Raw genomic sequence first — 56,760 nt, 5'->3', positions numbered from 1 at the left:
CCATGGGCATGAGCGGTGATTTCGAACAAGCCATCGCCCTTGGCGCGACCCATGTGCGGGTCGGCTCGGCCATTTTCGGCGAGCGGGTCAGGCCTGAGGAATAATCAGCCGCGTGCCCGGTGCGATCCGCCGGGCGATCCAGTGCAGATGATCGCGACGGAAGGCCACGCAACCTTCTGTCGGATAGCCGGGCCTGCGCCATTGGTGAACAAAGATGGCCGACCCCGCCCCCGGCACCGCATTTGGCCAGTTCCAGTCGGTTATCAGAACCAGATCATATAACGGATCCGCCCGGCGCAGCTTTTCATGGCTGAAGGCGTAAGGCGCTGAAATCAAACTGTTATACCGGCTGTCGGACATATCGTCGGACCACAAATCCGTCGGGCCGATGGGCCGCGCCCAGGAACAGGGTGCAACCATCCGATCCGGGCGATACAGCATCCCGACAATGCGGTGCGTGCCGATTGGGGTGGCCCCGTCACCCTCGCGTTTTGCGGCGCTCAGGCCCCCTTTCCCAATCGAACAGGGGAAGATGCGGCCCAGAAACCGGACGCCGCGTGGGGTACAGACCAGATCGCCCGGTGTCACAGTAAATGCCCGGATTTCGCAGCCTTGGTGGCCAGATAGCCGCGGTTATGCGCCGTCTCACCCACTTTCAGCGGCACGCGCTCGGTCACTGCGATCCCGGTTTTCTCCATCATCGACATCTTCGCCGGATTGTTGGTCAAAAGTCGCACCGAGCTAAAGCCCAGCGATTTCAGAATGTCCGAGCCCAGCCGGAAATCACGCTCATCATCTTCAAAGCCCAGCCGGTGATTGGCCTCGACAGTGTCAAACCCCTGATCCTGAAGGAAATATGCGCGCATCTTATTGGCCAGGCCAATCCCGCGCCCCTCTTGATTCAGGTACAGCAAAACGCCTGCACCTTCAGCCCCCATTTGCGCCAGCGCGCCCCGCAACTGCGGACCGCAATCGCATTTCAGACTACCCATCAGGTCGCCGGTAAAACAGGCCGAGTGCAAGCGCGTCAGAACCGGTTTGCCCCGATCCGGGCGGCCGATTTCCACAGCGTAATGCTCTTCACCGCCGTCTTCAGGGCGGAACACGTGCAGACGACCGGCCTCTGACACCTCCATCGGCAGACGCGCGGCAACAACCGGGTGCAGGGCGCTGCGATCCGCCAGATGAGGGGCCGCACGCGTGTGATCGATGCAGGTGAGGCCGTGCTGGGCAGCAAAGGCCTGGCCGTCCTCAACCGGCATCACAACAGCTGCCGGCAGCAGGCGTGCCGACTTGGTCAGCGCGATGGCAATGCGATGCAGGTTTGCGTTCCCCTGCCGCTCGGTCATCAGGGGGCCCTTCATCGGCGCGTTCAGATCATCCGAGGGATCGGCAACCGCCTGCACCCAGTCAATCTCAACATCTGCCGGGATCACAACCCGCGCCAGATCCCCGTCATAGGCGCGCGCTTTCAGCGTCTCGGCCCGCCGTCCGGTGATTGCGACCACAGGTGTCCCGCCAAGCCCGCGCAAATCCGCCAGACGTTGGGGGCTGAGCGTCTCGGCCGCAAGCGCCAACACACTGACGCCGCTGTCGTCGGTCAGGGCCACGGGTACGCCCATGCGCAGGTCAGCCCGTGCGCGGGCCAACAGCTCGGTGATGTCGGGGTTCAGACTCATTGATAATGCCCAATCGCGTTCGGCGGACTTCTAACGGTTTCCAAAAGAAATGTGAAACATTTCCGCCGCGTCTGACACGATGGCGTGAGACGGGTGCAGCAAAGCTTGTCGATTGCATCTTCTACGCGCAAGTGATGGAAAAGGCTTAGGAGGACCGCGAAATGGCTCAGCTCAAGAAAATCCTGCTGGTGGATGACGACGAAGACCTGCGCGAAGCGCTTAGCGAGCAACTGGTGATGACCGAGGATTTTGACGTGTTCGAAGCCTCTGATGGTTCGTCAGCGATGGAGCGGGCCCGCGAAGCGATCTACGATCTGGTCATTCTGGATGTGGGACTGCCCGATACCGACGGGCGAGAGCTGTGCCGCCTGATGCGCAAACAGGGCGTCAAAAGCCCGATCCTGATGCTGACGGGCCATGACAGCGACGCCGACACGATCCTGGGCCTGGATGCCGGTGCCAATGATTATGTGTCTAAGCCCTTCAAATTCCCGGTTCTTCTGGCCCGCATCCGTGCGCAACTGCGCCAGCATGAACAATCCGAGGACGCCGTATTCGTTCTTGGCCCGTACACCTTCAAGCCAGCCATGAAGATGCTGATCACCGAGGAAGACCGCAAGATTCGTCTGACCGAGAAAGAGACCAACATTCTCAAGTTCCTGTACCGCTCGACCGATGGCGTCGTGGCACGCGATGTGCTTCTGCACGAGGTCTGGGGTTACAACGCCGGTGTCACCACCCACACGCTGGAAACGCACATCTACCGTCTACGTCAGAAGATCGAGCCTGATCCATCGAATGCACGCCTTTTGGTCACAGAATCGGGTGGATATCGCCTTGTATCGTGATCCGAGGTGGATTGATTTGGATCAAAGTGATACTCTGGCCTCATAATTAGGTTACTCCCAACCCGCGCATGTCCGGGTTATGACATGCACCTCCCTGTTGGACTGCCGGGCCTGATGGCCCGGCTTTTTTTGTGGGGAGTTGATTTATAAATGTCCGCTTTGAGCCCAAACTGTACCTTGCCCTTTCGAGCTGCGAGCGCCCGCAGCGCGGTAAATTTCGCATCTACTCAGTTCTTCACCCCGCGAGGCAGTGCAGATAGTGCCCTGTCATCAGCGCTGCTTCGGTTTTCCGCAGAGAGTGGTGTACGCGTAGTACTCAGTTGCTGAGCCTTACTTTTTTCACACTCATCCCGCGAGAAAACAGCACGTAGTCAAAGGTTTTTGGTGAGTACGCTCCGTGCTTAAAATAGAACTTGGTTGATCTGAAAGCGTTAGCTTGAAGGGGCTGGTCATATCGGCCCTTCATTTCGACCCGTCCATCCAACCAAACGGTAACATCGAAACCGCCGTTACCATCGAAGTTTATGAGGACTTTCAGTTCTTGTTCTGTCCCATCAAACCTAAGCCTGCCCGCAGATGGTTGCCGAGTCAGCTTTCCATATATGCAACCGCCGTTCGTGAACTCAGTGTCGCTCCAAAGCTCCATTCTGCCATTCGATAGAACCGTTACCTTGAGTGGAGGAGCGCACGGACGCCGCCCATCGTGCAGTTGGAAGATATCGAAGCGCTTTGGGCGGCTGCTTGTCATCGATACCCTTGAAGTAAACAGATAAGCCCCTTTCACATTTGGTTTCACATGTTTTGTAGAGATTTCAGCACGTTGCTGCCAAGATCCTCCTGGGCACCTGTTTGAACTGGTGGTAAAGCGCCAGTCCTTACCTTTCTTAGTGATCGCTCCTTGGTCGACTCCGCAAGAAATCGACCAGTTGTTAAGCTGGTTCGCTTGCGCGGGGGAAGCAACAAAGAGCACAGACGCTAGGGCCGGGAATGTTACGACCAACAACAGTCTTTGCAACCATATTGCGCTGGCACCTATCAGATCTTAACTCTGCTAGTCAGATATTTGCTGTCTTTCAAGAAATTCTCAATACCAAAGCGGTCATACTTGCCAAAACTTCAAACCTATGAGCAACACCTTCCTTGCCCACACTGCCGACCTAGTTATCCGCGCCTGTTGTGTAGTGAATTATAGGCTGAGATAACGTTGACGCTGAGAAACGACCGTTTTTGACAAAGGCGAAACCTGTAAAGCGGGCCTTGGCGCAGTCGCAGCGAAATGGTGCTTTGTCCGCTTAACTGCGATTCAGGTAACGAAGTTGTTCCGCGGCCTTTTCTCATGGCACCTGGTTCTATGTCGCGCTAACCTCCGCCCAATCGCGACAGAGGAATCTCGACCCATGCCCTTCACCCTTGCCACCTGGAACATCAACTCGGTCCGCCTGCGCGAGCCTATCGTGCTGAAATTGTTGCAGGAAGAGGCTCCGGATGTGCTGTGTTTGCAGGAATGCAAGTCTCCGGTCGAAAAGATCCCGACCGAAGGGTTTGCGGAACTGGGGTATACCCACATGGTTGCTCGGGGGCAGAAGGGCTATAACGGCGTCGCCATCCTGTCGCGTCTGCCGATGGAAGAGGTGGGCGACAAGGATTTCGCTGGTCTCGGCCACGCGCGCCATATCGCAGGGCGGTTGGAAAATGGCGTGACGATCCACAATTTCTACGTCCCGGCGGGCGGGGATGTGCCGGATCGTGAGGTGAATGAGAAGTTCGGGCAGAAGCTGGATTACCTCACCGACATGCGCGACTGGTTCCATGCGGAAAAGCCCGAGAAATCCATTCTGGTTGGCGATCTGAACATCGCCCCGCGCGAGGATGATGTGTGGTCGCACAAGCAACTGCTCAAGGTGGTCTCACACACTCCGATCGAGGTTGAGCAACTGGCGGAAACGCAGGATGCGGGCGGTTGGGTCGATATTACCCGGCAGGACATCCCCGAAGGCCAGCTTTATAGCTGGTGGTCCTATCGCGCCCGCGACTGGGATGCGGCAGACAAAGGGCGGCGGCTGGATCACGTCTGGGCGACACCGGATATTTCGAACGCAGGCCATTCCAGCCGTATCCTGCGCGAGGCGCGCGGATGGGAAAAGCCCAGCGATCACGCGCCCGTCTTTGCAAGTTTCGATCTGTAACCGGGAAACTCAGCCCTTGGTTTCTGCGCCAAGCGGTTGCATATAGGGCGCAAGTTCGAACGAAAGAGTATTTGCCATGGACCTTCTGAACCCGTCAGACAGCACCCCCGCCACCGATCTGATCAAGGACGGCTCTGAGGCCACGTTCATGGCCGATGTGGTCGAGGCGTCGCAGGAAACCCCAGTGATCGTGGATTTCTGGGCGCCATGGTGCGGCCCGTGCAAAACGTTGGGGCCACTGCTGGAAGAGGCCGTAACTGCCGCCAAAGGTGCGGTGAAGATGGTCAAGATCAACGTGGACGAGGCGCAGATGATTGCGTCTCAGTTGCGGATCCAGTCGATCCCAACCGTTTACGCCTTCTTCAAGGGTCAGCCGGTTGACGGATTTCAGGGTGCGCTGCCGGGGTCCGAGATCAAGGCATTCGTGGACCGTGTGATCGAAGCGGCAGGCGGCGAAAGCCCCGGTGGCCAGTTGGAAGAGGCCGTTCAGGCCGCCGAAGAAATGCTGACCGAAGGGGCCGCCGTAGATGCGGCGCAGACCTTTGCCGCGATTCTGGGCGAAGATCCCAACCATGCCGCAGCTTATGGCGGGCTGGTGCGCGCGCATATCGCATCCGACGATCTGGAACAGGCCGAGGCGATCCTGAACGGTGCCCCGGCCGAGATTTCCAACGCGCCCGAACTGGAAGCGGCGCATGCACAATTGGAATTGGCGAAACAGGCGGCAGATGCGGGCCCGGTGGCTGAACTGACCGCTGCGGTCGAGGCCGAGCCCGACAACCATCAGGCCCGGTTCGATCTGGCGCAGGCGCTGCACGCCAATGGCGATGTGGAAGACGCCGTGGCACAATTGCTGGAATTGTTCCGTCGGGATCGCGAGTGGAATGACGGTGCGGCCAAGGCTCAGTTGTTCACGATCTTCGACGCGCTCAAGCCCAATGATCCGATTGTTCTGAACGGGCGGCGCAAGCTCAGCTCGATGATATTTGCCTAATTCCTGATCAGAGCTACACTCGGGTACATGATGCATCCCGCCGACCTGCCGGAAACGGTATCCGTTTTCCCATTGCCCGGGGCGCTGTTGCTGCCCCGTTCGCCCCTGCCGCTGCATATATTTGAGCCGCGCTATCTGCAAATGGTGGATGACGCGCTGAAGACCAAGGAACGGCTGATTGCGATGGTCCAGCCGAACCCCTCGGTCAGCGATGACACCAAGCTGCACCGCATCGGATGCGCCGGGCGCATCACCCAGTTTTCCGAAACGGAAGATGGCCGGTACCTGATCACACTGACTGGCATTTCCCGGTTCCGCATCAAATCCGAACTGGACGCCTTCACCCCGTATCGCCGGTGCGAGGTGTCGTGGGATGGGTTCGACCGCGATCTGGGCAAGTCCGAGAACGACGATGGGTTCAACCGGACACGGTTCCTGACCCTTTTGGAACGATTCTTCGTATCCCGCCAATTGTCCACCGACTGGGGTTCGCTGAAGGATGCCGATGATGAGCTTTTGGTGAATTCCCTGTCGATGCTGATGGATTTCGACCCGGAAGACAAACAGGCCCTGCTAGAGGCCCCGTGTCTGCGCACGCGGCGCGAGACCCTTGTGACATTGATCGAATTCGCCCTGCGCGGCGGATCAAATGAGGAAACATTGCAATGAGTGATCCAGCAAACGCGTTTGACCGCCATATGCTTGAGGCGCTGATTTGCCCGCAGACGCATACAACATTGCACTATGACGCGGAAAAGCAGGAACTGGTGTCCAAAGCGGCAGGGCTGGCCTTTCCGATCCGCAATGGCATCCCGGTGATGCTGGTGGATGAGGCGCGTCCGCTGGACTAAATCGGGCGGCCTTGCAGCAATTTCGGCAGATCGCCAGTCAGACCTGCCGCTTCACGCACGAATCCGCGCCGCAATCCGGGCAAGGATCCGACGATCCCCATGCCGATATCGCGACCGATCCGCAGCAGCGGATTATCGTTCGAAAACAGCTTGTTGAACACATCCGTCGCCATCGCAAGCGAAGCTGTGTCAAAGCGCCGCCACTCCTGATACCGCTGTAACACAAGGGTCGAGCCGATCTCTTCGCCCCGCCGTCCGGCCAGTGTCAGCACTTCGGCCAGCGCGCCCACGTCGCGCAGACCGGCATTCAAGCCTTGTCCGGCAATCGGGTGCATCCCATGGGCCGCATCCCCAACCAACGCCAAGTGATCCGAGATAAAGGAATTGGCGATGGTCAGGTTCAGCGGATAGGTGAAGCGGTCGCCTTGCAGGCGGATGTCACCCAGAAAATCTCCGAATCTGGGCCGCAGAACCTGTAGGTACTCGGCCTCGGGCAGCGCGTTGATGCGATGGGCGGTGTCGGTGCGTTCGCTCCAGACGATGGAACTGCGATTGTCGGTCAGCGGCAGAATCGCCAGTGGCCCGGGGGGCATGAAGAACTGATGCGCGACGCCGTGATGGGGCAGGTCGTGCTCGATGGCGCAGACAAGGGCGGTTTGACCGTAATCCCACCCGCTGCGCTTGATCCCTGCCCGCGCCGCCGTACCGCTGCGCCGACCGTCGCACCCGACGACCAGTTGCCCTGCAACCGTGCTGCCGTCATCCAGTGTCAGGGTGACGCCGGATGTACCTGTTTCCTGCGCCACAACGGTCTTGCCGCTGATCTGGGTGATGCGCTTTTCCTCGGCCATCGCCTCAAGAAACGCGCGACGCAGGTGGCGATCCTCGACCATATAGCCCATCGGGCCTTCCTCGATCTCAGCATGGTCGAAATGCATGAAAAAGGGCGACGGGCCGGAACCGGCATGGCCGTCGGTCACTTTGATTTCGAGCATCGGCTGGGCGTGGTCGGCGACCCGCTCCCACACACCAATCGCTTCCAGCAACCGTTTCGAAGCCAGCGCCAGCGCATAAGATCGCCCGTCAAAGGCTGCATCTGTACGGACCGTCTCGGCCAGAGAATCAATCACGCTGACCGTGTGACCGGTTTGCGCCAATGCCAGTGCCAGGGCGGGGCCGTTCAGGCCGCCGCCAACGATCAGGATATTCGATGCCCGTGTCATGCCCTGCAATATGCGCGCCCTTTCGGGATTGTCCATGTGCGGTCCTGTCGCTACCGTCCCGTTCAGGCAGAAAAGAAGGAGGGGTGAGATGCAGGAATGGCTAACCATGACGGCCTGTGATCTGGGTCGGGGCATCGGCATGGGGCAGATCGACCCTGTGGACCTGACCGAGACCTACCTGAGCGCCATTGACGCCCACCCTCATCGCGACCGTATCTTTGCCCGCGTCACCCATGACCGCGCGCGGGCCGAGGCGAAGGCCGCAAAAGACCGCGCTGCTTTGGGTCTGCGCCGGTCCCTGCTGGATGGTGTTCCGATCAGTTGGAAGGACCTCTTTGATACGGCCGGTATCGGCACCGAGGCTGGATCGGCCCTGTTGAAAGGCCGTGTTCCGGATGCGGACGCCGTGGTTGTGCGCAACGCCACGTCCATGGGGGCGGTTTGTCTGGGCAAAACCCATATGAGCGAGTTGGCCTTTTCCGGTCTTGGCCTGAACCCGATCACCGGGACCCCGCCCTGTATCGATGATGAAGAGGCTGTGCCGGGCGGCTCATCCTCGGGCGCCGGGGCCAGTGTTGCCTGGGGTTTGGCCGCCTGTGGGATTGGGTCGGATACCGGCGGGTCGGTGCGTATCCCGTCGGCGTGGAACAATCTTGTGGGTCTGAAAACCACCGCGGGCCGGGTCAGCCTTGAAGGCACCGTACCGTTATGTCTGCGGTTTGACACGGTCGGCCCCTTGGCCCGGTCGGTCGAGGATGCGGCCCATGTTCTGGCGCTGCTGGAAGGCGGTACCCCCGCCGATTTGCGCGGCGCGTCTTTGGCGGGTCGTCGTTTTGCGGATCTGCAGAATGTCGCGAAGGACGATCTGCGAGACGCCCCGCGCGCGGCCTATGAGGATGCGCTGGCCCGTCTGGCCGATGCAGGGGCAGAGATCGTCCCGCTGGACGTGCCCGAGCTGAATGACGCGATGGGCCTGACCGGAGTGCTTTATACAACCGAGGCTTATGGCTTGTGGAAGGACGTTATCGAGGCCAACCCCGAGGCAATGTACCCCGAGATTTTGGAACGGTTCCGCATGGGTCAGGCTTTTTCAGGCCCCGACTATGTTGCGGCCTGGTCCAGACTCAAAGCCTGCCGTGCCGCATGGGATGCGGCCACTGCCGGATTTGATGCCGTTCTGGCCCCGACCGCACCGATCCTGCCGCCAAATCTGGACCGACTGCTGAGCGATCACGACTATTACGTGACCGAGAATCTGCTGGCCCTGCGCAACACCCGCATTGGCAACCTGATGGGGCTGGCGGCTTTGACTTTGCCGACCCAGACACCCGGTTGCGGGCTGATGATGCTGGGTTATCCGGGGTCCGAAGAGGCCCTGTTGCGGCTGGGCTCAGCGGCGGAAACCGCATTGGCGTGAATGCCACAATCCCCTGATTCGGCACCTCTTTGTCTGGACGGGGCGGGGTCTGATCTGTAATCTGCCAAAAAAGACGGGGCGAAATGACCCCGATATTGAGGCAGTAGTTATGATTTTCCCCGAGCGGTTTTCGAACCTACCGGAATATGCATTCCCGCGTCTGCGCACCCTGTTGGACCATCACCAGCCGGGGGGTGACGTGATTCACATGACCATCGGCGCGCCAATGCACGACTTCCCCGCTTGGGTGACGGATGTGATCACCGAAAATGCGGCTGGATTTCAGGGCTATCCACCGAATGAAGGCTCGCCCGAGTTACGTGGGGCAATCACCGACTGGATCAAACGCCGTTATGGCGTGAGTATGGACCCCGACACCAACGTCATGGCGCTGAACGGCACCCGAGAGGGGCTGTACAACGCGGCGATGGCGTTGTGCCCGGAACAGAAGAACGGCCAAAAGCCGGTCGTTCTGTGCCCGAACCCGTTTTATCAGGTCTATATGGTCGCCTCGATCTCGGTCGCAGCCGAGCCTGTTTTTGTCCCTGCCACAGCGGCCACCGGACATTTGCCCGACTATGCGGGCCTGCCCGAAGACGTGCTGAACCGCACCGCCATTGCCTATATCTGCTCGCCCGCCAACCCGCAGGGGGCCGTGGCATCGCGCGATTATTGGGCCGAACTGATCGCCCTGGCCGAGAAATACGATTTCCGCATCTTCGCCGATGAATGCTATTCCGAGATTTACCGGGATGAAGCCCCCACAGGCGTCCTGACCGTCGCGCAAGAGATGGGGGCAGATCCCGAACGGATCACGCTTTTCAACTCACTGTCGAAGCGGTCCAATCTGGCGGGTCTGCGGTCCGGTCTGATCGCGGGCGGTTCCGAAACGATCAAACGTGTCAAACAGTTGCGCAACTATGCCGGTTCGCCTTTGCCTATGCCATTGCAGGCTGCTGCTGCCAGGGTTTGGGCTGATGAGGCGCATGTTGTCGAAAACCGCGCGCTCTATCAGGAAAAATACGCCATTGCGGATGGGGTCTTTGCCGGTGTGCAGGGCTATATGCCGCCCGAGGCCGGGTTTTTCCTGTGGCTGCCCGTTGAAAACGGCGAGGAGACCGCATTGAAGCTGTGGCAAGAGACCGGAGTGCGGGTCCTGCCGGGCGCATATCTTTCTCAAGGCGATCCGGGGCAAAACCCGGGCGAGCACTTTATCCGGGCCGCTATGGTGGCCCCAAAAACAGAGTTGCAGCGCGGGCTGATCACGCTCCGCGACTGCATCTATTCGTGAGGTACGAGGGCAAAATGGCATCATTGAACGCGCGCAACCGCGATCCGCTACTGGACAGCACGACTCAGGCCGCGATCGAGCGGCGCAGCAAGGAATTGATCGGGATCGCCCTGATCCTGCTGGGCTTTGCCGCCGCGGCGATGATCTGGTCCTACACGCCGGACGATCCGAACTGGATGGTCTCGACCGATGCGCCGGTGCAGAACTGGATGGGGCGGATTGGTGCCTCGATTGCCGCGCCGTTGTTCATGATCGTTGGCTGGGGTAGTTGGGGTATTGCGCTGGTGCTGATCGGTTGGGGTGTGCGATTTGCCGGCCATTTCGGCGAAGATCGTGCCGTTGCCCGTTTGATCTTTGCCCCGATCTGGATCGCAATTGTCTCGGTCTACGCCGCGACTTTGGTGCCCGGTGCCGAATGGCGCGCGACCCACAGCTATGGGCTGGGCGGGCTGTTTGGCGACACCGTAATGGGGGCGTTGCTGACCCTTTTGCCGATTTCCTCGCATTTCCTGGTCAAGCTGATGTCGCTGGCCATGGCCGTCGGGATGATCGCGCTGGGTGTCTTTGTGCTGGGCTTCACCAAGGTTGACGTGCGCCGCGGAACGCGTGCTTTCCTGCTGGGTCTGGTGATGGCCTACGATCTGTTGATGAACCTGCTGGGCCGTGGGGCCTCGGCCACTGCGCAGGCCGCGCGGGATCGCCGGGCGCAGTGGAAAGAACACCGCGCCGCGCGGGTTGAGCCGGTTTTGAATGATGAGATTGCCTTTGGGGATCCCGTCTTTGAAGACCTGGAAGAGGAAGCGCCGGAACCTGCCCCAAAAACCGGCCTGCTGGCCCGTATGCCCGCCCTGATCCGCCGCCCTGATCCGATGCCCGAACCCGAACTGGTTGAGCCCATGCCGGTCGAAGGCTTCGATGAAATGCCGGGTGAGGATCGCATCCGCTCGAAAATCTCGGCCGCTGTGCGCAACCGCAAGGTGGCAACCGGTGAGGTGACGCCCGAGCCCGATCCGAACCTGCCGCTGACCAAAGGCCGTGGTCGCGGGCCGGACCCGTTGATCCTGAACGCAGGGCCAACAGGTGGCCTGCCGCCTGAACCGCCTATGACCGCGCCCGAGTGGCAGGAGCCTCTGCATCAGGACTTCGCGCCCGAGCCGGATTTTGACGATGACGCCGTGTTCGAGGACTCCCCCGAACCCGTGCCGCAATCGCGCCCGGCGATGAAAATCCCGGTGGCCGAGCCGCGCAAGCCGGTGGTCGCACAGCCGGTGCGCCGCGCGCCGCAACCATCCCGCCGCGCGCAGGCCGAGGCGCAACCGGCCCTGTCTTTCGAAGAACGGCATTCCGATTTCGAACTGCCGCCGCTGGGCCTGTTGTCGAACCCGGCCAGCATTCAGCGCCATCACCTGAGCGATGAGGCGCTGGAGGAAAACGCGCGGATGCTTGAAAACGTGCTGGATGACTATGGCGTCAAGGGTGAGATCGTCAGCGTCCGCCCCGGCCCGGTTGTCACCATGTATGAACTGGAACCGGCCCCGGGCTTGAAAGCCAGCCGGGTGATCGGTTTGGCCGACGATATCGCACGCTCGATGTCGGCGCTGTCGGCGCGGGTTTCGACCCTGCCGGGCCGTTCGGTGATCGGGATCGAACTGCCCAATGAAAACCGCGAGATGGTGGTGCTGCGCGAAATCCTCGCCAGCCGTGATTTCGGCGATGGCAACCACGCGCTGCCGCTGGCATTGGGCAAGGATATCGGCGGTGAGTCCGTCGTGGCGAACCTTGCGAAGATGCCTCACCTTCTGATCGCGGGGACCACGGGTTCGGGTAAGTCGGTGGCGATCAACACGATGATCCTGTCGCTGCTCTATAAGCTGACGCCGGATGAATGCCGCCTGATTATGATCGATCCCAAGATGCTGGAACTGTCGGTCTATGACGGCATCCCGCACCTGCTGTCGCCCGTTGTGACCGACCCGAAAAAGGCGGTTGTCGCCCTGAAATGGGTCGTGGGCGAGATGGAGGATCGCTATCGCAAGATGTCCAAGATGGGCGTGCGTAATATCGCCGGTTACAATGGCCGTGTGAAGGACGCTCTGGTCAAGGGCGAGATGTTCAGCCGCACGGTGCAGACCGGGTTCGACGACGAAACCGGCGAGCCGATGTTCGAGACCGAAGAATTCGCCCCCGAAGCGATGCCCTATATCGTCGTCATCGTCGACGAGATGGCCGACCTGATGATGGTTGCGGGTAAAGAGATCGAAGCCTGCATTCAGCGTCTGGCGCAGATGGCGCGTGCCTCGGGCATTCACCTGATCATGGCCACACAGCGCCCGTCGGTTGATGTGATTACCGGCACGATTAAGGCGAACTTCCCCACCCGGATTTCGTTCCAGGTGACCTCGAAAGTCGACAGCCGCACAATTTTGGGCGAGATGGGTGCTGAGCAACTGCTGGGGCAGGGCGACATGCTGTATATGGCGGGCGGTGCCAAGATCACCCGTTGCCATGGCCCCTTTGTCTCGGATGAAGAGGTCGAGGAAATCGTTAACCACCTGAAACAATTCGGCCCGCCGGATTACATGAGCGGCGTGGTCGATGGCCCGGCCGAAGAAAAGGCCGACAATATCGACGCCGTTCTTGGGCTGAACACCGGTGGCAACACCAATGGCGAAGACGCTCTGTACGATCAAGCGGTGGCGATTGTGATCAAGGATCGCAAATGCTCGACCTCGTATATCCAGCGGAAACTTGCCATCGGCTACAACAAAGCCGCACGGCTGGTTGAGCAGATGGAGGACGAAGGCGTTGTTTCGGCGGCAAATCACGTCGGCAAACGCGAAATCCTCGTCCCCGAGCAATAGGATATTTAATAACAAGGGCAGAGCGCATATCTGTGAAGCATGAAACAGATTGCTTTTGCCCTTGCTTTGACACTGGCCGCACCTGCGGCCTGGGCGGCGGATAAGCTGCCGCTGTCGGAAATCTCAAATTACCTGAACCAGCTGAAAACGGTTCAGACCAGTTTTACTCAGGTCAACGATGATGGCTCGCTGAGCACCGGTAAGCTGTGGATGCAGCGACCCGGTAAAATGCGGTTCGAATATGATCCGCCGGACAGTGCGGTGGTGCTGGCACGTTCCGGCAGTGTCATGATCTTCGATCCCAAATCGAACCAACCGCCCGAACAATACCCGCTAAAGCGGACACCGTTGTCTCTGGTTCTGGCGCGGAATGTGAACCTTGGTCAGGCCAATATGGTGGTAGGGCACGAGTTCGACGGCACGGCGACCGTGGTAACGGCGCAAGACCCCAAGAACCCGGACTCGGGCCGGATTGAGCTGATGTTCACCGACAACCCGGTCGAGCTGCGGAAATGGGTGATCCACGACAACGCAGGCACCCAGACCACGGTGCTGCTGGGCCCGTTGACCGAGGGTGGCAGGCTGAATCAGGATCTGTTCTCGAACAGCAAAAGAAGTGGGTCAGCTGATCGCTGACCCCTTCACCTCAGTACCGGCAATTTGCCAGTTGCGACTGATACAGGTTCGCGCGCGCGTCCACATCGCTGGCCACGTTCAGCAGCCATGATTTCTTGTTGTGGCTGCCGCGGGCAAAGCCCGTATGACCTTCGTGATAGGCCAGATACTGATTGCGCGTGTCGGCGGGGTGGATGCCGTTCCGCTCGTAGCTTTTGTTCATGTACCAGCCAATGAAATCCGACGCGTCGCGAATGCGATCCCGCTTGGCGCGGCGTTTACCGGTTTCGCGCTGGTACTGCTCCCACGTGCCGTCCAGCGCCTGACCGTAGCCATATGCACTGCTTTGACGGCCCATCGGGATCACGCCCAGAACATAGCGATGCGGCGTGCGCGCATCGTGGCGATAGCGGCTTTCCTGATAGATCGTGGCCATCTGAACGTGAACGGGAACGCCCCATTTACGCTCGGTGCTTTTGAAAGCCCGGATATAGTCGGGCTTTTCGCGCGCAATGCTGCACGCGTCGTTCAATCTGCTGGGCGGCTGTTTCGAGCCGCCCCCACAGGATGCCAAAAGCAGCACCCCTAGGAGTACGAAAAGAATTCTGCTCATGTGCCTCGTGCCTTTTTTAGGCATTCTAGCGCAGATTGAGCGCTGAGGAAATCACAATCGCTACAGAATCAGCGCCAGAACAAGGGGTAACGCTGCGACCGACAGCAGGGTCGAGACCATGACCATCCCCGCAACGGCATCTGCGTCGGCCTGAAACCGCTCTGCCAGCAGGTAGGATGTGACCGCGACGGGGGTGCACATTTGCAATATCAGCACGCCAAAGGCGATGGTTTCCAGGTCAAACGCGGACGCTATGGCCCAACCGAGGGCAAAGCACACCACCACTTTCAGGATCGACAGCCAGATGGCTTGTCCCAGACTGCGGGTGGTCAGGCGCGCGATGGCAACGCCCAAAGTGACCAGCATCATCGGAACCGCCATTTGCCCCAGCAAATCCAATGTGTTGGTCAGAAACAGCGGGGTTTCCCAATCCTGCCACAGGAACAATGCCCCAAGCAGCGTTGCCCAAACCATCGGTTGCCTGATGACCTGCCCAAAGGCCCCTTTGCCTGCGACAAGATAAATGCCGTAGGTAAAGGAAAACAGCGCCGTCACCGACAGGAAAATCACGGCATATCCCAGCCCCGCCTGTCCGAAGGCAAAGATGCATAACGGCAGGCCCAGGTTGCCGGTATTGCCAAAGATCAAAGGCGACAGGTAAGTGCGCTGCTCCAGCCTCAGCACCCGAACGATTCCCCAAAACACGACCGCCAGACCAAGGTTGGCGACGATGGCGGCCACGGTGAATCGCGACAGGTCGCCACCCGGTATTTCGGTCTGCATCAGCGCCACGAAGATCAGGCTGGGCACCGCCAGCATCATGGCGAAACGGGTGACGAATTGCAGGCGGTATTCAAACCCCAGCTTGACCCAGGCAAATCCAATGCCCGCCAGAATAAACACCGGCGCGACAATTTCGAACACTGTCAGTAGAAGGTTCACAGACTGTTTCCCTGAATTTCAGATCAATGATTGGATTTTCCGCCCGGAAAGAGGTAGTAACTGCTTTGGGGGCTGAAACAATGCTAAAGACACATGCCAAGTACGGCTTGGGACAAGTAGTGCGACATAAAAAACATCCCTTCCGAGGGGTGATTTTTGACGTGGACGCGGAGTTTTCCAACACCGAGGAATGGTACGAAGCCATCCCCGAAGACAGTCGGCCGATCAAGGATCAGCCGTTCTATCATCTGCTGGCCGAGAATGATCAGTCCTTCTATGTGGCTTATGTTTCAGAACAAAATCTGATCGCCGACCAATCGGGCGAGCCGGTAGAGCATCCCGATATTCCCAATATGTTCGGGCCTTTCGAGGACGGGTCCTACCCGCTGCACTTCCATCTGAACTGATCCACCGGGCCAATCCGGCGCGGACGCTGATGTCCCTAATATCCCAACGCACACCCGTCTTTGCGCGGATCGCTTGCGCCCTCCAACACGCCGTCGTTTCGGATTCGGATTGCCTGCGCGCCGCCAAGTGGGGTTTCTGAAATCTCAACAGTGTGGCCAAGTTGCGACAATTGTTGCGCCACCTGTTCTGAGAACCCGCGTTCCAGTTTCAACACACCCCCGTCGGCAAAGGCGCGGGGGGCATCGATGCTGTCCTGTAGGCCCATGTCGAAATCCGTGAGGTTTGACAGGAAGCGGGCATGACCGGTCGGCTGATAGGCCCCGCCCATAACCCCGAAGGGCATCATCACGCGGCCGTTTTCTTGCAGCATTCCGGGGATGATTGTGTGCATGGGGCGTTTGCCACCGCCCAATTCGTTTGGATGGCCGGGGGTCAGAGTGAAACCGGCCCCGCGGTTCTGCAGCAGAATGCCGTATTTCTGGGATGCGATGCCCGATCCGAAACTGTGGAAGATCGAATAGATCAGCGAAACTGCCATCCGGTCGCGATCGACCACCGTGATGTAAACGGTGTCCTTGTGAATGGCTTCGGTCAGCGGCGCTGCTGCTTGCATCGCGCGTTTGGGGTCGATCATGGCGGCCAGCGATGCGGCGATTTTGGGATCAAGGAACCGTTCCATGCGGGCCATATGATCCGGGTCCGCGATAAAGCGGTTGCGGGCGTCATAGGCCAGTTTGGTGGCTTCGGCCTCGATATGAACGCGCTCAGCCCCGAATAGGTCCATGCTGGCCAGATCAAAATGCTTCAGGATGTTCAGCAGCAGGATGGCCGTCGCCCCCTGACCGTTGGGCGGATGTTCGACCAGATCGATGCCTTGATAGGTGCCGCTCATCGGTTCGGTCACGGTGCATTTCGTGTTCGCGAAGTCATCCGCGCCATGAACACCGCCCAGTTGGGTCAGCGCCGAGAGCATATCTTCGGCAATTTCACCGGTGTAGAAGGCGTCGCGCCCGTGCTTGGCAATCTGGCGCAGAACCTCGGCCTGACCCGGAGACCGGAAGACCTGACCGACCTCTGGAACGCCGCCGTTGATCAGATAGTGCTGCCTGGCGGCCCCTTGCAGGGTGCGCGCGCCGCGTTGCCAGTCAAAAGCGACCCGGGGCGCAACCGGTACGCCGAGCTCGGCATAGTGAATCGCCGGTTGCAGAATGGCGTCCAGTCCCAGACGACCTTCGTTTTCTGAAAGATGACAGAACGCATCCACCGCGCCGGGGATGGTGACGGCGTCAGGGCTGGTCAGAGGTACCGCAGTCAGCCCTTTGGCGCGCAAAGCCTCGGCATCTGCCTGTGCCGGCGCGCGCCCGGAACCATTCAAAGCGCGAATCCTGTCTTCACCTGCCCGGTTGAACAGCACAAAGCAATCGCCGCCCAAACCGGTCATCTGCGGTTCGCAAATGCCCAACAGGATGGCCCCGGCAATTGCGGCATCCATCGCATTGCCGCCCTGACCCAGAATATCCAGCGCCGCCTTTGCGGCCAGAGGATGCGACGTTGCACATATCCCATCGGTTGCCAGAACTTCAGACCGGCCCGGCAGATGCAGATCCCGCATGGTTTTCCTCCTCCCCATCGACGGGTCGAACCTAAGGCGAGGCCTGTGTTTGTCCAGTAATATTAGGGAGAGAAGTTCCTCGGCGCCGTTCACTGGGTGGGGGCTGTGACACTTGGCGCCGAGGGAAGCTATCTGAGCTACAGGTCACTGTATGACGGGGGTTTGCGGCGCGACAATGGTTCGAAAAAGGCCTTATTATGGCTATTGCTTGCCGGTCAGTCTTGCGGATCGAAGTCGAACCGCAGCGACAGGCGATTACATCCGTCCCGCCTTTCATACCAGATATCGCTGGTAAGCTGGTGGATCAGAAACCAGCCGAATCCGCCTTCGGGCAGGTCCTGAACGCCTGTCTCGACCGAAGCAGGAACCCCGTCGGGCAGTTTGTAGCCGGGCAGGGGATTGCCGGTATCGGAAATCAGGATGTCCAGCCGGTTGTGGTCAAGCCTGCAAGTCACCTGCACTTTGGCCGGGGCGATGCCCGCATAGGCATGTTCGACCACGTTGTTGATCGCCTCAGCCAGCGCGATCTTCACATCATCCGCCATATGCGCCGGCAGCCCCTGCCGCGACAGGCCGGTGCTGAGTTGCGAAATTCCCGCGCTCGCTTCGGCCTCAGTGGCTGGGAAGGTCAGTTCAAGGCAGGTTTTGGTCCCAATCGGCTTCACGCAGTCCACTCCGCCCAGATCAGTCGATGGAACCGGCCAGGGCGTCATCCAGGGTGGCAAACAGATTGAACACCGTGTCCATGCGGGTCAGGCGAAACACCTTTTCGACCACCGGTTGCAGCCCGGCCAGATCCAGCCTGCGCCCGGCCCCAAGCTGCTTCATCGAGGCGACAATTGCGCCCAGCCCGCTGGAATCGATAAATTCGACCCCGCCAAGATCCAGCACCACCCGGTTGCATCCCGATTCGGTTGCGCGCCGCATGTCTTCCTTGAACTGAATGGCCATGGCGGCGTCGATCCGGTCGGTCTGGACCGTGATGATCTGAGTCTCACCGGATGTTGTAGTGGTCAGGCCCATGTTTGACCGCCCTCTTTCCTGGAATTGCTTCGTAGAAATACGCTAGACGGCAAATCTTACCATTCGGTATGCAGAAGCCGGAAAATGAACAAAGGAAGACCGTGATGAATGAGGTTGTGATCGCAGGGGCCGCCCGCACGCCGATGGGTGGATTTCAGGGCATGTTCGACGGGGTCGCAGCCGCGGATCTGGGCGGGGCCGCAATTCGCGCCGCATTGGAACAGGCAGGCACCGAAACCGTGGACGAGGTGCTGATGGGCTGCGTTCTTCCGGCAGGGCAAGGGCAGGCCCCGGCACGTCAGGCCGGTTTCGCCGCCGGTCTGGGCCAAGAGGTGCCGGCCACGACACTCAACAAGATGTGCGGATCGGGCATGAAGGCGGCCATGATGGCCTTTGACCAGATCGCACTGGGCCATGCCGACCTGATGGTTGCAGGCGGAATGGAAAGCATGACCAACGCCCCCTACCTGCTGCCGAAAATGCGTGGTGGCGCACGCATCGGGCACGGTCAGGTCGTCGATCACATGTTCCTCGACGGGCTTGAAGATGCTTATGACAAAGGCCGCCTGATGGGCACCTTCGCCGAAGACTGTGCCGAATCCTTCCAATTCACCCGCGAGGCGCAGGACGAATACGCGCTGCAATCCCTATCCAATGCTCTGGCGGCGCAGGACAGCGGGGCGTTCGACGGCGAGATCGCCCCGGTTTCGGTACGCACCCGGAAAGGAGAGGTGATCCAATCGGCGGATGAGCAGCCAAAATCAGCCCGGCCCGAAAAGATCCCAACCCTGAAGCCGGCCTTCCGCAAGGATGGCACGGTGACCGCTGCCAATGCCTCATCGATCTCGGATGGCGCGGCGGCGCTGGTTCTGGCGTCTGCCTCAGCGGCGGAGGCACAGAATCTGTCCGTTCGTGCACGCATCCTTGGCCACGCCAGCCACGCTCAGGCCCCCGGCCTGTTCACCACAGCCCCGGTTCCGGCCGCGCAAAAGCTGCTGGCCCGCATCGGTTGGAGCGTCGAGGACGTGGATCTGTGGGAGGTGAACGAAGCCTTCGCCGTTGTCCCGATGGCCTTCATGCATGAAATGGGCCTGCCCCGCGACAAGGTGAACGTGAACGGCGGGGCCTGCGCGCTGGGCCACCCCATCGGCGCGTCTGGCGCTCGGATCATGGTCACACTGCTGAACGCATTGGAGAAGCGGGGCCTCAAACGCGGCGTCGCAGCGATCTGCATCGGCGGCGGCGAAGGAACGGCCATCGCCATAGAACGCATTTGACCCTTCTTCTTGTTTCAAATACGGCGGGGGTGAATTGAGCCAAAGGCTCAAGAGGGGGCAGCGCCCCCGCCCCCAATAGACAAAAGCGCAACCATGACCGCCGATTACGACACGCTTGCCAAAACCATCGCCGCGCTGACTGAAGGCGAGACCGATCAGGTTGCCTTGATGGCGACCATCGCCTGCGAAGTGCATCACGCCGATGATCGGTTTGACTGGACGGGCTTTTACCGTGTGACTGAGCCCGGGTTGCTGAAGATCGGCCCGTATCAGGGCGGACATGGCTGCCTGACCATCCCGTTCGATCGCGGTGTCTGCGGTGCTGCGGCGCGTACGGGAGAGGTTCAGCTGGTTCCCGACGTAGATGCGTTTCCCGGCCATATAGCCTGTGCCTCCTCCACCCGGTCCGAGCTGGTCTTGCCGGTGCGGGACGCCTCGGGCGAGGTGATTGCGGTGTTCGATATCGACAGTGATCAGCCTGATGCGTTCAACGATGAGGACGCGGATGCGCTGGGCACAATTCTGGGGCGGGTCTTTGGCTGATCGCCACATCCGGTACCGGCTGCCCCGACCCGTCTGACGCCTCTTCACCTCAGGTTCTTTAAACCTGAGCTTGTGCTGCCAAGTATCGGAAAGGTCTGAAAGACCCTTTCTCGTCGGCGGATTCGCGCGCCGTCAAATTGAGAATCTTCCCTGTTTCTGCTATGAATCGACCTGTCGGATTTCTATTTTCACCGGCATTTTTTATTTGTTTCAGGAGTATTTTGTTATGGCAGGTATGCATCACGGCCTTACGCGCCTTGATCAACTCACCAAGGTTTGTCTCAACGGCGCGGGCCCCTCCAGACCCTTTGTGCAGACGCTTGGGCGTCTCAAGCCACCAAACCCGGTTCATATCGTCAAAATCACCCATGCGGATGTGATCCATGCGCTGGACGACTTGTCTCAGTCCATGCGAGCCAAGGAAAACCATGATGGCCCGGCGGATGCGGGTATGACCTTTCTGGGTCAGTTCGTTGACCACGACATCACACTGGATGCGACCTCGGCCCTGGGCACCCGCATCGATCCGGCCACCATCCCGAATGTCAGAACGCCCAGCCTGGACCTCGATTGTGTCTATGGCGCCGGGCCCGAGGCGTCACCGCATCTCTACGGAGCCGGGGATCAGGATCACATGCTGATGTTCGGGCGCAAGGAAAACCATCTGGATCTGGCCCGCACCTGCGCGGGCAAGGCCCTGATCGGTGATCCGCGCAACGACGAGAACATCATCGTCGCACAAGTGCAGGGCATCTTTATCGAGTTGCACAACATCCTGATGAGCAAGCTGAGCGAGGGCGGGTCCGAAGCCAAGGATATTCACGCCTGCGCGCATGAAGGGATCAGTGCCAAAATCTGGAAGGATCACGTATCCCCCGGATTAAGCAACTTTCAGGAAGTGCGGCGGTTCATTCGTCTGCATTACCAGTGGATCGTCTGGAACGAGCTGCTGCATGCCTTCGTCGAAGACAGCTGCCTGACGGCAGCGATGAAACGTCCGATCTTTGGCTGGGATGCGCCGGTCATGCCGGTTGAATTCACCGGTGCTTGTTATCGTTTCGGCCATGCAACGACGCAATTCGAATACAAGTTAAACGCGTCAAGCAACCCCGTCAGCCTGTTCGCAACGCAAGGCTTCGGTCCAAGGGACAAAGCCGCCAATATCGATATGGACTTGTATTTCTCGATGAAAGGCAAGACCGCGTCGCAAAAGGCCCGACCGGTTGGTCCCAAAATGGGCGCGCCGCTGCTGGAGTTGCCCTTTGTCACAGGCCAGATCGCGTTGGAGGATATCGGCGAGACGCTGTCCGAGGCGCAATCCAAAAACCTGGCGCTGCGCAACATGATCCGCGACCGGTACACGTATCAACTGGCCAGCGGTCAGCACTTTGCCGCGCATCTGGGAACCGCCCCCGTTGCCGTGCCGCCAGAGCTTGCCGCCAAAGGGTTCCAGAAAACGCCCTTGTGGTTCTATGCCCTGCAAGAGGCTGAACAGCACGGGCACGGCAAACTCACCGGTGTTGGCGGTCTGATCGTCGCCTCGGTCTTTGCCAATCTTCTGCTTCGGGATCCGACGACCTTTGTGCACATCCCCCACTTCAAACCATGGCCGGGATTTGGTGGCCAGCCGTCCTGTATGGCCGGCATTATTGCTTATGTCGAAGCCAACCGGGGGCATATCCGCGATCCGCACAGTCTGATGTGTGGCTGAAGACGTGTGAAAACCTGTCGGGCATCCGGTGCCCGACAGGTCCAACGATACTGTTACCGGGCTCGATGGGATTGCGTGAAAAAATGCTTTGAAATTTCACGAACCTCTGGCATCGTGAAAAACAGGGAGAAATTTTCACGAGATTCGGAGCGGCCAGTGAACAGCCAAGCCCCCCAAAGCGCCACATTGGGTGCCGATATTCGCGCGCTGCGAAAGGCGCGTGGGTTGACGCTGACCGAAATCGCGGCACGTTTGGATCGCTCTGTCGGGTGGCTCAGCCAGGTTGAGCGCGACAAATCCGACCCGTCGATTTCCGACCTGCGCCAGATTGCGGAATCGCTGGGCGTGCCGATGTCGATGCTGTTTGCGCATTCTGCGGTTCCAAGCGACGAACAAGGCTATGTGGTGCGGGCCGGAACCCGCAGACCCATGGGATCGGGTGAAGAGGGCCTGATCGAAGAACTGCTCTCGCCCGATCTGACCGACGATTTCGAAATGGTGCATTCCACCTTCGAGCCTCGGTCGCAAATGCAAACCCCGGCCAACCGACCGACGCAGGAGGTCGGGTATATGGTATCCGGCCATCTGGACCTGACCATCGGCAGCCGCCAGTTCACGGTGGGACCGGGCGATAGTTTCCGCATCAAGCATGAACCCTATCAATGGGCGAACCCCTATGATGAGCCCGCCGTGGCGATCTGGGTCATCGCCCCGCCGGTGTATTGATGAGAGCGTATTGATGAGCTTTGAGGCCTGGACCATATTCGCGCTGTTCTGGGTGGTGTTCGTCACTACGCCCGGACCAAATGCGGTCAATTGCATCTCGAACGGTATGAGCCTGCCGTTTCCCAAGGCGATGCTGGGGGTGTTGGCGATCCTGACGCAGGCCAGCGCGTTTTTGGTCCTGTCGGCGCTCGGCATCACCGCGCTGATCACGGCGTCTCCGACCGGATTCTTCATCGCCAAACTGGTGGGGGCTGGGTTCCTGATCTGGGTCGGTATCCGTGGCTGGATGAACGCCACCAAGCCCGCGCCTGCATCTGAACGGCCCGCTCGGCATGTCTATCTGCACGCGCTGGCGGTGGCGACGATCAATCCCAAAAGTGTGGCCGGATACCTTGCCGCCTTTTCGCAATTCGTGCAGCCGGCCGTGCCGATCTGGCAGCAAATGGGGGTCATCATGCCCACCGCGCTGGTCATCACCACGCTCAGCTATACCGGGTTCACCCTGCTGGGCGCGCTGATGGGCAAGGCGGCGCTGGGCGCGGTGTTCAACATCTGGGTGCGCCGGATCATGGCCACCTGTTTCATCATTTACGGCGTGTTGCTGGGGACCAGCTCCACGCCCGTTGCAAGGGGGTAGTCACATGCATAACGGTTCCTGCCTGTGCGGCGCGGTCGCCTTTACCATCGATGGGGATCTGTCGCCGCCTTCGGCCTGCCATTGCGGCCAGTGCCGCAAGCAATCGGGCCATATCTGGTCCTCGACCTGGACCCATCAGGATAACCTGAGTTTCACCGCCAGCGACACGCTGCGCTGGTTCAGCGCCTCGGACATTGCCCGGCGTGGGTTCTGCGCCCAATGCGGCTCGTTCCTGTTCTGGCAGCACAATGACGAGGACACGATTTCGATTTCCATGGGGGCGTTTGATGAGCCCACCGGATTGATGCTCTCGCAGCATATCTTTGTCGCCGACAAGGGCGATTACTACGACATCACGGACGATCTGCCCCAACGGGCACAGTAACAGGGATCAAGACGAATGAGTGACTTTCCGACAAAAGCCCGCGTGGTTGTTATCGGTGGCGGTGTGGTGGGGACCTCCTCGCTGTATCATCTGGCCAAGAAAGGCTGGACCGACTGCGTTCTGCTGGAAAAGAACGAACTGACCGCCGGGTCTACATGGCACGCGGCGGGCAATGTGCCGACCTTCTCGACCTCATGGGCGATCATGAACATGCAGCGCTATTCGACCGAGCTGTATGCGCGTCTGGGCGAGGAAGTCGATTATCCGATGAACTATCACCAGACCGGGTCCATCCGTCTGGCGCATTCCAAGGAACGCGTGCAGGAGTTCGAGCGCGCCTGTGCCATGGGCCGCTATCAGGGCATCGAGATGGAGATGTGGACGCCCGAGCAGGCCAAGGAGAAATACCCGTTCCTGGAAACTCACGATCTGGAAGGCGTGCTGTTCGACCCCAGCGATGGTGATATCGACCCGGCGCAGCTGACACAGGCGCTGGCCAAGGGCGCACGCGACATGGGCGCGAAAATCCTGCGCTTTACGCCCGCAACCGGCGTGACACAGCATGAGGATGGCAGTTGGACCGTCAGCACCGAAAAGGGCGATATCGACTGCGATTACGTGGTCAACGCCGCCGGGTATTACGCGCAGCGTGTCGGTGAATGGTTCAAGCCCTATGGCGGGCGCACCGTGCCGATGATGGTGATGAGCCACCAGTATCTGCTGACCGAGGAAATCCCCGAGATTGAGGCTTGGTCGAAGCAATCCGGCCAGAAGCTGCCGCTGCTGCGCGACGTGGATGTGTCCTATTACCTGCGTCAGGAAAAGCACGGCTTTAACATCGGCCCGTATGAGCCCAACTGCCGCGCACATTGGGAAACCGATTCCGACCCGATGCCCGACGATTTTAGCTTCCAGCTCTGGTCCGACGATCTGGACCGGATCGAAGACATCGTGGCCGACGCGATGGAGCGTGTGCCGCTGTCCGGTGAGGCCGGAATCTCGCGTATCATCAACGGCCCGATCCCCTATGCGCCTGACGGTCTGCCGCTGATCGGCCCGATGCCCGGTGTGAAGAACGCGTTCGAGGCCTGCGTCTTTACCTTTGGCATCGCGCAGGGCGGTGGTGCTGGCAAGGTGCTGGCGGAATGGATCGTCGATGGCCACACCGAATGGGATATGTGGTCGGTCGATCCGCGCCGTTACACCGACTACACCGATCACGATTACTGCGTGAAAAAGGGGATTGAGGTTTACGGCAACGAATACGCCATGCACTTCCCCCACCACGAATGGCCCGCCGCGCGCGACAAAAAGCTGTCGCCGGTGCATGACAAGGTCAAGGAACTGGGCGGTGTCATGGGCGCCTATAACGGCTGGGAGCGCGCCAACTGGTTCGCGATGCCGGGCGACGACACCTCGCTTGAGGCGACGCACACATGGGGCCGGTCCGGTCCGTGGGAGCAGCGGATCAAGGAAGAATGTGAGGCCGTGCGCGACCATTGCGGTGTGCTGGACCTGCCTGGCTTCTCGCGCTTCATGGTCAAGGGCGAGGGTGCCGCCGAGGCGCTGCGCGGTCTGGTCACGGGCGGTCTGCCCAAGGCGGGCCGGATGAACCTCGTCTACGTTTCGGACGACCGGGGCCGCATCCTGACCGAGATGTCCTGTATCCGTCTGGGCGAAGATGAGTTCGTGATGATCACCGCCGCCACGGCGCAGTGGCATGACCGCGATATCCTGCTGAAGGCGATGCCTGCCGGGGTGTCGGTCGAGGATGTCACCACCACCCGCGACACGCTGATCGTGACCGGCCCGAAATCGCGTGAGATCCTGTCGGGTCTAACCGATGCGGACCTGTCCACCGGATGGTTGACCCACCAGTCCGCTACCGTCGCCGGACAACCCGCCTATCTGATCCGCGTGTCCTTTGCCGGTGAACTGGGTTGGGAGGTTCATGCCCTGAACGAGCATATGCCCGCGATCTACGGTGCGATCATCGACGCCGGGGCCAAGCCGTTTGGCATGTACGCGCTGAACAGCTTGCGTATCGAAAAGGGATACCGCGCGTGGAAAGGCGATCTGTCGACCGATTACTCGCTTCTGCAAGGCGGGCTGGGGCGGTTCGTCAAGCTGGACAAGCCGCAGGACTTCCCCGGCAAGGCGGCGATCCTGAACGAAAAGCAGCAGGGCGTGAAGAAGTCGTTCGTTACCCTGACGGTCGAAGCCGGTGAGTGTGACGCGCCCTATATGTCCTGCATCTGGCAAGGCGATCAGATTGTGGGTGAGACGACCTCGGGCGCATGGGGTTATCGCGTGGGCAAATCCATCGCGCTGGGCATGATCAGGACCGAGCTTGCCAATCCCGGCACCGAGCTTGAGGTCGAAATCTACGGTCAGAAACACCGTGCCGTGGTACAAGAGGACCAACCGCTTTGGGACCCCGAGAACGAGCGGTTGCGCGCGTAACCCCGTACGGAGATCGCCATGAGCAAACGATACGCCAAACTGGGGCCCGGAGAGGGTCCCAACTATGACTGGGAAAACGACCACACCTTCGTGAAGGTGTCGGGTCAGGACACCGGTGGCGCATATACGCTCATGGAAGACAATCTGAAGGCCAGCTTCGCGCTTGGCCTTCATCGCCACGACAGCCATGCCGAGACCTTCTATTTTCTGGAAGGTGCGGTGGATTTCTACGTCGATGGCGACTGGCATCGGTGTATGCCGGGCACGACGATGCATGTCCCGCCCGGGGTGCCCCATGCCTGCCGGGTGGCCGATGCGGCCCCCGCCAGAATGCTGATGATCTTCCAACCCTCGGGCTTCGATGGCTTTCTTGCGGAACTGGCCGGGATGGATGAGGCTGACTTTGCCGATGAGGCCAAAATGGCCGCGCTCAACGCGCGGTACGACATTGTGCCGATGGGTCCGGTTCCGGCGCATCCCGATGCTGCGGGCTGACAGATGAATTTGCCCGAAACCATGTCCGGCGTTTACCTGACCCGTCACGGCGGGCCAGAGGCGCTGGAATGGCGGCAGGATATTCCCGTTCCTCAACCCGGTCCGGGGCAAGTGCTGGTGCGTGTCGCGGCTGCCGGGGTCAACAACACCGATATCAACACGCGGGTTGGCTGGTATTCCTCGGACGTCACAAGCGCCACAGGGGAGGTCGATCAGGATGTCGAGGCCGGCGGCTGGGGCGGTGCGCTGCACTTCCCTCGGATTCAGGGCGGTGATCTGTGTGGCATCGTCGAAATGGTTGGCGCGGGGGCAGGGTTCAAGCCGGGTCAGCGCGTGACTTGTCCGATCAACCTGCCGCGCCCACGTCCGGGTCATCCGCACGGGTTCATCGCCCTGGGGTCCGAGATCGATGGCGCGTTTGCGCAATATTGTCTGGTTGAGGCGGATGATCTTTATGACGTCAGTGCCTCGCCCCTGTCAGATGTGGAAATCGCCGCCATTCCCTGCGCTTTCGGCACCGCCGAGAACCTGCTGACCCGGGCGGGTGTGACTGCGGGCCACAAGGTCCTGATCACCGGCGCATCGGGCGGCGTTGGACTGGCCGCCGTGCAACTGGCCAGCCTGCGGGGCGCGTCGGTCTGGGGCGTGACCAGCGCGGCCAAGGCGGATGTGGTGAAAGCGCAGGGTGCGGTCCAGACATTTGACCGGGATGCGGCATTGCCCACCGACATGTTCGATGTTGTTATCGACGTGGTCGGTGGTCCGGCTTGGGCGGCGCTGATCCTGGCGCTGAAACCCGGCGGGCATTATGCCGTTTCGGGCGCGATTGCCGGTCCGATGGTTCAGGCCGATCTGCGCGACATTTATCTGCGCGACATTACCATCCACGGCTGCACCCATCAGTCCCCCGAGGTGTTTGGGCGTTTGGTCGAGTTGATGAATGCAGGGCGTATCAAACCGTTGATTTCCCGCACATACCCCTTAAAGGACATCATCACGGCGCAAGAGGATTTTCAATCCAAAGCGCTGCCTGGAAAACTGGTGCTGATCCCGTAAGGAGCTGGAAACATGGCCGATATCACCCTTCTGGATGGCTCGATCGGGCAAGAGCTGGTGAAACGCAGTGGAAAACGCCCCACGCCATTGTGGTCGACACGGGTGATGATCGATCACCCCGAACTGGTCCACGACGTTCATGCCGAGTATTTCCGGCGCGGCGCGACCGTGGCAACGACCAACACCTACGCCGTTCATCGCTCGCGTCTGGTGCGGGAAGGGATCGAGGATCAGCTTGCAACCCTGGTTGAAACAGCCGTCGCGCAGGCCAATGCCGCGCGACAGGGTACGGCAGGGCGGGTGGCCGGATCGCTCGGCCCGCTTCTGGCAACCTACCGGCCTGATCTGAAACCTGACCCCGAGGATGCGGCACAGAAGTTCGGCGAACTGGTCTCGTTGATGGCTAATAACGTGGACCTGTTTCTGATCGAAACCGTGTCTTCAGTGCTCGAGGCCGAAGGCACCCTGCGCAGCACGGAAGGCTGCGGCAAGCCGGTGTGGCTGGCCCTGTCGGCCATGGATGATGACGGCACGCGGTTGCGCTCGGGCGAGGCTTTGGAGCTGATCGCGCCTTTGGTCGCGCAGTACCAACCGCAGGCTTTGCTGATCAACTGCACCCGGCCCGAGGCTGTTCCCGCGGCACTGGACATCCTGTCCGGTATGGGGCTGCCCTACGGTGCCTATGCCAACGGTTTCACCCATATCGCCGACGGGTTTTTGCAGGATGCGCCAACCGTTGACAGCCTTCAGCAGCGCCATGACCTTGGCCCCGACGCCTATGCAGATCACGCGATGACTTGGGTGGAACAGGGGGCCACGATTGTTGGCGGATGCTGCGAGATCGGCCCGGACCATATCGGGGCACTGGCCCACCGCCTTGTGGCTGCCGGTCATCAGATCGTCTGAACCGAATGGGGGCTGAATGAAAAAGAAAAACAATTCAGCTTCGGCGGATCAGACCGCTGACCCGATCCATTTTGACATTCTGGTCGCGCCCGGATTTGTGCTGCTGGAACTCGCGTCACTGGTGGATGTTCTGCGCATTGCCAACCGGGTGAGTCCGACGCCGCCATTCTCGTATAGCTACCGATCTCTGCGCGGCGATGCCGTGGCCAGCAGCAGCGACGCGACCGTCGCGACCGAGGTCGTGTCGGCGCACCCCAACGCGGCTTATCTGTTCGTTATCGGCAACTCGAACCCGGACCACCCGGATCTGTCCCTGGGGCGGATCGTCTCGGACTATACCTATCGCGGTGCGCAGGTCTTCCTGCTGGCCGAAGCCGCCAGCCGGTATATCGACGAACAGGGCACTGCGGATCTGGCAACCCATTGGGAAAACGCCTCTTTCCTGCGTGAACGCGGCGCCCGTTTCGAGGCTACGCTGTCCATCGCCACCGAACGGGGCGGGGTGGTGACCTGCGCCGGTATGAGCGCGACCACCGATATCGCCCTGTCTGTGATCGGTCGCCATATCTCGGGCCCGACACAGATGACCGTGGCCGACATCATGCTGCACGAGAACATTCGCGACTTTGCGTCGATGCAACCCTTCTCGGGCGCGAAAACCACGGCAACAGGCGATGCCAAGCTGGATCAGTGCATCAAGCTGATGCAGGCGAATATCGAGGACCCTTTGCCCATTCACGAACTGGTGGACGCGCTTGGCATTTCGAACAGATCGCTTGAGCGGAAGTTCAAGGCCTTCTTCGGCACCACACCCAACGGGTTCTACCGTGAAATGCGATTGGCCAAGGCCAACAACCTGCTGCTGAACACCACCATGAGCGTCCGCGAAATCGGACTGGCCTGCGGGTTCCCGAACGGATTCTCCTCGGTCTACAAAAGTTTCTTCGGCGTAACGCCCTTCGTGATGCGTCGGCAAAAGAGACAATCCGCCCAAAGATGATTTTTGCGGATGCGGTGACGTTTTTGATGGATTCTGTGTCGATCTTTCGTGTCATGCAGATGAAAACCTGACAAAGCGGAGTCGTCAAAATGGTTGATCTTCCCAACAAGGCCCGCGTGGTCATCATCGGCGGTGGCGTCGTCGGATGTTCGGTCGCGTATCACCTGACCAAGAAAGGCTGGAACGATGTTGTTCTGCTGGAACGCAAGCAACTGACCAGCGGCACCACATGGCACGCGGCGGGCCTGATTGCGCAGCTGCGCGCGACGGCCAACATGACCAAGCTGGCGAAATACAGTCAGGAGCTTTACGGCGCGCTGGAAGAGGAAACCGGCGTTGCCACCGGGTTCAAGCGGGTCGGCTCGATCACCGTGGCCCTGACCGAAGAACGCAAGGAAGAGATCTATCGTCAGGCCGCCATGGCCCGCGCCTTTGGTGTCGAGGTCGAGGAAATCTCGAACGAGCGCGTGCAGGAGATGTACCCGCATCTGAATCTCGACGCTGTCACAGGTGCCGTTTACCTGCCGCTGGACGGGCAGGGCGATCCGGCAAACATTGCGCTGGCGCTGGCCAAGGGCGCGCGGCAGCGGGGCGGGATCGTCAAGGAGCGGATCAAAGTCACCGATATCGTCAAACAGGGCCGCAAAGTTACGGGTGTGGACTGGGTTGCGGATGACGGCAGCGCCTCGGGTCACATTGAATGCGACATGGTGGTGAACTGCGCAGGCATATGGGGGCACGAGGTTGGCCGCATGGCCGGCGTGAACGTGCCGCTGCACGCGTGTGAACACTTCTACATCGTCTCGGAGCCGATCGACGGCCTGACCCCGTTGCCGGTGCTGCGCGTGCCGGACGAATGCGCCTATTACAAGGAAGACGCGGGCAAGATGATGCTGGGCGCGTTCGAACCCAACGCCAAGCCCTGGGCGATGGATGGCATCCCCGACAGTTTCGAGTTTGACCAACTGCCCGAGGATTTCGACCACTTTGAGCCGATCCTTGAGGCCGCCTGCGAGCGGATGCCGATGCTGGCCGAGGCGGGGATTCATACCTTCTTCAACGGCCCGGAATCCTTCACGCCAGACGACGCCTATCATCTGGGTCTTGCGCCCGAGATGGACAATGTCTGGGTCGCCGCCGGGTTCAACTCGATCGGTATCCAGTCCGCCGGTGGCGCGGGTATGGCGCTGGCCGAATGGATGGACAGCGGCGAGAAACCGTTCGATCTGGGTGACGTGGATATCAGCCGGATGCAGCCGTTTCAGGGCAACAAACAGTACCTGTTCGAGCGCTCGAAAGAGACGCTGGGCCTGCTTTACGCCGACCACTACCCCTATCGCCAGAAGGCCACCGCACGTGGCGTGCGCCGGACACCGTTCCATCACCACCTGAAGGAACACGGGGCCGTGTTCGGAGAAATCGCGGGCTGGGAACGCGCCAACTGGTTTGCCAATGAAGGGCAGGAACGCGAATACCAGTACAGCTGGAAGCGCCAGAACTGGTTCGAAAACTCGGCAGCCGAACACCGTGCCGTGCGAGAGAATGTCGGCATGTATGATATGTCGTCCTTCGGCAAAATCCGCGTCGAAGGCCCGGATGCCGAGGCGTTCATGAACTATATCGGCGGCGGTGATTACGCGGTGCCCAATGGCAAGATCGTCTACACCCAGTTCCTGAACCGCTCGGGCGGGATCGAGGCGGATGTGACCGTCACCCGCCTGACCGAGACCTCTTATCTGGTCGTTACCCCTGCGGCGACGCGTCTGGCCGATCAGACCTGGATGCAGCGCAATGCCGGTGGTTTCAACGTGGTCATCACCGATGTCACCGCAGGCGAGGGCGTGCTGGCCGTCATGGGCCCCAATGCGCGCGCGCTGCTGGAAAAAGTCTCTCCGGCCGATTTCTCGAACGCGACCAACCCGTTTGGCACCGCGCAGGAAATCGAGATCGGCATGGGCCTGGCCCGCGCCCATCGCGTGACCTATGTGGGTGAGCTTGGGTGGGAGGTTTATGTTTCCTCCGACATGGCGGGCCATGTCTTTGAAACTCTGCATGAGGCCGGTCAGGACATCGGGCTGAAACTGTGCGGTATGCACATGATGGACAGTTGCCGGATCGAAAAGGGCTTCCGCCATTTCGGTCATGACATCACCTGCGAGGATCATGTAGTTGATGCGGGCCTTGGCTTTGCCGTCAAGGTCGATAAGGGCTGCGACTTTATCGGGCGCGAGGCTGTGATCGTGCGCAAGGAAAGCGGGCCGAAAAACCGTCTGGTGCAGTTCAAGCTGACCGATGCAGAGCCATTGCTGTTCCACAATGAACCAATCATCCGCGACGGCGAATATGTGGGCTATCTGAGTTCCGGCAACTACGGCCACACGCTGGGCGGAGCCATCGGCATGGGTTATGTGCCCTGCGAGGGCGAGAAAGCGGCGGATGTTCTGGCCTCAACCTACGAGATCGACGTGTGTGGTGTGAAGGTGAAAGCCGAAGCCTCGCTAAAGCCGATGTACGACCCGAAATCCGAGCGTGTGAAACTGTGACGAAGGGGGCAGGGGGCTCTGCCCCCGCCGCCCGTTCGGGGCGACTCCCCCGAGGTATTTATAGCCAGATGAAGCAGGGGATCCGCTCTTCATCTGGCCAAAAATATCTCGGAGTGCGAGGCAGAGCCTCGCATTCGCAACAGCGCCTTTCGCGCGCCGTACGTGGGCGACCCATCACAATTCGTTATATGGGACTTCACGGTTTTCAGAGTTTTCAAGCGCCGCTGATCTGCCGTAAACCGGTCCGGTATCAACCGGAGTTCCCCCGTGGCAGACACGCCCGTACCTTCCCAGAACGTGGACACGCCCAAGGGGCTTGCTCTGGCTGTCACGGCCTATGTTTTGTGGGGGTTTCTTCCGCTTTACATGAAGGCGCTGGATCATCTGGGCCCCTTTGAGGTGGTGGCGCATCGTGTGATCTGGTCAGTGCCGGTGGCGGGGTTGTTGCTGGTTGCTCTTGGACGCACGCGGGATTTGAAGGCGGCGCTTGGCAATCCCAAGATGCTGGGCATGGCCGCTGTGACGGCAGCGCTGATTTCCATTAACTGGGCGATCTATGTCTGGGCGATTTCAACCGGCCACGCGCTGGATGCCGCTTTGGGGTACTATATCAACCCGCTGTTCAGTATCGCACTGGGTGCCCTGCTGTTGCGAGAGTCGCTGACGCGTACGCAATTGCTGGCCATCGGTCTTGCGGCGTTGGGCGTTGTGGTTCTGGTTCTGGAAGCCGGGCGCCTGCCATGGGCTGCGCTGAGTCTGATGGTGACCTGGGGCTTTTATGCGTTTTTCAAACGATCTTTACCGATTGGCCCAAATCAGGGTTTTCTGCTTGAGGTTCTGATCCTGCTGATCCCCGCGCTGGTCTATGTGACCTGGCTGGGTGTTCAGGGCTCGGGCCATTTTGGAGTGAGGCTGTCGGACACGCTGTTGCTGTCCTGCGCAGGGGTCGTCACCGCAGTGCCGCTTTTGGTCTATGCCAACGGGGCCAAGCTGGTGCGCCTGTCGACGATGGGAATTCTGCAATATATCGCACCCACGATGATCTTCATCACGGCTGTAACCGTGTTCGGAGAACAGATCGACCGGGGCCGCATGATCGCCTTCCCGCTGATCTGGTCGGCTCTGGTGGTGTATTCGATCCCGATGATCCGGCAGGCGCGGGCTCAGGCCTGAAGCAAAAGCCGTGCGGCTTTGTCGGCCCAGATCGCATAGGCTTTGGGGCTTGGATGGTACCCGTCCGGCGCAGCCAGTGCCGGATCGTCGGGTAAGTCCAGTGTCAGATGCTTGAGTTGCGGGTGGGCCGCTGCGACCTGTTGCAATCCGCGATCCAGCCGGGCGGATTGGCGCCCCAGAACCCAGGCCAGAGGATGTGGCAAGGCGGGAAAGCGGTGCATCTGGGGAACGCCGGTCACCACAACCTTGCGCGCGCCAAACCGTTGCGTCAGCAGTTTCGCCAACTGGTTCTGCCGGTCGAGGAAGCGACGGTATGTAACCCCACGGGTCACGTCATTGACCCCAAGCGCGGTGACGACGGCGTCGAATTCGCCCTGAATCCCAAGCAGGCGGTCGATCGTGTCCTGGGTCGTGTGCCCCGTCGTGGCCTCCAGCCGCCATTCGACCGAGTGATGCCGGGACAGTCGGTTCACCAGTTGACCCGAAAGCGCCTGATCCTGCGTGCCCGCACCGACCCCGGCGGCAGAGCTGTCACCCGTGATCAACAGACGCAGACGCGGCCCGCGCCCGGTGCGCCCTTCGCGCGGCCCGATGGGTTCGGGCAACATCTGGGCCTTGCGGCGCACGGTCAGCCCTTGAACTGCCAGAACAGGCAGCAGAGGCAGGCGCAAAATCTGATCGGCGGCAATCGGGTTTGGCATGTTCAGCTGAGCGCGGATTTGAATTCCAGAAAGCGCGGGTCGCTCATTACGCGGGCCATCATCGCCTCACGCAGGGCTCCGATGGTCTTGTGGGGGCGCATGGCGACCTCGAATTGCTGTATCAGGCCATCGTTGTTCAGGGTGATCAGGTCCACGCCGACTGCATCCAGATCGCCGACCTTGCATTGGAACTCCAGCGCCCAATCGTTGCCGTCGCCCATGACCCGGCGATAGCGAAAATCGGAAAAAACCTGTCCGACGTGACCCAGCACAGCCGCAACCGGGGCGCGGCCTGTCCACGTGCTGTAATAGGTCGGTGGCATGAACCGGACGTCTTCGGCCAGAAGCTCATGGATCAGCGTCTCGTCGCCCTTGGCGACAACCTCTTGCATACGTTGGATTGTTGGATGCATGTCCTCTCCCCTTGCTGATCTCAAAGGTTTACGATCACTGCGCGGCACGCAAGGACGACGTTGCGGGAAGGGGCACTCTGCGATAGGCACAGCCGCATGAGCGAGACCTATGATCCCCCCCAGACACCGCTGGATATATTGCACGAAGATGCGCAACTGATCGTGGCGAACAAACCCTCGGGCCTGTTGTCCGTGCCGGGGCGGGGCGAGCATCTGGCCGATTGCCTGCTGACCCGGGTACAGGCGGCGTTTCCGCAGGCCCTGTTGGTGCACCGGCTGGATCGGGATACCTCGGGCGTGATGGTGTTTGCCCAGACACCTCATGCGCAGCGGCATCTGAGTATGCAGTTCGAGCAGCGCCAGACCCGAAAAACCTATGTCGCGCGCGTTTGGGGGCACCTTGAGGCCAAGACGGGGACGGTAAACTTACCGCTGATCGTCGATTGGCCCAACCGACCGCGCCAAATGGTGTGCCATGAGACCGGCAAGCCGGCCGTCACAGATTGGCGCGTGGTGAAATACGACGGCGACACGACGCGCGTGCGTCTGTTTCCCAAAACCGGACGGTCGCATCAGTTGCGGATTCACATGCAAGCGTTGGGCCACCCGATTCTGGGTGACCCGTTCTATGCCGAAGGTGCGGCTCGGGATTACCCGCGCCTGATGCTGCATTCCGAGGAGTTGCGATTGAAACATCCCGAAGGTGGTGTTTCGATGAAATTCAGGGCACCTGCGGATTTCTGATCTTAAACGGCGCTGCCCCACAGCATTTTCAGATTGCCGAGAGAAAAGCGCCGTGTGCGTTTGCGCGGCGTTGCCTTTTCGCAATGCCGCGCGGATGCCAGTTCGCGCTCGATCTCAAAGGCGCGCAGGCTGTGGTCCTGTGACCAGCGGTCCAGTTTCAGGGTCATCATCACGTGATTGTCGCGGCTGGGCATGGTTGCCTCCTTTTCTTGTGCTGACCCAGCCTCGCCCAATACTCCTGACACCACCCTGTCAGGGGGCTGTGCTAAAGTGTCAGTACTTGTCACGGAGATCACCATGCGCCGTTCGTCCCGGTTGTTTGAAATCATCCAGATCCTGCGCGCCTCGGATGTGCCGGTCACGGCGGATGCACTGGCCGAACGGTTGGAGGTATCCGTGCGCACCGTCTATCGCGACATTTCCGAATTGCAGGCCCAGCGTACGCCGATCGAGGGCGAGGCCGGGGTTGGCTACATCATGCGGCGTGGCTATGACCTGCCGCCGCTGAATTTCGACGCCGAGGAGGTTGAGGCGCTGTGGGTGGGTCTGTCGATGCTGGCCCGAACAGGCGACAGCCACCTGCAGCGGGCGGCCAACCGGATCTGCCAGAAGATCGACGCGCTGCATTGCCCGGCGGACTGGCTACAAGTCGCAACCTGGGGAGCACCGCTCGATGATCCGGCCAAGGGTTGCATTCCGGTCGCGCAATATCGCGAGGCAATCCGGGCCGAGCAGAAAATCCGCATCACTTATGTCAGCGGCGAAGGCCAACGCTCGGAACGGATCGTCCGGCCCGTGGCCCTGATCTATCACATCGAATGCACCATGCTGGCAGGGTGGTGCGAGCTGCGCAGCGCCTTCCGGCATTTCAGAACCGACCGTATCTGGGCCTGCGAGGCTACGGGTCAGAGCTTTGGCGGCCAGGGTGCATCCCTGCGCGATCTGTGGAACGAACAGGAGGGTGTGACCGCAGCCCAGTAACCCGTCTTGGCGGGGAATCGCCGACCTCACCGCCTTGTTGCTTGAGCCTGCCTGCAGACGCCGTGATATACTGCGCTGAACAAGGCAAACCCGAACAAACGGGGGCCAGAGCAGAAGGTGACATCATGACGATTTCCAAGTTTTTTATGGCAAGTGGGCTGTGCTCGGCGATGGCATTGGCGGCGTGTACCGATCCGGGCACGCTGAACCTGCCCAGTGATCCCAACCAGAACGCCAGACAGGGCGCCATTATCGGTGGGCTGGTCGGCGCGGGTGTTGGCGCGATTGCCAATGACTCCGACCCTCTGCTGGGTGCATTGGCCGGAGGCGCCATTGGCGCGGCGGGCGGTGGCCTGATCGGCAATCAACTGGACAAGCAGGCGGCTGAACTGCGCCAGCAACTGGCCAATGACGGGATCACCATCGTCAATGCCGGGGATCGCCTGATCGTCACCGTGCCGAATGACATCACCTTTGACACCGACAGCGCCACCGTGCGCCCGGCCCTGCGCGCCGATCTGACGCGCGTTGGCCAGAATCTGGTGAACTACCCGAATTCGAACGTGCAGATCATCGGGCACACAGACAGCGATGGCGACGCCGCCTATAACCAGGGCCTGTCCGTACGTCGTGCGAATGCGGTGGCCGATATTCTTCAGGCCAACGGTGTGAACTACAACCGCATTCGCACCATCGGGCAGGGTGAGAACAACCCGGTTGCCTCGAACCTGACACCTGCGGGCAAGGCACAGAACCGCCGGGTCGAGATTGTGATCGTTCCCAGCGGCAACGCCTGATCGCGCAGCACCTGTGCAAGAAACGGGGTTTGGATCGAGCCTGTCCCGGTCTAACTATGGGGAAACAACGAAACGGAGTTTCCCCCGATGTCCAACCCCACGCTGCTGGGCCTGTCCGGGTCCCTGCGCCAGAACGCAACCAACCGCAAATTGCTGCGCGAGGCCGCGCGCCTGTTTGACCCCGCCAGCTTTGTCGAAGCCGATCTGAACCTGCCGCTTTACGATGGTGATCTGGAAGAGGGTGAGGGCATCCCGGCCATGGTCCAAACGCTCAGGGATCAGATCGAGCAGGCGGATGCGGTGATCATCTCGACCCCGGAATATAACAAGGGGCCGTCGGGCGTTTTGAAGAACGCGCTGGATTGGGTCAGCCGGACCGAGGGCAACCCATGGGCCGACAAGCCGGTTGCCGTGATGTCGGCGGCGGCGGGCCGCGCGGGCGGGGAGCGGGCGCAGATGATCCTGCGCGCCTATATGGTGCCGTTCCAGCCGATGATCCTGCAAGGCCCCGAGATTCATCTGGCCAACAGTTCGAACGAATTCGACGAACAGGGCAGGCTGGTCAGTGCGCGGTATGAAAAGTCACTGGGCACCCTGATGCAGAAGCTGCGTGGCCTGATCGCATAACGCGCGGTCACGGCCGCCCCACCGGTGGTGCCAGTGTTACAGCGAGGCTTCGGGCCGGAAATCATCCGGGATCGTGTCGCGCTCGTCCAGGATCAGATCGGCCAAGACCTCGGCCACCTTCGGGGCCATGCCGAAACCGATCTTGAACCCTCCGTTGGCGATGAACTGCCCTTGGTGCAGCGGGTGTTCCCCAAGCATTGGCGCGCGGCTTTTGCTGCGGGGGCGAACACCGGCCCAACGCTCGATCACTTCGGCCCCGTGCAGCACGGGAACCGCCTGCATCGCCCGTTCGATCACATCGTCCAGCGCGCTGTCGGTGCTGGTGGGATCGTCGTAACCGCGTTCCGAGGTCGAGCCGATGGCCAGAGTTCCGTCCGCATGGGGTACGATATGGATCGCATCCGCAAACAGCTGCGGCACCGGGCCCGCATCAAACCGCAACAGCGCCGCTTGCCCTTTCACGCCATTGCCGACCGTTTTGCCGAAAGCGTCGCTCAGCTCTTGCAGACCGGCCAGCCCGGTGGCGTGCACGACGTGGCCAGCATCGGGTGCGTTGGCGACAACCTCGACCCCCATGACCGCCAAAGCCGCCACCAGCGCGGCACAGGCGCGGCGCGGGTGCATGCGGGCGGTCAGGGTGTCATGGATGACATAGCCGGTCGGGCTGGGCGGGGACCATGATCCGGCCTCAGCCACGTCGATCACCCTCCACGCGGCCCGGCCCTGCCACAGTTCCTGTGCCGTGAGTTCCCGCGCGCGCGCCAGATCAAGGCTGCGCTGGTCCGCAATTGGCTGGATGCGCCCCAGCCGCCCGTATCCCGCTGAAACGCCCCCGACGGCCTCGACCTGCGTCCAGAAGGGTTCGGCCATGATCAGGCTGTCGAACTGAAAGGCCTTCTTGGCGTTCCAGTTCTCGGGCACGTGCGGAGCCAGCGCCCCGACCAGACCGCCGCTGGAGCCCGCGCCCGGGCCAAAGGGGTCGACAACCTGCACTTTCGCGCCGCGTCGCGCGCAGGTCCAGGCGATGGACAGGCCGAAAATCCCAGCGCCGCGGACCGTCACATCGACCATTGCCAAATTCCTTTTCCTTGTTCAGTGTCGCGCCGCTTAGCTACAGGATTCCCCGATGGCAGACCAGCGCGCCGAGGTCACATGGACCGAGGATCAGATACCCGTCTCGGATCGTTTCGACGACCCATATTACTCGCTGCAAAACGGGGTTGAAGAGACGCGCCATGTGTTCCTTGCGGGCAACGACCTGCCTGCGCGCTTTGCGCCCGGTTTTCACATTGCCGAACTGGGCTTTGGCACCGGGCTGAACATGCTCACCGCTTGGTCGGTATGGGAGCAGTCAGGTCACACGACCCCGCTGAGGTTCACAAGCTTCGAAGCGTATCCGATGGAGCTCGAGGACATGCGGCGGGCCTTGGCGGTATTTCCCGAATTGACGCCCTGGGCGGATCGATTTCTTGCACAATGGGCGGGGGGTGGATGCCAGTTGGAAACGCTGGACCTGACCGTTGTCGTAGGCGATGCGCGTCAGACCTTGTGCGACTGGCAGGACAAGGCGGATGCGTGGTTTCTGGATGGCTTCTCGCCCGCCAAAAACCCCGAGCTTTGGGGCGCGGACCTGATGCAGCAGGTCGCCGACCACACGGTCAAAGGCGGCACCGCCGCAACCTACACCGCCGCCGGATTCGTGCGGCGGGGACTTGAGGACGCCGGTTTCGACGTGACCCGAACCCCCGGCTATGGCCGCAAACGCCACATGACACGGGCGGTCAAAGCATGACGCAGCAAAACAACGTCCGTGCAGGCATCGCCCTGATGATCGGTGCCACCATCGTCTTTGCTTTGCAGGACGGAATCTCGCGCCATCTGGCCGGGACATACAACACCTACATGGTTGTGATGATCCGCTATTGGTTCTTTGCGGCCTTCGTTATCACTCTGGCCGCGCGGTCATCGGGTGGGCTGGGCGCGGCCACACGAACCAGTCAACTTGGGCTGCAGATCTTTCGCGGCATCCTGCTGGCAGGTGAGATTTGCGTCGCCGTGTTCAGCTTCACCGTTTTGGGCCTGATCGACAGTATGGCGGTCTTCATCTGCTATCCGCTGCTTGTCGCGGCCCTCAGCGGCCCTGTGTTGGGCGAAAAGGTGGGTTGGCGCAGATGGGCGGCGATTGGTGTTGGCTGTATCGGGGTCCTGATCATCCTGCAACCGGGCGTCGGCGTGTTTAACCCATGGGCCATCATCCCGCTGATCTCGGCCCTGATGTTTGCCCTGTATGGCCTTCTGACGCGCTATGCCGCGCGCCGCGACAGCACGGCCACCAGCTTTTTCTGGACCGGCGTGTCCGGCGCAGTCGCAATGACGCTTGTCGGTATGTGGTTCTGGGAACCCATGGCCCCGCGCGACTGGGGCTGGATGGCGGTGCTGTGCGTCAGCGGCGCGCTTGGGCACTGGCTACTGATCAAGTGCTATGAAATGGCCGAGGCCAGTGCAGTTCAACCCTTCGCCTATTTCCACCTTGTCTGGAGCGCAGCCTTAGGCATCTCGATCTTTGGTGAGGTGCTGCGCCCCGAAGTTGTCGTCGGGGCCGCCTTTGTCGTGGCGGCGGGCCTGTTCACCCTATGGCGCGAACGCCGCCAGAGTTGACCCGGTCAGTTCTTGCGAGAACGGGATCGGCAGGGCCGGTTTACCCAGCCGCGCCCGATAGACCGGCAGGCTTTCGGCCACACGCATCACATAGTTGCGGGTCTCGCTGAACGGTATCGTCTCGATCCAGTCGACCACATCCACCTGCCCCCGGCGCGGGTCGCCATAGCGCTGCATCCATGAGATCGGCCGCCTTGGCCCGGCGTTATAGCCTGCCGCCATCATGACCACATTGCCGTTGAAATCCGCCGCCAGCCCGGACAGGTAATTGGCCCCCAGCTTGGCGTTATACTGCCAGTCCGAGGTCAACCGACCTGTCTGATGCCCGCTGAGTATCCCCAACTCCTGCGCCACCAGTTTCGCCGTGGCCGGCATCACCTGCATCAGACCCCGCGCGCCCGCACCGCTGATCACAACCGGATCAAACTCGCTTTCGCGGCGGGCAATGGCCAGCGTCATTTCCTTGGCCATGGGCAGGCCCATATCGGCGACGGGATGGACCGGGTAATAAGCCGCTGGGAGAACCGTCCCGGTGGTGGCCGCACGCTTGGCGATCATCACCGCCAGATGCGGTTCGTTCAACTCAATCGCCAGATCGCCAAGCTGATTGGCCTGAACCGGGTCGAGGCCTTCGACCAGATGGGTTAAAAACCGTTCCGACAGATTGTCCTCGCCCGCTTTCAACAGCAGCAACCCCGCCTCCAGAACGCTGGAATCGGCGAACCCCGCCTGCCGCCAATGCGGTGCACGGCGGGGGGTGGCCAGTTCAGGATCAAACGGACGCCCGATCTGTTCAGCCGCCAGCAGCCCGTAGAATGAGGTCTGATTGTCGGCCCCGACCGCATAGGCCTCATAGGCTTTCTCGGCATTGCCCTGCGCGGCATGGGCGCGGCCCAGCCAATACCCTCCACGCCCTTTCGAGATTGGGGACTGCACGGCGGTCGAGAAATTCTGGAAATGGCGCACGGCAGTTGCCGGGTCGTCCAGCCTGCGCAGGGCCAGAAACCCGGCCAGCCATTCCAGATCGGCATAGGCATAGCCCATCTCAGGCGTCATATGGTGGTTGGCGGCGATCTGATAGGCCCGCGCGGCGCTGCCCTGCCGCATCTCAAGCCGCGCCAGCCTGCGCCGCCCTTCGGCCCATTTGTCCGGCTCACCTAGGGCTTCGGGGCTGGTCGATCGGGCCAGCATCAGATCAATGGCGCTGTCGTCCAGTTCCTTCCGGTCGCGCCAGACAAAACGATCAAAGGCAAGTCCCGGCGCGTCTGCGACCGTCTTTGGAACCGCCGCAACCTTGGCATCGACCCCCGGCGCGCGCTTTTGCAACGCGATCCGAGCCTCGGCCAGTTTGCGGTCATCTGCGCCGACCAAGGGCAACATCTGCGCTGCGCTGACCAGATGACCGTCCCATAACATCCGGTCCAGCCGCGCCGCATGATGAGGCTTCAACAGCTTGCCGAAATTCTCAAGGTAATCCTTCTGCAACCCGGACCCCATCGGCATCGTACGCCAGGCTGTGACGACATCGGCCTGCGCCTCGCCCTGTTGTCCCTTGGCCATCAGCGCCACGGCATAGTTCAGCGCGCCTTCTGCTGTTTGGGGCGGTGTGTCGGCATAGAACTTCAGCACCCGATCGGGGTCCGCGCCCGTAAAAGACGGCTCGCTTTTCCGGCGCAGCCAAGCCAGGCCTGGCCAGTCCGGGCGGCGATCCAGAAACACCAGCACATCGCCGGAACTGCCAAACCCTTGCCGCAGCCAGTGCCAGACAATGATATCGCGCGAAACAGACCCGCGCTGCCCGGACACACGCAGTGCCTCGTTCCAGTCCCCTTTGCGCATCTCGCTGAGCCCGGCACGCAGATCGGCGGCGGCGTCTGCCTGCGCTGGGTGTGTTGACAATGTGGAATACAGAATCACGGCCACCAACAGGCCCAGAACGCGTGTCATGCCTTGCATTTCCCAACCAACCAAGGATAGAGGCTGTGAGGATAAACCTTGCGCCGCCGGGATCAACTCACAAAGCCTAAATCGTGATGGCCCGCGATGTAAAAAACACGAAAACTGCACCCTAAGGAGCGTGTCATGTTCAAAGGCTCTATGCCAGCCCTCGTCACCCCGTTTGCAAACGGCGAGTTGGACCTGGATACGCTCAAACATCTGGTCGAATGGCAGATCGAGTGCGGATCGACCGGGCTGGTGCCGGTGGGCACCACCGGGGAAAGCCCAACGCTCAGCCATGATGAGCATGAGACGGTTGTGGAAGAGGTCGTCAAAGCCTCGGCAGGCCGTGTTCCGGTCATCGCAGGCGCCGGATCGAACAACACGGTTGAGGCCGTGCGCTTTGTGCAATTCGCCAAGAAGGTCGGCGCGGACGCGGCTTTGGTCGTGACACCCTACTACAACAAGCCAACCCAGCGCGGCCTGATCGAACATTTCGCGACCCTGCACGAGTGTGCGGACATTCCGATCATCATCTACAACATCCCCGGCCGCTCGGTCATTGACATGTCGCCCGCCACCATGGGTGGGCTGGCCAAGTTGCCGCGTATCGTCGGCGTCAAAGACGCCACCGGCGATCTGGCGCGGGTCAGCCAGCAACGCGCCAGCTGCGGCGCTGATTTCTGCCAGCTGTCGGGTGAGGATGCGACAGCGCTTGGCTTCAACGCCCATGGCGGTGTCGGCTGTATTTCGGTGACCGCCAATGTGGCCCCGAAACTCTGCGCCGAATTCCAGCAGGCCACCTTGTCGGGCGACTATGCGACGGCACTGGCCTATCAGGACCGCCTGATGCCACTGCACGAGGCGATCTTTATCGAACCCGGACTGGCGGGCGCAAAATACGCGCTCAGCAAACTGGACCGGTGCAGCGAAGAGGTCCGCTTGCCGCTGACCACCCTGGAAGACAGCACCAAAGCAGCCATCGACGCAGCCATGGCCCATGCCGGTCTGATCTGAACCAAAACAAATCCAAGCAAAAAGGGCGGCCTCGATCCCCGAGCGCCGCCCTTTCTATTTCCGCCCGGATCCAGACTTCATCTGGCCAGAAATATCTCGGGGGGTGAATTGAGCCGCAGGCTCAAGAGGGGGGCTGGCCCCCCTACCTATCGCTTGCCATAATACAACCCGACCACATGTTCGGCCTGCGCAAAGAACAACCAGCGCGACATGGCAACGCCCGCCAGATGAGAGGCCACAGCCAGCAGCGCAAAAAGATGCTTCACGATGACGCCCTCGAACGGCAGGACGATCAAGAGAAGCGGCAGGACAAATCCCAGACCGAACGACATCACACGCAGCTTCTGCGCATGTTTGCGCCCCACCACATGCACGAACTCGCGCAGAAGGTAGTTGGTGCCGGTATGGGGTGGCTCAAAGGCCCGGACATCTCCGCGCGTGCCCAACCCGGTTGCGGTTCCAAGGTTTGTTCCGGACCGTGCAAAAGCGCTGTCGCCTTGCTGCCAGTATAGAATCTGGATCAGCGCCGCGATCAGAAGCAACGGCCAGGCGATTGAGGTTTGCCCGGCCAGCAAGGCCCCACCGGCCAGGCTGAAACTCAGAAACATTGCAGGGGTCAGTTTCATGTTCCAGCGCGGGATGGTCTTGAGCTGGGTGTAGATCATCGACGTGGTGAACACGGTCGCAAGCGAGAACAGCGAGCCCAGCAGTCCAAGCAAGCCCCACCGCTGACCCAGAAATACCGCGCCAATCGCATAAAGCCCCATGACGACCAGCGCGAGAACGGCACACCAGCCTTCACGGCTGAGCCAGCTGGAACGCCATTGGGTAAAGGCCTTCCAGGCCCGTTCCGGGTGACCAAGGTGAAAGGTCGAGGCCATCAGCCCGCCGACCGCCAGCGCATAGGCGATGGCAAAGAAGACAAAGGCCACCACGCCCGACACGTCGGGCAGGCCGAGCCCCAGAAAGAACAACAGACCAAAGCCCAGACCGGACAGGGTGGTAAAGATAATGACGGATGGTGCGGGATGCATCAGCTTGTCCCTCCGGGCAATTTGTCGAGGGCTTTGTCGAGCCAGCCCATGAAGCCTTTGGGTTCTTCGGCCACGGGGGCCAGAAGCGGGGCCAGAATATCGATCCGATCCTCGACTGTATCCTTGGGCCGAGGCGGCAGGTATTTGTTGACGGGTTTGGTGCCCATCTCGGGCATCAGGTCCATGCCGTCACGCTCGGCCGCCAGCTTGCTGACATCGCTGTCGGGATCGCTGAGATCGCCGAAATGGCGGGCTCCTGCCGGGCAAGTGCGCACGCAGGAAGGCACGCGGTCCACCTCGGGCAGGTTTTCATTGTAGATCCGGTCGACGCAGAGGGTGCATTTCTTCATCACACCTTCGGCCATGTCCAGTTCGCGTGCGCCATAGGGGCAGGACCAAGCGCACAGGCCACAACCGATACAGTCGCTTTCGTTGACCAGAACGATCCCATCCTCGACCCGCTTGTAGCTGGCCCCGGTGGGGCAGACGGTGACGCAGGGGGCGTCTTCGCAATGCAGGCAGGATTTGGGGAAGTGAATCAGTTGGGCATGACCTTCGGCGGGTTGCACCTCGTATGAATGCACGCGGTTCAGGAAGGTGCCTGACGGGTTTGCGCCATAAGCGTCCTGATCAGACAGGGGCGCGCCGTAGTTTTCGGTGTTCCAGCCCTTGCAGGAAATCACGCAGGCGTGGCAGCCGACGCAGGTGTCCAGGTCGATGACCAGACCCATTTTGCGGTCAGTGGATTGAGGGAGCTGGGTCATGTCAGTGAACCTCTGCTTGTGAGGGTGGGGGAGGGGGCCAGCCCCCTCTTGAGCCTGCGGCTCAATTCACCCCCGAGGTATTTTTGAACAGAAGAAGAATGGAGTTGGGTCATTTTCCAACCTTCCATGCAATATCCTTCGGGCCAGTGCCGACGGGTGACTTGATTGCGTCAAATTCAGGCTGGCTTTCGGTATCTGGCGGCGGGCTGGCCTTTTCGATTTTCACCTTCAAGTCGAACCAGGCGGCCTGACCTGTCACCGGGTCGGAATTGGCCCATCGCATGCCATCGCCTTTTGCCGGCAGCAACTCGTGGATCAGGTGGTTCAGCAGGAAGCCCTTGGTCGCCTCAGGCGCGTCTTCTTGCAGGGCCCAGGCACCTTTGCGTTTGCCGATGGCGTTCCATGTCCAGACGGTGTTTTCGTTCAGCGCCGCCATTTCCATAACCGGCACGGTGATCTCGCCATGCGGAGAGCTGACCTTGGCCCAGTCGCCGTCCTTCAGCCCGTGTTCGCGCATCAGTTTGGTCGGCACATAAAGCGGGTTGCGCCCGTGCAACTGCCGCAGCCACGCGTTCTGGGTGCCCCAGCTGTGATACATCGCCATCGGTCGCTGGGTCAGGGCGTTGACGGTGAAGCCCTCGTTGCCCTGCTGGTCGGTTTCGTACCAGATCGGCAGCGGGTCCATCTTGTCTTTGATGCGCTGGCGCAGATGTTCGGGCGGCTGTCGGTCGCCGTGACCTTCGGCAGCAAGCTGGAACTTGCGCATGGGTTCCGAGTAGAGTTGGAACAGATAGGGTTGCGGGCTGTCGTAGAGGCCCATGCCCACGGCCCAGTCCTGATAGGCCGTGTTCCAAGGTTTGTAGTAATCGGCACCTTCGGGGATGTGGGCCACATAAAAGCCGCCATTTTCGATATAGCGGTTCAGTTGTTCCGGATTGACCTCGCCGCGCCCTTCCTTGTCGCCGTTTTCACCGCGGAATCCGGCCAGCGGGCCGATATTCGGGCGGCGTTCATGGTTGACGATATAGTCGGCATAATCCTTCCACTTGGCGCTGCCATCCTCGTTGGTGAAGCCGGGCAGGTTCATGCGGTTGGCAAGCTCTATCAGCACCGACTGGAAGCCGCGCACGTCGCGGTCCGGTTCGATCACCGGCCAGCGGATCGCGTCGGCGGCGGCGTCGGCCTCGCAGATCGGGCGGTCCAGCAGTGAGATACAGTCGTGCCGTTCCAGATAGGTGGTATCCGGCAGGATCAGGTCGGCATAGGCCACCATCTCGGACGAATAGGCATCCGAGTAGATGATGTTCGGAATGACGTAATTGCCGTCATCATCCTTGGCGGTCAGCATCTCCATCACGCCCTTGGTGTTCATGGACGAGTTCCATGACATATTCGCCATATACATGAACAGCGTATCGATCTTGTAAGGATCGCCCGCAGCGGCGTTCGAGATCACCATATGCATCAGCCCGTGGGCCGACATCGGGTTTTCCCAGGTGAAGGCCTTGTCGATGCGGATGGGGTTGTCGTTGTCATCCAGCAGCAGATCGTCGGGGCCGCGCGGAAAGCCCAGATGCGGCCCGTTCAGGGGACGGCCGGGACGGCGGTCGCCATGGGGGGTCGGGTGCGCCTCGACCGGTTTCGGATAGGGCGGTTTGAAGCGGAAGCCGCCGGGAACCTCGACCGTGCCCAACAGGATTTGCAGCACATGCAGCGCACGACAGGTCTGGAAGCCGTTGGCATGGGCCGAAATCCCGCGCATCGAGTGGAAGCTGACCGGGCGACCGATGATTTTCGAATGGGTTTCACCCCGGAAATCGGTCCATTCATGGTCCAGCTCGATCGCCTCGTCAAAGGCGACGCGGGCGATTTCGGCGGCGATGGCGCGGATGCGGCTGGCCGGGATGCCACAGCGCTCGGCCACGGCCTCGGGGGCGTGATCGTCGGACAGGTATTTTTCGGCCATCAGGTGGAAAACAGGCCGGTGGGTCACGCCATCCTTTTCGTAGGTGGCCGACAGGTCGGGGCGGACGCCCGGTTTGTCAAAGGCTGTTGGTTCGCCCGTTGCCCGGTCGATCACCAGCGGTTTGCCGTCGGCATCGCGCAGGAACAGGCCTTTTTCTGGCCCTTCTGCGGCATTTACCAGAACCGGAGCATTGGTATAGCGGCTGAGGTAATCGAGATCGATCTTGCCCGCCTTCATCAGCACGTGGATCAGCGACAGAATGAACAGCCCATCGGTGCCCGGTGTGATCCCGACCCAGTCATCCGCCACAGCGTTATAGCCCGAGCGGATCGGGTTCACGCCGATTACCCGTGCGCCACGTTTCTTGATCTTGCCGATGCCCATCTTGATTGGGTTGCTGTCATGGTCTTCGGCCACGCCGAACAGCATGAACAGCTTGGTATGGTCCCAATCGGGCTGGCCGAATTCCCAAAACGCGCCGCCCATCGTGTAGATACCGCCAGCAGCCATGTTGACCGAGCAGAACCCGCCATGGGCCGCATAGTTCGGGGTGCCGAAATTCTGCGCCCAGAATGAGGTGAAGCTCTGGCTCTGGTCGCGGCCCGTGAAAAAGGCCAGTTTCTGCGGCGCGGTTTCGTGCAGCTCGTTGAGCCAGCCAACGGCGGTGCTGATCGCCTCGTCCCACTCGATCTCGCGAAATTCGCCCGATCCGCGCGGGCCGACCCGGCGCAGCGGTTTGCGTAGGCGCGAGGGTGCGTTGACCTGCATGATCCCGGCACTGCCCTTGGCGCATAACACGCCCTTGTTGACCGGGTGATCGCGGTTGCCTTCGATATAGGCGACCTTGCCATCCTTCATATGCACATTGATGCCACAGCGACAGGCGCACATGTAACAGGTGGTCTTCCGCACCTCGTCCGAGACTTTGGGGCTGGTGTCGATAACGGGCTGGTTCATGTACGTCCCTTTTGCTGGTTATCAGACCCTCCTGGCATTCCGGTCAGGTCAAAGTCGTTGTGTCGCCCGGTTTTTGTCCGGGCTGGTTCTAGGTTTCAGGCTGTTGCGCCTGCACTGCCGTCACTGCGATCATGTGCAGCACATCGTCGGCAGAGCAACCCCGAGACAGGTCGTTTGCCGGTTTCGCCAGGCCTTGCAGCACCGGCCCGATGGCCTCGGCCCCGCCGATGCGCTGCGCGATCTTGTAGCCCAGGTTTCCGGCATCGAGGTTGGGGAAGACAAATACATTCGCCTGCCCCTCCAGAGGGGAATCCTTGGCCTTTTTGCTGGCTACTTCGGGCACATAGGCGGCGTCGAACTGCAACTCTCCGTCGATCAGCAGATCCGGGCTGGCGGCTTTGGCGATTCGGGTGGCTTCGATCACCTTTGAAACTTTGGGGTGATTGGCGCTGCCGCTGGTCGAGAAGGACAGCATGGCAACGCGCGGCGCGTCTCCGGTCAATACATGGTAGGACGCAGCCGATGCCTGTGCGATCTCGGCCAGTTCCCGTTCGTCGGGATCAACGACCAGACCGCAATCAGCAAAGAGATGAACGCCCTGAACCGCGTGGTGGTCGCGGTCATAGATCATCAGAAAGAAGCTGGACACCATATGGGCGTTTGGTGCCTTGCCGATGATCTGCAACGCCGCGCGCACCGTGTCCGAGGTGGTTTCAACCGCGCCGCCCACGGTGCCATCAGCCAGCCCGAGATGGACCAGCATCGCGGCATAGTTCAGGCGGCTTTTGATCAATTCCCGCGCCTTTTCGGGCGTCATGCCCTTGTGTTTGCGCAGCTCATAGTAGGCCGCGGCGAACCGATCTGTGTGGGGGGATGTGGCCGGGTCGTGGATGTCGATCCCGTCAACATCTGCTCCGCCCAGTTCCGACAGCAGAGCGGTCACTTTGGCCTGGTCACCCACAAGGATGATGTCGGCGGCGTTTTCGGCACGCGCTTTCAGCGCACCTTCTACAACACGTGGATCATCGCCCTCGGCAAGGGCGATGATCTTTTTGGAACTGGTCGCAGCCCCAAGAATTTGACGCAGGGGCTTCACTGCGATCAGGCCTCGGCTTGCGGGGTCATGTCTGCGCCGTCGATGCCTGCAACAGCAACCGGCTTCTTCATTGCGTCACGGCGGAAGGGCTCACCCAATTCCTGGTTGATCATGGCTTCGATCAGGGTGGTGATGCCGTTCTTCTGATCCTCGATGGCCTGGTTCAGCGCTGCGGTCAGCTCGTCCTGAGTGCGTGCAACGACGCCTTTCAGACCACAGGCCTGCGCGATACCGGCATAAGAGACTTTGGTGTCCAGCTCGGTGCCGACGAAGTTGTCGTCAAACCACAGGGTCGAGTTCCGCTTTTCCGCACCCCACTGGTAGTTGCGGAAGACGATCTGAGTTACGGCGGGCCATTCTTCGCGGCCGATTGCGGTCAGTTCGTTCACCGCGATACCGAATGCACCGTCACCGGCGAAGCCCACAACCGGAACGTCCGGCTGGCCGATTTTTGCGCCGACGATGGCGGGCAGGCCGTAACCGCAGGGACCGAACAGGCCGGGGGCCAGGTACTTACGGCCTTCTTCGAACGCGGGATACGCGTTGCCGATGGCGCAGTTGTTGCCGATATCGGACGAAATGATCGCCTCTTTCGGCAGCGCGGCCTGAATGGCGCGCCACGCCATGCGAGGGCTCATCCAGTCAGGCTTGGCTGCACGGGCACGCTCGTTCCAGGTGGTGCCCGGATCGTCATCCTCGTGGGTCATCGAGGTCAGTTCCTGCGCCCATGCGGATTTCTTCTGGGCGATGCGGTCCTTACGGGCCTGACGGCCTTCGTCACCGGCAGTGCCGCTCAGGCGGGACAGGATGCCGTTGGCGACTTTGGCCGCGTCACCGATAATGCCAACGCTGACGTCTTTGGTCAGGCCAATGCGGTCAGGGTTGATATCGACCTGAATGATCTTGGCGTTTGTCGGCCAGTAGTTGATGCCGTAACCGGGCAGGGTCGAGAACGGGTTCAGGCGGGTGCCGAGGGCCAGAACCACGTCAGCTTCGCTGATCAGCTCCATACCGGCTTTCGAGCCGTTATAGCCCAGAGGACCGGCAAACAGCGGGTGCGAACCGGGGAAGGCGTCGTTGTGCTGGTAGCCAACGCAAACCGGGGCGTCCAGACGCTCGGCCAGGGCTTTCGACGCTTCGATGCCGCCGTCGGCCAGAACAACACCGGCACCGTTCAGGATGACAGGGTTCTTTGCGTTCGACAGCATTTCGGCCGCCGCAGCAACCGCATCTTCACCGCCCGAAGGACGTTCAAAATCGACGATCTTGGGCAGTTCGATGTCGATCACCTGGGTCCACATATCGCGCGGGATGTTCAGCTGCGCCGGGGCGCTGGCGCGCTTGGCGTTCATGATCACGCGGTTCAGAACCTCGGCCACGCGCGACGGGTCACGTACTTCTTCCTGATAGGCAACGCAGTCTGCGAACATGCGCATCTGCTCCATCTCCTGGAAGCCGCCCTGACCTATGGTCTTGTTGGCCGCCTGCGGAGTGACCAGCAGAACCGGAGTGTGGTTCCAGTAAGCGGTCTTAACGGCGGTCACGAAGTTGGTGATGCCGGGGCCGTTTTGCGCGATCATCATCGACATTTTGCCGGTGGCGCGGGTGTAACCGTCGGCCATCATACCGCCCGAACCCTCGTGGGCGCAGTCCCAGAACATGATCCCGGCTTTCGGGAACAGGTCCGAGATCGGCATCATCGCCGAGCCAATGATCCCGAACGCATGTTCGATCCCGTGCATTTGCAGAACCTTAACAAAGGCTTCTTCCGTGGTCATTTTCATCGGTGCGCTCTCCAATCATGAGTGAATTGGGCCGGGTGCATTGCCCAGCCTTTGATATGGTTTTGGCGCATGGGTGCAGTCGGCGTTAGGGCCAGACGGGAAAGCGGAATATATCCAGTCTGGACCTAGCCGGACCGGATTGAATCGGCAATTTGCTTGATCCCGGGGGCGATGCGTTCGGGCGCAATCGAGGAATAACCCAGTCGGTAGTAGTTCTTGGGGCGGTCCGCGCCCGAAAAGAAGGGCTCGCCCGGTTCGATATGCACACCCTGATCCTGCAACCTGCGGGCAAGCTGCGTGGTATCGATATGTTCGGGGGCTTTCATCCAGATGGACGACCCGCCGAGCAGCCCGCGCCCGGCCACGCCCAGCTTATGAGTCTGCACGGCGTCATCCAGCGCGGCCCGCCGTTTTGCCAGCGCGTTGGACATGCGCCTGATCTGGGCATCGTAATGCCCAAGCGACAGGAAATAGGCCGCTGTACGCTGCACATGCCCCGGCGGGTGGCGCAGCACCAGCGACCTTAGCGCGCGCGCTTCGCGGATAAAGGACTCGGACCCGACCATGTAGCCAAGCCGAAGCCCCGGAAACAGCGATTTCGAAAAGCTGCCGACATAGATCACGCGCCCGTCGCGATCCATCGACTTCAGCGCCGGAGACGGCGCGCTCAGGTAGGCCATCTCGAACTCGTAATCATCTTCGACAATCATCGCGTTCAGGGCACGGGCGCGTTCCAGCAGTTCGGTCCGGCGGCTGACGGGCATGGTTGCGGTTGTCGGGCTTTGATGGCTGGGGGTGGTGAAAATCACATCGGTGCTTTCGGGCAGTGCCGCAGGCGGCAGCCCGTCGCTGTCCACGCGGATCGGCTCGATAGTGCAGCCCGAATGGGTCAGCAATTCCCGCAGCGCGTAATAGCACGGGTCTTCAATCGCAGCCGTGCGCCCGCGGTCCAGCAGGATGCGCGACGCCAGCCACAGCGCATTCTGGGCCCCCAGCGTGATCAGAATCTCTTCGGGTCGGGCAGTGATGCCCCGGCGTGGCAGAGTGTGGCGGGCAATGAATTCGACCAGCAGCGGGTCGTCCTGATCGGCATAGTCGGCGGTCAGGGAATCAAAATCCTTGTGCCCCAGTGCCCGCACCGCGCAGAGCCGCCAGTTGGCGTGATCGAACAGCGTCCGGTCGGCCTGCCCGTAGATGAAAGGATAGCGATATGTGCGCCAGTCGCTGGGTTTGGCCAGCATGTCACCGCCGGAAAACCGGCGCGCCAGCGCATTGTCCCAGTCGACATTTTCCTGGCTGCGCTGAACCGGCGTGTATTTTGGCGGCACGGGCGCATTCTCGGATACGTAATAGCCAGATCGCCCCTTTGCGGTCAGATAATCATTCGCCAGAAGCTCGGTATAGGCCAGCGTGACAGTGATCCGGCTGACACCCAGATGCGCCGCCAGTTTGCGGGATGAGGGCAGCTTTTCTCCCACGTGAAACCGCCCGGACAGGATGCCCTCGGCGATCATCTGCTGGATCTGCGCCTGCAGCGTGCCTTGCCCGTTAAGCTCAAGAAAGAAGGTGTCGATTGAGATTGCCATAGGCGCTTATAGATTGGACTTACTGGTGGGGCAATCTGGACTTACGGTTTTCCCGAAAATTTGCAGTGCGGATTGACGGGCACAGGGAATCAACCTAAATAACTAGAAATCTAGTTTAATGGAGAGTTCAGATGTGGGAAACAGCTGCCGCAGGGTTTTCGGCCATGGGGTCCGAGGCGCGGCTGAAGGTTCTGAAAACGCTTGTCCGCGCCGGTGAGGCCGGTCTGACAGTGGGCGAAATCCAGAACCGCACGGGAATCGCGCCATCGACTCTGGCGCATCATCTGCGGTTTCTGGCCGCTGGTGGTGTGGTCGAGCAGGAGAAAATCGGGCGCAGCACGATCAACCGCGCCTGCTTTGACGAGTTGCGAAATCTGGCGCAGTTCATTCTCAGCGAATGCTGCGCCGATGAGGTCGGGAAGGCCGCGAACGATGGCTGAATTGACGCAAAACCCGAAGGTCTCGGCCAAGGCCGTGTTGGATCTGATCAGGACACCCTGGGCGCTGATTTTTGCGATTCTGGCGCTGGTGGCGCTGTTGGATCCGGGCAACTGGGTTGAGGTTGTGACCTTTGCAGCCAAGGCGCTGGCGCATACGGGCCAGTATATCCTGTTTGCCGTTTTGCTGCTGTCCTACCTCAAGGCCACGGGGGCCGAGGTCATGGTGGCGCGCGCGTTTGAGGGGCGTGAAACCCGGATGATCTTGCTGGCGGCCCTGTTTGGCGGGCTTGCGCCGTTCTGTTCCTGCGAGGTCATTCCTTTCATCGCGGGGCTGCTGGCGCTGGGCGCACCACTGTCCGCCGTGATGGCGTTCTGGCTCAGCTCACCGCTGATTGATCCGCCGACTTTGTTGATCACGGCAGGCGCGCTGGGCTGGCCCTTTGCTATTGGTAAGGCCGTAGCCGCCGTTGCGCTTGGCCTGTTCGGAGGATTTGCTGTCCGCCTGCTGATGCGCAGCGGCGCATTTGCCCAGCCCTTGCGGGAATACAAGCCCGCCGGATGCTGCGGCTGTGGTCCCAAACTGGACGACAAGCCGGTCTGGAAATTCTGGCAGGAACCCGAGCGCCGTCAGCGGTTCCGCTCTGAGTTCGTGCATAACGGCGTCTTCCTGCTGAAATGGCTGGCGCTGGCCTATGTTCTCGAAGCACTGCTGGTCAGCTACGTGCCCGCCGACCTGATTGCCCGCGTTGTGGGCGGTGAAGGCGTGCTGCCCATCGTGGTTGCGGCGCTGGTTGGGATGCCGGCCTACCTGAACTCTTACGTGGCACCGCCGCTTCTGGCGGGGTTGATGGAGCAGGGGATGACCGCAGGGGCCGCGATGTCCTTTATGGTTGCCGGAGCGGTCAGTTCGATCCCGGCTATGGCGGCAGTCTGGTCGCTGGTGAAACCGCGCGTCTTCGCCACCTATCTTGGCCTTGGGGTCGGCGGGGCAATCGTCGCCGGGATCCTGTTCCAGATGATCTGAACGAAAAAACCGCCCGGCGCATGGTCCGGGCGGTTTTTTGTTGGGTGCGACCCGGATCAGCCGGGTTCGCAGAACTTGGGAAGTTTGAACCGGTATCTGGGCTCGCCGCTTTCGACGTAAACCCGTTTTTCAACACAGGCGCTGGTGCCAACCGTCTGGGACACCGGCGCTTCGGTCGAGGTGATCGACGCAGCCGTCCCGTCCGGCAACCGGACCGAGGCGATGACGCCGTTCTTCAGATCACCATTGATCGCGGTTGCGGACAGCACCGGGACGGTCATGAACGAGTGATGTTCGTGCTTGCCATCATCCCCCAGCAGATAAAGACCGCTGACGATGATCACCATCACCACAGCCGCTGCCAAACCCAGCCCCCAGGTTTTCAGAAAGGCATAGATCGACACGGCGCGATGCGGGCCAAAAACTGCAGACAATACGCTCAGCATGAGGTTCCCTCAGGACAGTGCCCCGGTCGGATCGGACCGCGGCTGGCAGGATCAGGGGCGCAGATCATCCTCGTCTTCCTCATCCCCGCCGCCTTTGGGCAGGTTGAAGAAGCTGTCGGCGTCCACGATCGGATCACTGTCTTCTTTCTCGTCTTCCGGATCATCAGACAGCGAGAAGGTTTCGAGCCCTTCAATGGCCGTCGGAATCTTCGGAGCCGCGTCCATCTCAAGCGACTGCTCGGTCGAGACCAGCTTGCGGCGCTCGTCATCGCTCATGACGCCGCCTTCGGCGGCTTTCTTCGCGGCGGCCTTCTGCACCACGGCGTCCAGTTCGGACTGTTTGCACAGGCCCAACGCAACCGGGTCGATGGGCTGCATGTTGGCAATGTTCCAATGGGTGCGTTCGCGGATCGACTGGATGGTCGGCTTGGTGGTGCCCACAAGCTTGGCGATCTGACCGTCGCTCAGTTCCGGATGGAACTTGACCAGCCACAGGATCGAGTTCGGACGGTCCTGCCGTTTGGACAGCGGAGTATAACGCGGGCCACGGCGCTTTTCCTCGCCTGCCGCAGACGGGTTGAACTTGAGCTTCAGCTTGTGCAGCGGGTTGTTCTGCGCGGCGTCGATCTCTTCCTGGGTCAGCTGGTTGTTGGCAATCGGGTCAAAGCCCTTCACGCCAGCAGCCACATCGCCATCGGCGATGCCCTGCACTTCCAGCTCGTGCATTCCTACGAAATCCGCGATCTGCTTGAAGCTGATCGTGGTGTTGTCCACCAGCCATACGGCGGTGGCCTTGGCCATAAGCGGTTTTGCCATCAGCCCGTCTCCTATACATACATCTGTCCCGTCGCCGGAATTCGGCGGCCCCGAGGTCTTGGGGCAGGTTTCCGTTGTCGGGGAACTTGGCCCGTATATAGTCGCGCAACGGCCAGAAGGGAAGGGCCGAATGCGCCCGGCTGTTGGTTGGGCACAACGCCACCCGCTTCAAAGCCTGTCACGCCCCATCACGTCGCGGTGTGATCTTGTGCAGCGGGCCGTGAGGTTTTGGCTAATATTTATTGATTACAGCCGCTTAGCAAGGTTTCTGTCACGAGCGTCGCGATATGACATGCCCCGGGGCCGGGATCATATGGCGGGACCACGCTAAACAGGTTCGTTCTGTTCAGCCAGGATTTCCAAACCGTCCCTGACCAACACTTATGTGCCGCACAAGACTGCGGCCCGGTTGTGCGTGCGCGCATGCGATCCGGCTGGGTCCTTTGGAGACCACCTGAACAGGAACCCAAAAAGGATACCTTACATGACACGCACAAGCAGCCTTCTCAGCTTGCCGTTCTTCGTTCTTGCCACCGCCGGATTTGCTCAGGACAGCCGGTTTTCATCCGAGATCAGCGTCGAACTGGAAAGCGACTTTACCTTTGACGCCGACGATCCAGATGCCGAGCTAACCGATACCTTCGCCACCATCGAGGGCGCGTTCGGCTATCAGTTCACCGACCGGTTCTCGCTACAATCCACACTGGTGTACGAGCCGGTCGAAGACGCCACCAATGACCGCTTTTTCGAAGATCAGGGCCTTTACGCAGAAGAGCTGTATTTTGGTTATGATTTCGGCTCCGCCGCAGTTGCACTGGGTAAATTCAACCCCAGCTTCGGCTTTGCCTGGGATCTGGCACCGGGCGTTTTTGGCGTTGATTTTGCAGAAGATTACGAGATCACCGAACGGGTCGGTGCCTCGGTCAGCGTGCCCTTCTCGGGGCTGGGCGGAGAGCACGCGCTGACGCTGGCAGCCTTCACCACGGATCGCACATTCCTCAGCAACTCTTTGTTCACCGAACGCGGGCAAACGCGCCTGGAGGATGGCGGTGTGTCCAACACCAGCGACATTGAATCCGTTACCCTGTCGCTGGCGGGTGAGATCGGCAACACGGCCTACACGCTGGCGGTACAGGAACAGGCCGCCGGTGAAGGCGATCAGGCCGACCAGTCCGGCGTTGTCTTCGGGCTGGTTCATCTGCTGGACGCGGGCGGCACCGAGGTCGAGCTGTTGGGCGAGGTTGCCTATTTCGATGAATTCGACGGCCGCCCGGACTCGGCCACTTACGCAACGCTGGGCGCTGCGGTTCCGGTTGGCCCGGTTATTCTGTCCGGCGTTTTTGTGGTGCGCGATGTCGAGAATGCTCGGACAGATACGCTGGCAACCGTATCTGCCGAATGGCCGCTGGCCGATAATCTGGGTGTGTCGCTGGCCTATCGCTATGGCGATGAGGAGGGTGTGCAAACCCAGACACTGGGCGCGCTGCTGGCTT

Annotated in this window: 55 protein-coding genes (2 of these 55 running past the window's edge); 34 read left to right on the top strand and 21 right to left on the bottom strand. The window is 60.8% G+C overall.

All coding sequences use genetic code 11. The features are described 5' to 3' along the window. On the top strand, positions 1-104 hold the final stretch of the coding sequence (locus tag ACR0KX_RS18180) for a YggS family pyridoxal phosphate-dependent enzyme (RefSeq protein WP_170624602.1). The gene continues 556 nt to the left of window position 1, outside the view; the window shows 104 of its 660 coding nt (coding positions 557-660); its start codon lies off the left edge, out of view; it ends in the stop codon at positions 102-104. Here ACR0KX_RS18180 and ACR0KX_RS18175 read toward each other — a convergent pair. Together ACR0KX_RS18175 and ribA are read right to left on the bottom strand one after the other, a co-directional pair. Beyond that, on the bottom strand, positions 88-588 hold the full coding sequence (locus ACR0KX_RS18175) for a L,D-transpeptidase family protein (protein ID WP_170624600.1): 501 nt from the start codon (positions 586-588) through the stop codon (positions 88-90). The two genes, ACR0KX_RS18180 and ACR0KX_RS18175, sit on opposite strands and share 17 nt — an antisense overlap. Next, the gene (gene ribA / locus ACR0KX_RS18170; RefSeq protein WP_170624598.1) at positions 585-1,679 is read right to left on the bottom strand and encodes a GTP cyclohydrolase II; all 1,095 of its coding nucleotides are present in this window, start codon (positions 1,677-1,679) and stop codon (positions 585-587) included. The genes ACR0KX_RS18175 and ribA overlap by 4 nt, the downstream gene beginning before the upstream one ends. Positions 1,680-1,840: 161 nt before the next feature. On the opposite strand from ribA, the gene ACR0KX_RS18165 reads away from it, so the two are divergent. From ACR0KX_RS18165 to ACR0KX_RS18145, 5 genes are all read left to right on the top strand, one after another. After that, a complete protein-coding gene (locus ACR0KX_RS18165; RefSeq protein ID WP_050605036.1) occupies positions 1,841-2,527 on the top strand; it encodes a response regulator transcription factor in 687 nt (228 codons plus the stop codon). A gap of 1,397 nt (positions 2,528-3,924) precedes the next feature. Then, positions 3,925-4,713: an exodeoxyribonuclease III gene (locus ACR0KX_RS18160; RefSeq protein WP_170624596.1), complete on the top strand. Its 789-nt coding sequence runs from the start codon at positions 3,925-3,927 to the stop codon at positions 4,711-4,713. A gap of 76 nt (positions 4,714-4,789) precedes the next feature. Beyond that, entirely contained in the window at positions 4,790-5,707 is a 918-nt protein-coding gene (gene trxA, locus ACR0KX_RS18155; RefSeq protein WP_170624594.1) for a thioredoxin, read from the top strand. Between the two features lie 27 nt (positions 5,708-5,734). After that, positions 5,735-6,376: an LON peptidase substrate-binding domain-containing protein gene (locus ACR0KX_RS18150; protein ID WP_170624593.1), complete on the top strand. Its 642-nt coding sequence runs from the start codon at positions 5,735-5,737 to the stop codon at positions 6,374-6,376. After that, a complete protein-coding gene (locus ACR0KX_RS18145; protein ID WP_170523870.1) occupies positions 6,373-6,558 on the top strand; it encodes a Trm112 family protein in 186 nt (61 codons plus the stop codon). The genes ACR0KX_RS18150 and ACR0KX_RS18145 overlap by 4 nt, the downstream gene beginning before the upstream one ends. On the opposite strand, the gene ACR0KX_RS18140 is transcribed toward ACR0KX_RS18145, so the two are convergent. Continuing rightward, complete coding sequence (locus ACR0KX_RS18140; RefSeq protein ID WP_480708661.1) at positions 6,555-7,817, bottom strand: FAD-dependent monooxygenase; 1,263 nt, start codon at positions 7,815-7,817, stop codon at positions 6,555-6,557. The two genes, ACR0KX_RS18145 and ACR0KX_RS18140, sit on opposite strands and share 4 nt — an antisense overlap. A 52-nt stretch (positions 7,818-7,869) precedes the next feature. Between ACR0KX_RS18140 and ACR0KX_RS18135 the strand changes: the two genes are divergently transcribed. From ACR0KX_RS18135 to ACR0KX_RS18120, 4 genes are all read left to right on the top strand, one after another. Continuing rightward, a complete protein-coding gene (locus ACR0KX_RS18135; protein ID WP_170624591.1) occupies positions 7,870-9,198 on the top strand; it encodes an amidase family protein in 1,329 nt (442 codons plus the stop codon). Positions 9,199-9,307: 109 nt separating this feature from the next. Then, entirely contained in the window at positions 9,308-10,489 is a 1,182-nt protein-coding gene (locus ACR0KX_RS18130; protein ID WP_170455209.1) for an aminotransferase class I/II-fold pyridoxal phosphate-dependent enzyme, read from the top strand. Positions 10,490-10,503: 14 nt separating this feature from the next. Further along, positions 10,504-13,350, top strand: a complete 2,847-nt coding sequence (locus ACR0KX_RS18125) for a DNA translocase FtsK (protein WP_480708660.1) — start codon at positions 10,504-10,506, stop codon at positions 13,348-13,350. A 39-nt stretch (positions 13,351-13,389) separates the two neighbouring features. Further along, positions 13,390-13,986 carry an outer membrane lipoprotein carrier protein LolA gene (locus tag ACR0KX_RS18120; RefSeq protein ID WP_170455204.1) on the top strand — a complete coding sequence of 199 codons (597 nt, stop codon included), beginning with the start codon at positions 13,390-13,392 and terminating at the stop codon, positions 13,984-13,986. Positions 13,987-13,996: 10 nt separating this feature from the next. Here the strand turns inward: ACR0KX_RS18120 and ACR0KX_RS18115 are convergent, their stop codons facing one another. Together ACR0KX_RS18115 and ACR0KX_RS18110 are read right to left on the bottom strand one after the other, a co-directional pair. Next, a complete protein-coding gene (locus ACR0KX_RS18115) occupies positions 13,997-14,578 on the bottom strand; it encodes a transglycosylase SLT domain-containing protein (RefSeq protein WP_170455203.1) in 582 nt (193 codons plus the stop codon). 60 nt (positions 14,579-14,638) lie between these two features. Further along, positions 14,639-15,520 carry an AEC family transporter gene (locus ACR0KX_RS18110; RefSeq protein WP_480708659.1) on the bottom strand — a complete coding sequence of 294 codons (882 nt, stop codon included), beginning with the start codon at positions 15,518-15,520 and terminating at the stop codon, positions 14,639-14,641. An 80-nt stretch (positions 15,521-15,600) separates the two neighbouring features. Between ACR0KX_RS18110 and hspQ the strand changes: the two genes are divergently transcribed. Then, positions 15,601-15,927, top strand: a complete 327-nt coding sequence (gene hspQ, locus ACR0KX_RS18105) for a heat shock protein HspQ (RefSeq protein WP_170455199.1) — start codon at positions 15,601-15,603, stop codon at positions 15,925-15,927. Positions 15,928-15,962: 35 nt separating this feature from the next. Here hspQ and ACR0KX_RS18100 read toward each other — a convergent pair whose 3' ends face one another. The 3 genes from ACR0KX_RS18100 to ACR0KX_RS18090 all read right to left on the bottom strand — a co-directional run bounded on the left by ACR0KX_RS18100 (position 15,963) and on the right by ACR0KX_RS18090 (position 18,563). After that, a complete protein-coding gene (locus ACR0KX_RS18100; protein WP_480708658.1) occupies positions 15,963-17,540 on the bottom strand; it encodes a gamma-glutamyltransferase family protein in 1,578 nt (525 codons plus the stop codon). Positions 17,541-17,755: 215 nt separating this feature from the next. After that, the gene (locus tag ACR0KX_RS18095; RefSeq protein ID WP_480708657.1) at positions 17,756-18,205 is read right to left on the bottom strand and encodes an ATP-binding protein; all 450 of its coding nucleotides are present in this window, start codon (positions 18,203-18,205) and stop codon (positions 17,756-17,758) included. Between the two features lie 19 nt (positions 18,206-18,224). Then, positions 18,225-18,563 (bottom strand): STAS domain-containing protein, encoded by a 339-nt coding sequence (locus ACR0KX_RS18090; protein WP_170624586.1) that lies wholly within the window; start codon positions 18,561-18,563, stop codon positions 18,225-18,227. Positions 18,564-18,667: 104 nt separating this feature from the next. On the opposite strand from ACR0KX_RS18090, the gene ACR0KX_RS18085 reads away from it, so the two are divergent. The 13 genes from ACR0KX_RS18085 to rarD all read left to right on the top strand — a co-directional run bounded on the left by ACR0KX_RS18085 (position 18,668) and on the right by rarD (position 33,478). Then, positions 18,668-19,840, top strand: coding sequence for an acetyl-CoA C-acyltransferase (locus ACR0KX_RS18085; RefSeq protein WP_170523895.1), 1,173 nt, complete (start codon positions 18,668-18,670; stop codon positions 19,838-19,840). A gap of 93 nt (positions 19,841-19,933) precedes the next feature. Then, entirely contained in the window at positions 19,934-20,383 is a 450-nt protein-coding gene (locus ACR0KX_RS18080; protein ID WP_170624584.1) for a GAF domain-containing protein, read from the top strand. 226 nt (positions 20,384-20,609) lie between these two features. Beyond that, the gene (locus ACR0KX_RS18075; protein WP_170624582.1) at positions 20,610-22,094 is read left to right on the top strand and encodes a peroxidase family protein; all 1,485 of its coding nucleotides are present in this window, start codon (positions 20,610-20,612) and stop codon (positions 22,092-22,094) included. A gap of 156 nt (positions 22,095-22,250) precedes the next feature. Beyond that, positions 22,251-22,820 carry an XRE family transcriptional regulator gene (locus tag ACR0KX_RS18070; RefSeq protein ID WP_170455187.1) on the top strand — a complete coding sequence of 190 codons (570 nt, stop codon included), beginning with the start codon at positions 22,251-22,253 and terminating at the stop codon, positions 22,818-22,820. Positions 22,821-22,833: 13 nt separating this feature from the next. Next, positions 22,834-23,457: a LysE family translocator gene (locus ACR0KX_RS18065; RefSeq protein ID WP_480708656.1), complete on the top strand. Its 624-nt coding sequence runs from the start codon at positions 22,834-22,836 to the stop codon at positions 23,455-23,457. A 4-nt stretch (positions 23,458-23,461) separates the two neighbouring features. After that, a complete protein-coding gene (locus tag ACR0KX_RS18060) occupies positions 23,462-23,842 on the top strand; it encodes a GFA family protein (protein ID WP_170624577.1) in 381 nt (126 codons plus the stop codon). A 15-nt stretch (positions 23,843-23,857) separates the two neighbouring features. After that, the gene (locus ACR0KX_RS18055; protein ID WP_170455181.1) at positions 23,858-26,305 is read left to right on the top strand and encodes a GcvT family protein; all 2,448 of its coding nucleotides are present in this window, start codon (positions 23,858-23,860) and stop codon (positions 26,303-26,305) included. 18 nt (positions 26,306-26,323) lie between these two features. Continuing rightward, entirely contained in the window at positions 26,324-26,800 is a 477-nt protein-coding gene (locus ACR0KX_RS18050; RefSeq protein ID WP_170624575.1) for a cupin domain-containing protein, read from the top strand. 3 nt (positions 26,801-26,803) lie between these two features. Further along, a complete protein-coding gene (locus tag ACR0KX_RS18045) occupies positions 26,804-27,856 on the top strand; it encodes an alcohol dehydrogenase family protein (protein WP_480708655.1) in 1,053 nt (350 codons plus the stop codon). Positions 27,857-27,868: 12 nt separating this feature from the next. Next, positions 27,869-28,762 (top strand): homocysteine S-methyltransferase family protein, encoded by an 894-nt coding sequence (locus tag ACR0KX_RS18040; protein WP_480708654.1) that lies wholly within the window; start codon positions 27,869-27,871, stop codon positions 28,760-28,762. A 16-nt stretch (positions 28,763-28,778) separates the two neighbouring features. Further along, positions 28,779-29,762, top strand: coding sequence for a GlxA family transcriptional regulator (locus tag ACR0KX_RS18035; RefSeq protein ID WP_480708653.1), 984 nt, complete (start codon positions 28,779-28,781; stop codon positions 29,760-29,762). Between the two features lie 89 nt (positions 29,763-29,851). Then, a complete protein-coding gene (locus tag ACR0KX_RS18030; protein WP_170624569.1) occupies positions 29,852-32,305 on the top strand; it encodes a GcvT family protein in 2,454 nt (817 codons plus the stop codon). Between the two features lie 267 nt (positions 32,306-32,572). Further along, the gene (gene rarD / locus ACR0KX_RS18025) at positions 32,573-33,478 is read left to right on the top strand and encodes an EamA family transporter RarD (protein WP_170523928.1); all 906 of its coding nucleotides are present in this window, start codon (positions 32,573-32,575) and stop codon (positions 33,476-33,478) included. Here rarD and ACR0KX_RS18020 read toward each other — a convergent pair. Together ACR0KX_RS18020 and ACR0KX_RS18015 are read right to left on the bottom strand one after the other, a co-directional pair. Beyond that, on the bottom strand, positions 33,469-34,179 hold the full coding sequence (locus tag ACR0KX_RS18020) for an SGNH/GDSL hydrolase family protein (RefSeq protein WP_170523931.1): 711 nt from the start codon (positions 34,177-34,179) through the stop codon (positions 33,469-33,471). The two genes, rarD and ACR0KX_RS18020, sit on opposite strands and share 10 nt — an antisense overlap. A 2-nt stretch (positions 34,180-34,181) precedes the next feature. Further along, a complete protein-coding gene (locus tag ACR0KX_RS18015; protein ID WP_170455167.1) occupies positions 34,182-34,592 on the bottom strand; it encodes a nuclear transport factor 2 family protein in 411 nt (136 codons plus the stop codon). A gap of 60 nt (positions 34,593-34,652) precedes the next feature. On the opposite strand from ACR0KX_RS18015, the gene ACR0KX_RS18010 reads away from it, so the two are divergent. Beyond that, positions 34,653-35,336 (top strand): RluA family pseudouridine synthase, encoded by a 684-nt coding sequence (locus tag ACR0KX_RS18010; RefSeq protein ID WP_480708652.1) that lies wholly within the window; start codon positions 34,653-34,655, stop codon positions 35,334-35,336. A 2-nt stretch (positions 35,337-35,338) separates the two neighbouring features. Here ACR0KX_RS18010 and ACR0KX_RS18005 read toward each other — a convergent pair whose 3' ends face one another. Continuing rightward, on the bottom strand, positions 35,339-35,530 hold the full coding sequence (locus ACR0KX_RS18005) for a hypothetical protein (protein ID WP_170455163.1): 192 nt from the start codon (positions 35,528-35,530) through the stop codon (positions 35,339-35,341). Between the two features lie 103 nt (positions 35,531-35,633). Here ACR0KX_RS18005 and ACR0KX_RS18000 point away from each other — a divergent pair, with 103 nt between their 5' ends. The 3 genes from ACR0KX_RS18000 (at position 35,634) to ACR0KX_RS17990 (ending at position 37,741) form a co-directional block, all read left to right on the top strand. Continuing rightward, positions 35,634-36,317: a helix-turn-helix transcriptional regulator gene (locus tag ACR0KX_RS18000; protein WP_170455161.1), complete on the top strand. Its 684-nt coding sequence runs from the start codon at positions 35,634-35,636 to the stop codon at positions 36,315-36,317. A gap of 125 nt (positions 36,318-36,442) precedes the next feature. Then, the gene (locus ACR0KX_RS17995; RefSeq protein WP_170455159.1) at positions 36,443-37,114 is read left to right on the top strand and encodes a YiaD family glycine zipper/OmpA-like lipoprotein; all 672 of its coding nucleotides are present in this window, start codon (positions 36,443-36,445) and stop codon (positions 37,112-37,114) included. Between the two features lie 87 nt (positions 37,115-37,201). Next, positions 37,202-37,741: an NAD(P)H-dependent oxidoreductase gene (locus ACR0KX_RS17990; RefSeq protein ID WP_170455157.1), complete on the top strand. Its 540-nt coding sequence runs from the start codon at positions 37,202-37,204 to the stop codon at positions 37,739-37,741. Positions 37,742-37,777: 36 nt separating this feature from the next. Here the strand turns inward: ACR0KX_RS17990 and ACR0KX_RS17985 are convergent, their stop codons facing one another. After that, complete coding sequence (locus ACR0KX_RS17985) at positions 37,778-38,812, bottom strand: NAD(P)/FAD-dependent oxidoreductase (protein WP_170624564.1); 1,035 nt, start codon at positions 38,810-38,812, stop codon at positions 37,778-37,780. Between the two features lie 55 nt (positions 38,813-38,867). On the opposite strand from ACR0KX_RS17985, the gene mnmC2 reads away from it, so the two are divergent. Both mnmC2 and ACR0KX_RS17975 read left to right on the top strand, forming a co-directional pair. Next, the gene (gene mnmC2 / locus ACR0KX_RS17980) at positions 38,868-39,533 is read left to right on the top strand and encodes a tRNA (5-methylaminomethyl-2-thiouridine)(34)-methyltransferase MnmC2 (protein ID WP_170455152.1); all 666 of its coding nucleotides are present in this window, start codon (positions 38,868-38,870) and stop codon (positions 39,531-39,533) included. Then, positions 39,530-40,399: a DMT family transporter gene (locus ACR0KX_RS17975; RefSeq protein WP_170624562.1), complete on the top strand. Its 870-nt coding sequence runs from the start codon at positions 39,530-39,532 to the stop codon at positions 40,397-40,399. The genes mnmC2 and ACR0KX_RS17975 overlap by 4 nt, the downstream gene beginning before the upstream one ends. On the opposite strand, the gene ACR0KX_RS17970 is transcribed toward ACR0KX_RS17975, so the two are convergent. Then, positions 40,373-42,346 carry a lytic transglycosylase domain-containing protein gene (locus ACR0KX_RS17970; RefSeq protein ID WP_170624560.1) on the bottom strand — a complete coding sequence of 658 codons (1,974 nt, stop codon included), beginning with the start codon at positions 42,344-42,346 and terminating at the stop codon, positions 40,373-40,375. The two genes, ACR0KX_RS17975 and ACR0KX_RS17970, sit on opposite strands and share 27 nt — an antisense overlap. A 135-nt stretch (positions 42,347-42,481) precedes the next feature. On the opposite strand from ACR0KX_RS17970, the gene dapA reads away from it, so the two are divergent. Further along, entirely contained in the window at positions 42,482-43,354 is an 873-nt protein-coding gene (gene dapA, locus ACR0KX_RS17965; protein ID WP_480708651.1) for a 4-hydroxy-tetrahydrodipicolinate synthase, read from the top strand. Between the two features lie 146 nt (positions 43,355-43,500). On the opposite strand, the gene ACR0KX_RS17960 is transcribed toward dapA, so the two are convergent. From ACR0KX_RS17960 to pdxR, 6 genes are all read right to left on the bottom strand, one after another. After that, positions 43,501-44,388, bottom strand: a complete 888-nt coding sequence (locus tag ACR0KX_RS17960; protein WP_480708650.1) for a dimethyl sulfoxide reductase anchor subunit family protein — start codon at positions 44,386-44,388, stop codon at positions 43,501-43,503. Further along, entirely contained in the window at positions 44,388-45,152 is a 765-nt protein-coding gene (locus ACR0KX_RS17955; protein ID WP_480708649.1) for a 4Fe-4S dicluster domain-containing protein, read from the bottom strand. Before ACR0KX_RS17955 ends, ACR0KX_RS17960 begins: the two co-directional genes overlap by 1 nt. A 109-nt stretch (positions 45,153-45,261) precedes the next feature. Next, positions 45,262-48,075 (bottom strand): molybdopterin oxidoreductase family protein, encoded by a 2,814-nt coding sequence (locus ACR0KX_RS17950; RefSeq protein ID WP_170455141.1) that lies wholly within the window; start codon positions 48,073-48,075, stop codon positions 45,262-45,264. An 88-nt stretch (positions 48,076-48,163) separates the two neighbouring features. Then, positions 48,164-49,171: a phosphate acetyltransferase gene (gene pta / locus ACR0KX_RS17945; RefSeq protein WP_170455139.1), complete on the bottom strand. Its 1,008-nt coding sequence runs from the start codon at positions 49,169-49,171 to the stop codon at positions 48,164-48,166. Positions 49,172-49,176: 5 nt separating this feature from the next. Beyond that, a complete protein-coding gene (gene xsc / locus ACR0KX_RS17940) occupies positions 49,177-50,955 on the bottom strand; it encodes a sulfoacetaldehyde acetyltransferase (protein WP_170624552.1) in 1,779 nt (592 codons plus the stop codon). A 125-nt stretch (positions 50,956-51,080) separates the two neighbouring features. Further along, complete coding sequence (gene pdxR, locus ACR0KX_RS17935; protein ID WP_170624550.1) at positions 51,081-52,541, bottom strand: MocR-like pyridoxine biosynthesis transcription factor PdxR; 1,461 nt, start codon at positions 52,539-52,541, stop codon at positions 51,081-51,083. 131 nt (positions 52,542-52,672) lie between these two features. Here pdxR and ACR0KX_RS17930 point away from each other — a divergent pair, with 131 nt between their 5' ends. After that, the gene (locus tag ACR0KX_RS17930) at positions 52,673-52,981 is read left to right on the top strand and encodes a winged helix-turn-helix domain-containing protein (protein ID WP_170455133.1); all 309 of its coding nucleotides are present in this window, start codon (positions 52,673-52,675) and stop codon (positions 52,979-52,981) included. Continuing rightward, positions 52,974-54,005: a permease gene (locus ACR0KX_RS17925; protein WP_170523984.1), complete on the top strand. Its 1,032-nt coding sequence runs from the start codon at positions 52,974-52,976 to the stop codon at positions 54,003-54,005. The genes ACR0KX_RS17930 and ACR0KX_RS17925 overlap by 8 nt, the downstream gene beginning before the upstream one ends. 56 nt (positions 54,006-54,061) lie before the next feature. Here the strand turns inward: ACR0KX_RS17925 and ACR0KX_RS17920 are convergent, their stop codons facing one another. After that, positions 54,062-54,451 (bottom strand): hypothetical protein, encoded by a 390-nt coding sequence (locus ACR0KX_RS17920; RefSeq protein ID WP_170455129.1) that lies wholly within the window; start codon positions 54,449-54,451, stop codon positions 54,062-54,064. Positions 54,452-54,502: 51 nt separating this feature from the next. Next, positions 54,503-55,267 (bottom strand): DUF1013 domain-containing protein, encoded by a 765-nt coding sequence (locus ACR0KX_RS17915; protein ID WP_170455127.1) that lies wholly within the window; start codon positions 55,265-55,267, stop codon positions 54,503-54,505. Between the two features lie 484 nt (positions 55,268-55,751). Here ACR0KX_RS17915 and ACR0KX_RS17910 point away from each other — a divergent pair, with 484 nt between their 5' ends. Further along, positions 55,752-56,760 carry the 5' portion of a hypothetical protein gene (locus ACR0KX_RS17910; protein WP_170624548.1) on the top strand. It continues 11 nt past the right edge of the window, so only the first 1,009 of its 1,020 coding nucleotides appear in the window; it begins with the start codon at positions 55,752-55,754; its stop codon lies beyond the right edge, outside the window.

The sequence above is a fragment of the Ruegeria sp. BG5 genome, assembly GCF_056538425.1.
Note: the sequence above shows the minus strand (reverse complement) of the source record. Positions and strands in the feature narration are given on the sequence as shown.

Bases quoted from the DNA above. Each gene is read 5' to 3' on its own strand.
- ACR0KX_RS17990 (WP_170455157.1), top strand. From the start codon at position 37,202: ATGTCCAACCCCACGCTGCTGGGCCTGTCCGGGTCCCTGCGCCAGAAC.
- ACR0KX_RS18115 (WP_170455203.1), bottom strand. From the start codon at position 14,578: ATGAGCAGAATTCTTTTCGTACTCCTAGGGGTGCTGCTTTTGGCATCC.
- ACR0KX_RS18130 (WP_170455209.1), top strand. From the start codon at position 9,308: ATGATTTTCCCCGAGCGGTTTTCGAACCTACCGGAATATGCATTCCCG.
- ACR0KX_RS17975 (WP_170624562.1), top strand. From the start codon at position 39,530: ATGACGCAGCAAAACAACGTCCGTGCAGGCATCGCCCTGATGATCGGT.
- ACR0KX_RS17925 (WP_170523984.1), top strand. From the start codon at position 52,974: ATGGCTGAATTGACGCAAAACCCGAAGGTCTCGGCCAAGGCCGTGTTG.
- ACR0KX_RS18075 (WP_170624582.1), top strand. From the start codon at position 20,610: ATGGCAGGTATGCATCACGGCCTTACGCGCCTTGATCAACTCACCAAG.
- ACR0KX_RS17960 (WP_480708650.1), bottom strand. From the start codon at position 44,388: ATGCATCCCGCACCATCCGTCATTATCTTTACCACCCTGTCCGGTCTG.
- dapA (WP_480708651.1), top strand. From the start codon at position 42,482: ATGTTCAAAGGCTCTATGCCAGCCCTCGTCACCCCGTTTGCAAACGGC.
- trxA (WP_170624594.1), top strand. From the start codon at position 4,790: ATGGACCTTCTGAACCCGTCAGACAGCACCCCCGCCACCGATCTGATC.
- ACR0KX_RS18035 (WP_480708653.1), top strand. From the start codon at position 28,779: ATGAAAAAGAAAAACAATTCAGCTTCGGCGGATCAGACCGCTGACCCG.
- ACR0KX_RS18040 (WP_480708654.1), top strand. From the start codon at position 27,869: ATGGCCGATATCACCCTTCTGGATGGCTCGATCGGGCAAGAGCTGGTG.
- ACR0KX_RS17930 (WP_170455133.1), top strand. From the start codon at position 52,673: ATGTGGGAAACAGCTGCCGCAGGGTTTTCGGCCATGGGGTCCGAGGCG.
- ACR0KX_RS18050 (WP_170624575.1), top strand. From the start codon at position 26,324: ATGAGCAAACGATACGCCAAACTGGGGCCCGGAGAGGGTCCCAACTAT.
- ACR0KX_RS18135 (WP_170624591.1), top strand. From the start codon at position 7,870: ATGCAGGAATGGCTAACCATGACGGCCTGTGATCTGGGTCGGGGCATC.
- ACR0KX_RS18120 (WP_170455204.1), top strand. From the start codon at position 13,390: ATGAAACAGATTGCTTTTGCCCTTGCTTTGACACTGGCCGCACCTGCG.
- ACR0KX_RS17915 (WP_170455127.1), bottom strand. From the start codon at position 55,267: ATGGCAAAACCGCTTATGGCCAAGGCCACCGCCGTATGGCTGGTGGAC.
- ACR0KX_RS17985 (WP_170624564.1), bottom strand. From the start codon at position 38,812: ATGGTCGATGTGACGGTCCGCGGCGCTGGGATTTTCGGCCTGTCCATC.
- ACR0KX_RS18015 (WP_170455167.1), bottom strand. From the start codon at position 34,592: ATGCATCCAACAATCCAACGTATGCAAGAGGTTGTCGCCAAGGGCGAC.
- ACR0KX_RS18160 (WP_170624596.1), top strand. From the start codon at position 3,925: ATGCCCTTCACCCTTGCCACCTGGAACATCAACTCGGTCCGCCTGCGC.
- ACR0KX_RS18020 (WP_170523931.1), bottom strand. From the start codon at position 34,179: ATGCCAAACCCGATTGCCGCCGATCAGATTTTGCGCCTGCCTCTGCTG.
- ACR0KX_RS17995 (WP_170455159.1), top strand. From the start codon at position 36,443: ATGACGATTTCCAAGTTTTTTATGGCAAGTGGGCTGTGCTCGGCGATG.
- ACR0KX_RS18000 (WP_170455161.1), top strand. From the start codon at position 35,634: ATGCGCCGTTCGTCCCGGTTGTTTGAAATCATCCAGATCCTGCGCGCC.
- ACR0KX_RS18125 (WP_480708660.1), top strand. From the start codon at position 10,504: ATGGCATCATTGAACGCGCGCAACCGCGATCCGCTACTGGACAGCACG.
- ACR0KX_RS18140 (WP_480708661.1), bottom strand. From the start codon at position 7,817: ATGGACAATCCCGAAAGGGCGCGCATATTGCAGGGCATGACACGGGCA.
- ACR0KX_RS17955 (WP_480708649.1), bottom strand. From the start codon at position 45,152: ATGACCCAGCTCCCTCAATCCACTGACCGCAAAATGGGTCTGGTCATC.
- ACR0KX_RS18055 (WP_170455181.1), top strand. From the start codon at position 23,858: ATGAGTGACTTTCCGACAAAAGCCCGCGTGGTTGTTATCGGTGGCGGT.
- hspQ (WP_170455199.1), top strand. From the start codon at position 15,601: ATGCTAAAGACACATGCCAAGTACGGCTTGGGACAAGTAGTGCGACAT.
- ACR0KX_RS18030 (WP_170624569.1), top strand. From the start codon at position 29,852: ATGGTTGATCTTCCCAACAAGGCCCGCGTGGTCATCATCGGCGGTGGC.
- ACR0KX_RS18045 (WP_480708655.1), top strand. From the start codon at position 26,804: ATGAATTTGCCCGAAACCATGTCCGGCGTTTACCTGACCCGTCACGGC.
- ACR0KX_RS18060 (WP_170624577.1), top strand. From the start codon at position 23,462: ATGCATAACGGTTCCTGCCTGTGCGGCGCGGTCGCCTTTACCATCGAT.
- ribA (WP_170624598.1), bottom strand. From the start codon at position 1,679: ATGAGTCTGAACCCCGACATCACCGAGCTGTTGGCCCGCGCACGGGCT.
- xsc (WP_170624552.1), bottom strand. From the start codon at position 50,955: ATGAAAATGACCACGGAAGAAGCCTTTGTTAAGGTTCTGCAAATGCAC.
- ACR0KX_RS18145 (WP_170523870.1), top strand. From the start codon at position 6,373: ATGAGTGATCCAGCAAACGCGTTTGACCGCCATATGCTTGAGGCGCTG.
- ACR0KX_RS18165 (WP_050605036.1), top strand. From the start codon at position 1,841: ATGGCTCAGCTCAAGAAAATCCTGCTGGTGGATGACGACGAAGACCTG.
- pdxR (WP_170624550.1), bottom strand. From the start codon at position 52,541: ATGGCAATCTCAATCGACACCTTCTTTCTTGAGCTTAACGGGCAAGGC.
- ACR0KX_RS18150 (WP_170624593.1), top strand. From the start codon at position 5,735: ATGATGCATCCCGCCGACCTGCCGGAAACGGTATCCGTTTTCCCATTG.
- ACR0KX_RS17970 (WP_170624560.1), bottom strand. From the start codon at position 42,346: ATGACACGCGTTCTGGGCCTGTTGGTGGCCGTGATTCTGTATTCCACA.
- ACR0KX_RS17920 (WP_170455129.1), bottom strand. From the start codon at position 54,451: ATGCTGAGCGTATTGTCTGCAGTTTTTGGCCCGCATCGCGCCGTGTCG.
- ACR0KX_RS18005 (WP_170455163.1), bottom strand. From the start codon at position 35,530: ATGCCCAGCCGCGACAATCACGTGATGATGACCCTGAAACTGGACCGC.
- ACR0KX_RS18085 (WP_170523895.1), top strand. From the start codon at position 18,668: ATGAATGAGGTTGTGATCGCAGGGGCCGCCCGCACGCCGATGGGTGGA.
- ACR0KX_RS17950 (WP_170455141.1), bottom strand. From the start codon at position 48,075: ATGAACCAGCCCGTTATCGACACCAGCCCCAAAGTCTCGGACGAGGTG.
- ACR0KX_RS18080 (WP_170624584.1), top strand. From the start codon at position 19,934: ATGACCGCCGATTACGACACGCTTGCCAAAACCATCGCCGCGCTGACT.
- ACR0KX_RS18065 (WP_480708656.1), top strand. From the start codon at position 22,834: ATGAGCTTTGAGGCCTGGACCATATTCGCGCTGTTCTGGGTGGTGTTC.
- ACR0KX_RS18090 (WP_170624586.1), bottom strand. From the start codon at position 18,563: ATGGGCCTGACCACTACAACATCCGGTGAGACTCAGATCATCACGGTC.
- mnmC2 (WP_170455152.1), top strand. From the start codon at position 38,868: ATGGCAGACCAGCGCGCCGAGGTCACATGGACCGAGGATCAGATACCC.
- ACR0KX_RS18100 (WP_480708658.1), bottom strand. From the start codon at position 17,540: ATGCGGGATCTGCATCTGCCGGGCCGGTCTGAAGTTCTGGCAACCGAT.